The sequence below is a fragment of the Acinetobacter thutiue genome, from assembly GCF_030385805.1.
Lineage (GTDB): Bacteria > Pseudomonadota > Gammaproteobacteria > Pseudomonadales > Moraxellaceae > Acinetobacter > Acinetobacter corruptisaponis.
Genome location: NZ_JAUDZE010000008.1, coordinates 1 through 57671, shown reverse-complemented (window position 1 = coordinate 57671; position 57671 = coordinate 1). Strand labels below are relative to the sequence as shown.

At 41.7% G+C, this 57671-nt stretch carries 56 protein-coding genes and 1 rRNA gene (1 of these 57 running past the window's edge); 29 read left to right on the top strand and 28 right to left on the bottom strand.

What is annotated here, in order from left to right; all coding sequences use genetic code 11:
• The 5 genes from QTA56_RS14315 to QTA56_RS14295 all read right to left on the bottom strand — a co-directional run.
• Window positions 1-784, bottom strand: partial view of an OsmC domain/YcaO domain-containing protein gene (locus tag QTA56_RS14315; RefSeq protein WP_267981682.1) — the 5' portion only. It extends 1415 nt beyond the left edge of the window; 784 of the gene's 2199 nt are visible here — the first part of the coding sequence; the start codon lies at window positions 782-784; its stop codon lies beyond the left edge, outside the window.
• A 476-nt stretch (window positions 785-1260) separates the two neighbouring features.
• Window positions 1261-2178: a LysR family transcriptional regulator gene (locus tag QTA56_RS14310; protein WP_267981681.1), complete on the bottom strand. Its 918-nt coding sequence runs from the start codon at window positions 2176-2178 to the stop codon at window positions 1261-1263.
• Window positions 2179-2414: 236 nt separating this feature from the next.
• Window positions 2415-3371: a hypothetical protein gene (locus QTA56_RS14305; RefSeq protein ID WP_267981680.1), complete on the bottom strand. Its 957-nt coding sequence runs from the start codon at window positions 3369-3371 to the stop codon at window positions 2415-2417.
• A gap of 298 nt (window positions 3372-3669) precedes the next feature.
• Window positions 3670-5400, bottom strand: coding sequence for a YadA-like family protein (locus QTA56_RS14300; RefSeq protein ID WP_267981679.1), 1731 nt, complete (start codon window positions 5398-5400; stop codon window positions 3670-3672).
• Between the two features lie 59 nt (window positions 5401-5459).
• Complete coding sequence (locus QTA56_RS14295) at window positions 5460-7085, bottom strand: YadA-like family protein (protein ID WP_267981678.1); 1626 nt, start codon at window positions 7083-7085, stop codon at window positions 5460-5462.
• Between the two features lie 451 nt (window positions 7086-7536).
• On the opposite strand from QTA56_RS14295, the gene QTA56_RS14290 reads away from it, so the two are divergent.
• On the top strand, window positions 7537-7884 hold the full coding sequence (locus tag QTA56_RS14290; RefSeq protein ID WP_267981677.1) for an IS630 transposase-related protein: 348 nt from the start codon (window positions 7537-7539) through the stop codon (window positions 7882-7884).
• 259 nt (window positions 7885-8143) lie between these two features.
• The gene (locus QTA56_RS14285; RefSeq protein WP_267981676.1) at window positions 8144-8539 is read left to right on the top strand and encodes a hypothetical protein; all 396 of its coding nucleotides are present in this window, start codon (window positions 8144-8146) and stop codon (window positions 8537-8539) included.
• Window positions 8540-8784: 245 nt separating this feature from the next.
• Here the strand turns inward: QTA56_RS14285 and QTA56_RS14280 are convergent, their stop codons facing one another.
• On the bottom strand, window positions 8785-9609 hold the full coding sequence (locus QTA56_RS14280) for a hypothetical protein (protein ID WP_267981675.1): 825 nt from the start codon (window positions 9607-9609) through the stop codon (window positions 8785-8787).
• 829 nt (window positions 9610-10438) lie between these two features.
• Here QTA56_RS14280 and QTA56_RS14275 point away from each other — a divergent pair.
• Window positions 10439-11587 carry an alpha/beta fold hydrolase gene (locus QTA56_RS14275; protein WP_267981674.1) on the top strand — a complete coding sequence of 383 codons (1149 nt, stop codon included), beginning with the start codon at window positions 10439-10441 and terminating at the stop codon, window positions 11585-11587.
• 90 nt (window positions 11588-11677) lie between these two features.
• Here QTA56_RS14275 and QTA56_RS14270 read toward each other — a convergent pair whose 3' ends face one another.
• Window positions 11678-13741 carry a putative bifunctional diguanylate cyclase/phosphodiesterase gene (locus QTA56_RS14270; RefSeq protein WP_267981673.1) on the bottom strand — a complete coding sequence of 688 codons (2064 nt, stop codon included), beginning with the start codon at window positions 13739-13741 and terminating at the stop codon, window positions 11678-11680.
• 667 nt (window positions 13742-14408) lie between these two features.
• Between QTA56_RS14270 and QTA56_RS14265 the strand changes: the two genes are divergently transcribed.
• On the top strand, window positions 14409-15440 hold the full coding sequence (locus tag QTA56_RS14265; RefSeq protein WP_267981672.1) for a hypothetical protein: 1032 nt from the start codon (window positions 14409-14411) through the stop codon (window positions 15438-15440).
• Window positions 15441-15482: 42 nt separating this feature from the next.
• Here the strand turns inward: QTA56_RS14265 and QTA56_RS14260 are convergent, their stop codons facing one another.
• The 4 genes from QTA56_RS14260 to QTA56_RS14245 form a co-directional block, all read right to left on the bottom strand.
• The gene (locus tag QTA56_RS14260) at window positions 15483-16391 is read right to left on the bottom strand and encodes a hypothetical protein (RefSeq protein ID WP_267981671.1); all 909 of its coding nucleotides are present in this window, start codon (window positions 16389-16391) and stop codon (window positions 15483-15485) included.
• A 98-nt stretch (window positions 16392-16489) separates the two neighbouring features.
• A complete protein-coding gene (ilvC, locus tag QTA56_RS14255; RefSeq protein WP_004659026.1) occupies window positions 16490-17506 on the bottom strand; it encodes a ketol-acid reductoisomerase in 1017 nt (338 codons plus the stop codon).
• A 98-nt stretch (window positions 17507-17604) separates the two neighbouring features.
• Window positions 17605-18096, bottom strand: coding sequence for an acetolactate synthase small subunit (ilvN, locus tag QTA56_RS14250; RefSeq protein ID WP_262466117.1), 492 nt, complete (start codon window positions 18094-18096; stop codon window positions 17605-17607).
• Window positions 18096-19820 carry an acetolactate synthase 3 large subunit gene (locus QTA56_RS14245; protein WP_267981670.1) on the bottom strand — a complete coding sequence of 575 codons (1725 nt, stop codon included), beginning with the start codon at window positions 19818-19820 and terminating at the stop codon, window positions 18096-18098. The genes ilvN and QTA56_RS14245 overlap by 1 nt, the downstream gene beginning before the upstream one ends.
• A gap of 506 nt (window positions 19821-20326) precedes the next feature.
• On the opposite strand from QTA56_RS14245, the gene QTA56_RS14240 reads away from it, so the two are divergent.
• The 4 genes from QTA56_RS14240 to holA all read left to right on the top strand — a co-directional run bounded on the left by QTA56_RS14240 (window position 20327) and on the right by holA (window position 24995).
• Window positions 20327-20677, top strand: a complete 351-nt coding sequence (locus QTA56_RS14240; RefSeq protein ID WP_267981669.1) for a DUF4124 domain-containing protein — start codon at window positions 20327-20329, stop codon at window positions 20675-20677.
• A gap of 136 nt (window positions 20678-20813) precedes the next feature.
• Window positions 20814-23441: a leucine--tRNA ligase gene (gene leuS, locus QTA56_RS14235; RefSeq protein WP_267981668.1), complete on the top strand. Its 2628-nt coding sequence runs from the start codon at window positions 20814-20816 to the stop codon at window positions 23439-23441.
• A 48-nt stretch (window positions 23442-23489) separates the two neighbouring features.
• Window positions 23490-23999, top strand: coding sequence for an LPS-assembly lipoprotein LptE (locus QTA56_RS14230; protein ID WP_267981667.1), 510 nt, complete (start codon window positions 23490-23492; stop codon window positions 23997-23999).
• A gap of 9 nt (window positions 24000-24008) precedes the next feature.
• Window positions 24009-24995, top strand: coding sequence for a DNA polymerase III subunit delta (holA, locus tag QTA56_RS14225; protein ID WP_267981666.1), 987 nt, complete (start codon window positions 24009-24011; stop codon window positions 24993-24995).
• 8 nt (window positions 24996-25003) lie between these two features.
• On the opposite strand, the gene QTA56_RS14220 is transcribed toward holA, so the two are convergent.
• A complete protein-coding gene (locus QTA56_RS14220) occupies window positions 25004-25453 on the bottom strand; it encodes a bacteriohemerythrin (RefSeq protein WP_267981665.1) in 450 nt (149 codons plus the stop codon).
• Between the two features lie 374 nt (window positions 25454-25827).
• Here QTA56_RS14220 and QTA56_RS14215 point away from each other — a divergent pair, with 374 nt between their 5' ends.
• The 4 genes from QTA56_RS14215 to QTA56_RS14200 all read left to right on the top strand — a co-directional run bounded on the left by QTA56_RS14215 (window position 25828) and on the right by QTA56_RS14200 (window position 31506).
• On the top strand, window positions 25828-26655 hold the full coding sequence (locus QTA56_RS14215) for an SIR2 family NAD-dependent protein deacylase (RefSeq protein ID WP_267981664.1): 828 nt from the start codon (window positions 25828-25830) through the stop codon (window positions 26653-26655).
• Window positions 26656-26763: 108 nt separating this feature from the next.
• Window positions 26764-28101 carry a MacA family efflux pump subunit gene (locus QTA56_RS14210; protein ID WP_267981663.1) on the top strand — a complete coding sequence of 446 codons (1338 nt, stop codon included), beginning with the start codon at window positions 26764-26766 and terminating at the stop codon, window positions 28099-28101.
• A 1-nt stretch (window position 28102) separates the two neighbouring features.
• Window positions 28103-30094, top strand: a complete 1992-nt coding sequence (locus tag QTA56_RS14205; RefSeq protein WP_267981662.1) for a MacB family efflux pump subunit — start codon at window positions 28103-28105, stop codon at window positions 30092-30094.
• 11 nt (window positions 30095-30105) lie between these two features.
• Window positions 30106-31506, top strand: a complete 1401-nt coding sequence (locus tag QTA56_RS14200) for an efflux transporter outer membrane subunit (protein WP_267981661.1) — start codon at window positions 30106-30108, stop codon at window positions 31504-31506.
• A 4-nt stretch (window positions 31507-31510) separates the two neighbouring features.
• Here QTA56_RS14200 and QTA56_RS14195 read toward each other — a convergent pair whose 3' ends face one another.
• The 4 genes from QTA56_RS14195 to orn all read right to left on the bottom strand — a co-directional run bounded on the left by QTA56_RS14195 (window position 31511) and on the right by orn (window position 34509).
• The gene (locus QTA56_RS14195) at window positions 31511-31945 is read right to left on the bottom strand and encodes a hypothetical protein (protein WP_267981660.1); all 435 of its coding nucleotides are present in this window, start codon (window positions 31943-31945) and stop codon (window positions 31511-31513) included.
• A gap of 222 nt (window positions 31946-32167) precedes the next feature.
• Complete coding sequence (locus QTA56_RS14190; RefSeq protein WP_267981659.1) at window positions 32168-32971, bottom strand: enoyl-ACP reductase FabI; 804 nt, start codon at window positions 32969-32971, stop codon at window positions 32168-32170.
• A gap of 142 nt (window positions 32972-33113) precedes the next feature.
• Window positions 33114-33848: a Bax inhibitor-1/YccA family protein gene (locus QTA56_RS14185; protein ID WP_267981658.1), complete on the bottom strand. Its 735-nt coding sequence runs from the start codon at window positions 33846-33848 to the stop codon at window positions 33114-33116.
• A gap of 106 nt (window positions 33849-33954) precedes the next feature.
• Window positions 33955-34509 carry an oligoribonuclease gene (orn, locus tag QTA56_RS14180; protein WP_267981657.1) on the bottom strand — a complete coding sequence of 185 codons (555 nt, stop codon included), beginning with the start codon at window positions 34507-34509 and terminating at the stop codon, window positions 33955-33957.
• A gap of 124 nt (window positions 34510-34633) precedes the next feature.
• Between orn and rsgA the strand changes: the two genes are divergently transcribed.
• From rsgA to QTA56_RS14155, 5 genes are all read left to right on the top strand, one after another.
• Entirely contained in the window at window positions 34634-35692 is a 1059-nt protein-coding gene (gene rsgA / locus QTA56_RS14175) for a ribosome small subunit-dependent GTPase A (RefSeq protein ID WP_267981656.1), read from the top strand.
• Window positions 35693-35786: 94 nt separating this feature from the next.
• Complete coding sequence (locus tag QTA56_RS14170; RefSeq protein ID WP_267981655.1) at window positions 35787-36203, top strand: rhodanese-like domain-containing protein; 417 nt, start codon at window positions 35787-35789, stop codon at window positions 36201-36203.
• 11 nt (window positions 36204-36214) lie between these two features.
• Window positions 36215-36475 carry a glutaredoxin 3 gene (grxC, locus tag QTA56_RS14165; RefSeq protein WP_004681801.1) on the top strand — a complete coding sequence of 87 codons (261 nt, stop codon included), beginning with the start codon at window positions 36215-36217 and terminating at the stop codon, window positions 36473-36475.
• Between the two features lie 27 nt (window positions 36476-36502).
• A complete protein-coding gene (gene secB, locus QTA56_RS14160; RefSeq protein WP_004678443.1) occupies window positions 36503-36961 on the top strand; it encodes a protein-export chaperone SecB in 459 nt (152 codons plus the stop codon).
• A 90-nt stretch (window positions 36962-37051) separates the two neighbouring features.
• Complete coding sequence (locus QTA56_RS14155; RefSeq protein WP_267981654.1) at window positions 37052-37540, top strand: hypothetical protein; 489 nt, start codon at window positions 37052-37054, stop codon at window positions 37538-37540.
• A gap of 14 nt (window positions 37541-37554) precedes the next feature.
• Here the strand turns inward: QTA56_RS14155 and QTA56_RS14150 are convergent, their stop codons facing one another.
• Both QTA56_RS14150 and QTA56_RS14145 read right to left on the bottom strand, forming a co-directional pair.
• Entirely contained in the window at window positions 37555-38163 is a 609-nt protein-coding gene (locus QTA56_RS14150) for an alpha-ketoglutarate-dependent dioxygenase AlkB family protein (RefSeq protein WP_267981653.1), read from the bottom strand.
• Window positions 38150-38989 (bottom strand): bifunctional transcriptional activator/DNA repair enzyme AdaA, encoded by an 840-nt coding sequence (locus QTA56_RS14145; RefSeq protein WP_267981652.1) that lies wholly within the window; start codon window positions 38987-38989, stop codon window positions 38150-38152. Before QTA56_RS14145 ends, QTA56_RS14150 begins: the two co-directional genes overlap by 14 nt.
• A gap of 145 nt (window positions 38990-39134) precedes the next feature.
• On the opposite strand from QTA56_RS14145, the gene QTA56_RS14140 reads away from it, so the two are divergent.
• Window positions 39135-39626, top strand: coding sequence for a phospholipase C/P1 nuclease family protein (locus QTA56_RS14140; RefSeq protein WP_267981651.1), 492 nt, complete (start codon window positions 39135-39137; stop codon window positions 39624-39626).
• Between the two features lie 21 nt (window positions 39627-39647).
• Here the strand turns inward: QTA56_RS14140 and coaBC are convergent, their stop codons facing one another.
• Window positions 39648-40904 carry a bifunctional phosphopantothenoylcysteine decarboxylase/phosphopantothenate--cysteine ligase CoaBC gene (gene coaBC, locus QTA56_RS14135; RefSeq protein ID WP_267981650.1) on the bottom strand — a complete coding sequence of 419 codons (1257 nt, stop codon included), beginning with the start codon at window positions 40902-40904 and terminating at the stop codon, window positions 39648-39650.
• A gap of 114 nt (window positions 40905-41018) precedes the next feature.
• Between coaBC and radC the strand changes: the two genes are divergently transcribed.
• The 3 genes from radC to QTA56_RS14120 all read left to right on the top strand — a co-directional run bounded on the left by radC (window position 41019) and on the right by QTA56_RS14120 (window position 43564).
• The gene (radC, locus tag QTA56_RS14130) at window positions 41019-41753 is read left to right on the top strand and encodes a RadC family protein (protein WP_267981649.1); all 735 of its coding nucleotides are present in this window, start codon (window positions 41019-41021) and stop codon (window positions 41751-41753) included.
• Window positions 41754-41797: 44 nt separating this feature from the next.
• The gene (locus QTA56_RS14125) at window positions 41798-42709 is read left to right on the top strand and encodes a bestrophin family protein (RefSeq protein ID WP_267981648.1); all 912 of its coding nucleotides are present in this window, start codon (window positions 41798-41800) and stop codon (window positions 42707-42709) included.
• A 315-nt stretch (window positions 42710-43024) separates the two neighbouring features.
• Window positions 43025-43564, top strand: coding sequence for a hypothetical protein (locus QTA56_RS14120; RefSeq protein WP_267981647.1), 540 nt, complete (start codon window positions 43025-43027; stop codon window positions 43562-43564).
• A 94-nt stretch (window positions 43565-43658) separates the two neighbouring features.
• On the opposite strand, the gene QTA56_RS14115 is transcribed toward QTA56_RS14120, so the two are convergent.
• On the bottom strand, window positions 43659-44513 hold the full coding sequence (locus QTA56_RS14115; protein WP_267981646.1) for a PHP domain-containing protein: 855 nt from the start codon (window positions 44511-44513) through the stop codon (window positions 43659-43661).
• 45 nt (window positions 44514-44558) lie between these two features.
• Here QTA56_RS14115 and QTA56_RS14110 point away from each other — a divergent pair, with 45 nt between their 5' ends.
• The 4 genes from QTA56_RS14110 to mnmC are packed head-to-tail and all read left to right on the top strand — an operon-like array spanning window position 44559 to window position 47884.
• Window positions 44559-45170: a septation protein IspZ gene (locus QTA56_RS14110; RefSeq protein WP_267981645.1), complete on the top strand. Its 612-nt coding sequence runs from the start codon at window positions 44559-44561 to the stop codon at window positions 45168-45170.
• Between the two features lie 23 nt (window positions 45171-45193).
• On the top strand, window positions 45194-45496 hold the full coding sequence (locus QTA56_RS14105) for a YciI family protein (protein WP_267981644.1): 303 nt from the start codon (window positions 45194-45196) through the stop codon (window positions 45494-45496).
• A 3-nt stretch (window positions 45497-45499) separates the two neighbouring features.
• Window positions 45500-45946 carry an SH3 domain-containing protein gene (locus QTA56_RS14100; protein ID WP_267981643.1) on the top strand — a complete coding sequence of 149 codons (447 nt, stop codon included), beginning with the start codon at window positions 45500-45502 and terminating at the stop codon, window positions 45944-45946.
• Window positions 45947-45964: 18 nt separating this feature from the next.
• Window positions 45965-47884, top strand: a complete 1920-nt coding sequence (gene mnmC / locus QTA56_RS14095) for a bifunctional tRNA (5-methylaminomethyl-2-thiouridine)(34)-methyltransferase MnmC2/FAD-dependent 5-carboxymethylaminomethyl-2-thiouridine(34) oxidoreductase MnmC1 (protein ID WP_267981642.1) — start codon at window positions 45965-45967, stop codon at window positions 47882-47884.
• Here the strand turns inward: mnmC and QTA56_RS14090 are convergent.
• Window positions 47867-48088, bottom strand: a complete 222-nt coding sequence (locus QTA56_RS14090; protein WP_267981641.1) for a hypothetical protein — start codon at window positions 48086-48088, stop codon at window positions 47867-47869. The two genes, mnmC and QTA56_RS14090, sit on opposite strands and share 18 nt — an antisense overlap.
• Before the next feature lie 139 nt (window positions 48089-48227).
• Window positions 48228-48485, bottom strand: a complete 258-nt coding sequence (locus tag QTA56_RS14085) for a hypothetical protein (protein ID WP_004906502.1) — start codon at window positions 48483-48485, stop codon at window positions 48228-48230.
• Window positions 48486-48621: 136 nt separating this feature from the next.
• Here QTA56_RS14085 and QTA56_RS14080 point away from each other — a divergent pair, with 136 nt between their 5' ends.
• The gene (locus tag QTA56_RS14080) at window positions 48622-49026 is read left to right on the top strand and encodes an XRE family transcriptional regulator (protein WP_267981640.1); all 405 of its coding nucleotides are present in this window, start codon (window positions 48622-48624) and stop codon (window positions 49024-49026) included.
• 149 nt (window positions 49027-49175) lie between these two features.
• On the opposite strand, the gene QTA56_RS14075 is transcribed toward QTA56_RS14080, so the two are convergent.
• Complete coding sequence (locus tag QTA56_RS14075) at window positions 49176-49490, bottom strand: rhodanese-like domain-containing protein (RefSeq protein WP_267981639.1); 315 nt, start codon at window positions 49488-49490, stop codon at window positions 49176-49178.
• A gap of 90 nt (window positions 49491-49580) precedes the next feature.
• Between QTA56_RS14075 and QTA56_RS14070 the strand changes: the two genes are divergently transcribed.
• Together QTA56_RS14070 and QTA56_RS14065 are read left to right on the top strand one after the other, a co-directional pair.
• Window positions 49581-50069 carry a YajQ family cyclic di-GMP-binding protein gene (locus QTA56_RS14070; RefSeq protein ID WP_267981638.1) on the top strand — a complete coding sequence of 163 codons (489 nt, stop codon included), beginning with the start codon at window positions 49581-49583 and terminating at the stop codon, window positions 50067-50069.
• Window positions 50070-50083: 14 nt separating this feature from the next.
• Window positions 50084-50578 (top strand): DUF4442 domain-containing protein, encoded by a 495-nt coding sequence (locus QTA56_RS14065; RefSeq protein ID WP_267981637.1) that lies wholly within the window; start codon window positions 50084-50086, stop codon window positions 50576-50578.
• A gap of 52 nt (window positions 50579-50630) precedes the next feature.
• Here the strand turns inward: QTA56_RS14065 and QTA56_RS14060 are convergent, their stop codons facing one another.
• Genes QTA56_RS14060 through QTA56_RS14050 form a run of 3 tightly spaced genes read right to left on the bottom strand, consistent with a single transcriptional unit; the run spans window position 50631 to window position 52380 of the window.
• Window positions 50631-51044, bottom strand: coding sequence for an acyl-CoA thioesterase (locus tag QTA56_RS14060; protein WP_267981636.1), 414 nt, complete (start codon window positions 51042-51044; stop codon window positions 50631-50633).
• A gap of 1 nt (window position 51045) precedes the next feature.
• Entirely contained in the window at window positions 51046-51483 is a 438-nt protein-coding gene (gene trxC, locus QTA56_RS14055) for a thioredoxin TrxC (protein ID WP_267981635.1), read from the bottom strand.
• A complete protein-coding gene (locus QTA56_RS14050; RefSeq protein ID WP_267981634.1) occupies window positions 51484-52380 on the bottom strand; it encodes an alpha/beta hydrolase in 897 nt (298 codons plus the stop codon).
• 123 nt (window positions 52381-52503) lie between these two features.
• Here QTA56_RS14050 and QTA56_RS14045 point away from each other — a divergent pair, with 123 nt between their 5' ends.
• Window positions 52504-52839, top strand: coding sequence for a protein tyrosine phosphatase family protein (locus tag QTA56_RS14045; protein ID WP_267981633.1), 336 nt, complete (start codon window positions 52504-52506; stop codon window positions 52837-52839).
• Window positions 52840-52938: 99 nt separating this feature from the next.
• On the opposite strand, the gene QTA56_RS14040 is transcribed toward QTA56_RS14045, so the two are convergent.
• Window positions 52939-57276 (bottom strand): hypothetical protein, encoded by a 4338-nt coding sequence (locus tag QTA56_RS14040; protein WP_267981632.1) that lies wholly within the window; start codon window positions 57274-57276, stop codon window positions 52939-52941.
• 312 nt (window positions 57277-57588) lie between these two features.
• Window positions 57589-57671 (bottom strand): 5S ribosomal RNA (rrf, locus tag QTA56_RS18340); the annotation flags it as partial.

Sequence of the window (57671 nt, the reverse complement as noted above, 5' to 3'; positions counted from 1 at the left end):
CACCATTCGGACCAGGCTGGAACCATTTTTCATCAGGATAATGTACAAATTCAGCATTGGCGATATCTTCTCCCCAAAACTGGTCGTTATAGAAGAAGTTACAGTTTAAACGCTCAATAAATTCGCCCAGTGCCGATGCCAAGGCACTTTCCTTGGTTGAGCCCTTGCCATTGGTAAAACACATCGGCGATTGCGCATCACGAATATGCAGTGACCAGACATTCGGGACAATATTACGCCATGACGCAATTTCAATCTTCATGCCCAAGCCAGCCAAAATGCTAGACATATTGGCAATAGTCTGTTCTAAAGGTAAATCTTTGCCCTGAATATAAGTGCTGCTTTCCGAAGTCAGGCTTGGCATCAGCAATGCCTGTGCATCAGCATCAATACTTTCAACTTCTTCAACAATAAATTCAGGGCCTGTCTGAATCACTTTCTTCACGGTACAACGGTCAATCGAGCGTAGAATCCCCTGACGGTCCTTTTCAGAAATGTCAGCAGGCAACTCGACCTGAATCTTAAAAATCTGTTTGTAGCGGTTTTCAGGATCAACAATATTGTTTTGTGACAGGCGAATATTGTCGGTTGGAATATCCCGCGCCGCACAGTACACCTTAACAAAGTAAGCTGCACATAACGCCGATGAAGCCAGAAAATAGTCGAATGGCCCTGGCGCTGAGCCATCGCCTTTATAGCGGATCGGTTGATCCGCGATCACTGTAAAATCATCGAACTTGGCTTCCTGACGAAGATTGTCGAGATAATTAACCTTGATTTCCATGCTGGTACCTAATGCCTCTTATGTACCAGCATCGGCACATAAGCGTGTAAATATGAATAGAATAGAATCTGAAACTGGCTTAAACAAAACAATGAATGAGCATTCAGGATAAGCTGAATTCGACGTAAATATTTGTCTAACTTATTAAAAACTAAATATCTTGATGGAATCTTGCCGAGTTTTTATCCAATTCCAGGATAAGCCGTCGGCTCGACTTACTTTTGTTTCGGCAAAAGTAAGCAAAACCATTGTCATCCGCAAAACTCGTCAACTACTATCAGCGAACTTAATAAATCGCAGAAACAATACTTTATTAACGGAGTCCTGTCTCAAACAATTGCGGATGACATTTCCGAGTATCATATTTCTTACCGAACTCAAGTTAGATAATATATGGTGCATATTATAGAGCCATTTACCCAAATTGATAACGTTTGTCTGTGTTTCCAATCGACATACAACCAACTTAATCAAGTCTAGTCGTAATAGTGATTTCGCTTTTTAGAAAACTTATCCAGTTGATTTAAAAAGCCCTCAAAATAACTCTTGTCTTTATCTTCGGCGCGATAGCCTGCATAGAGTGTACGTCGCAGACCTTTGGGGGAGACGCAATCCAGACGGCGCGAAGTGACCCAGCCTTTCTGCTCATATTCATTTACCACCCAGTCAGGGAGTGCCGAAATCCCGCGCCCACTAGCAACCAGCTGGATCAACATTTGCGTTAGCTCCGTTGTGCGGATTTCTTTCGGATGCAGATTGGCTGGAATAAACAGCTTCGCCATGATGTCTAGACGATGTTTATCTACGGGATAAGTCACCAAGGTTTGTTCTGCCAATTCCTGTACCGTAATCTTTTCCACCCGAACCAATGGATGAGTGTTGGACAAAACCAGTCTGGATTCATATTCAAAAATTGGAAAATACTCAATGCCTTTTAGGGCAATTGGGTCTGCAGTAATCAACAAGTCAAATTCCGCATTTTGTAATAACTCATGAGGATTGGACTCGAAACCAGAGACAAAATCCAGATCAACATCTGGGTATTGCTGGCGGTATTGATTCAACAACGGCATCAGCCAGTCAAAGCAACTATGACATTCCGAAGAGAAGATAATTCTACCTGTTTGCCCATGCACAATACGGGCAATATCGGTATGTGCAATCTGGATCTGCGGTAACACATCATCCGCCAGCTTTAACAAGCGCAAACCAACATGGGAAAATGAGACAGGTCGGCTACGGCGATTCACAACCTCCACGCCAAACCATTGATCCAGCTCTTTTAATTGATGAGAAATCGCAGACGGTGTTAAATACAGGTCAGTTGCCGCTGCAACCAATGAACCGTGTTCGCGTAAGGCGGTTAATGTCTTTAAATGACGAAGTTCTAACATACAAATAAACCAGTAAAACATGTCCCAACGTATTTCAATAAAAGTGAGCAGACAATGTTTATATAGATAGAGTTGAATTAAATTCATTTTATCATAAAATTAGTGAATTATTATGAAAATTAATTTTATTTCATTATTTACACATTAGATGAATATTATTAATTTTAAAATAAAAAATGCCCCTCAATTTGGGGCGCTGTCTACCAATATATTTCTTATACTTTCTTGACTCTTATTTAAAGCTCATCGCCTAATCCGAAATTACCAAAAATTGGCGTGTCAGACTCTTCCCCACCTAAATCAAAACCTCCAAAAATAGGTGTGGGATCAGGTTGAGGTTGAGGTTGAGGTTGAGGTTGAGGTTGAGGTAAGTTTTGATTATCAACCTGAGTATTAGAACCTGTATTTGTATGATCTGGGTTAGCAGTTTGTGTACCACCATTATTATTTTCTGTATCAGATTTTCTTGGAGCACCGTCTCTTGTAGATGGATATTCGTCCAGTAACAAGATTGTACTTAAAGGATCACATTGCGTTCTTTCCTTTATACTTTCATCATCATAGGCTGCACCCTGAGCCTCTGCGTAGAATTTTTTAGAATATTGTGCATGATAGCTTGCCGTCCAGTTTTGTAAAATATTTGGCAAATTAAATGTATAGAAATAGGTTCGTGATTCATTTGGTTGATAAACATTGACCTGCTCATCATTTAAACAATAATCTGTTTGTGTTGTCTTTGCAGTTTTTGTACCTGTAAGCTGGAAAGCCGCTTTACAATTATTGGTATATTCATAAATTGGGGATGAGGTTGTATTTTTAACAACAACCTGAAGCTTAAATCTTATCGGAGTTGAATCATTCATAGCAAAAAGATCCATCCGATCTCCCATTGCCATTGGAATATGGGGCGAATAATGACGAACAAATTGGATCGTACGTTCTATTCCATTACAGTTTTGAGTGATGGGATTTGGATAAGCAACTGCATATAGCAAACCATCTTCTTCCATACGGTCTGGCTTAACATCAGATTGAGGTTTAGGTACAGGACTTTCTGTGCCTACTGACAATCCACCTGTCCCAGTTCCTCCAAGGCTTACCCCTACACTAAAATTCCCATCATCATCCTTACATCCAGCTAAAAGCAATGTCCCCATTAAGAATAGAAAAATTTTAGAGTTTATAGATGCCATAATATATGTTCTCATTTGCTTTGTTATAAAGATTTTGCTGACAACATCCTGTTGTCCTGCTTATCTCCCAGGCATTTTATCATACCTCTAAGCACCTGATATAATTCAATACTAATCACAAAATATTGAAGCTATTAAATACAAAAAAAGGACCACCCTCATGCTGATTAAGGATAGCCCCAAAGGAACTTCTTCCCAAGAATATCTGAGTTTTGGTTTAGCCAATCAGTAAAACCCAGATACACTTGGCTCTTTATTTTTTTTATTCATTCACCATTTATATATACATGGTCACCCCTTAGAACGAGTAGCTTAGACCAATACGTCCTCCCACTTCATTTCCACCTGCGAAGCCAACCGCACCACTCAGTGAAACACGATTTGCAATAAATGAAGTCACAAGACCCACTGATCCAGCCGTTTCACCCTCATAGTGACCTACACCTGCAAACAATGCGACCTGACCTGAACGAATGTTTGGTACTGCCTGTTGAGCTGCAAGAGCAATCGCCACACCACGGTAAGCACTTTTCTCCACCTCATCTAGACGACGGCTAGCCTGATTGATACGACCATCAAGGCGATTCACTTCTGCTGTACGAGTTGCTGCCTCTACATCAATACGCTTACCTAATGCAAGATCAGCATCTGCACGAGCCGCAGCTTCAGCGGCATCACCAGCGATACGGGCATCCTTTTCAGCATTAATTGCTGCAATACGTGCCACTTTTTCTTCTGCATCACCTGCTATACGGGCATCCTTTTCAGCATTGATCGCGGCAATACGTGCTGCTGCTTCCTCTGCATCACCTGCTATACGCGCATCAGTTTCCTCTGCATCAGCTTTGGCACGAAGTTCTGCTTCATTATCAATTGCCACAATACGTGCCGCTTTTGCATCAGCATCTCCTTTGGCACGAAGTTTTGCTTCATTATCAATAGCGACAGTACGAGCTGCTGTTTCGTCAGCAAGTTTATCTGCCTGATCTTTATCACCCGCAATACGTGCTGTGGTTTCATCAGCAAGTTTATCTGCCTGCTCCTTGTCACCAACGATACGATCATCTTTTTCCTTGGCAAGCGCTCCATCAGCATGTGCAATCAGTTCAGCGCCAGAAGTTAAACTTGAGATTGCATCATTCAACTGTGATACGTTAATGGCATCTTTATCATCCACACCATCAGTCACCTGAGTAATACGACGAATCGCACCACCCAACAAGCCACCAACACTGACCGTATTTTCGCTACTTGCCCCTTGACCCTGTGTATCAGAACCATAACCAATCGCAACAGAGTTCTTATCATCAGCAATAGATGTACCTGGAATACCTGCTGCACCAGCACCACCAGAACCTAACTGAATTGAATCTTCAGTCGTCGCTGTCGCATGACTACCAATCACCACAGAATTTAATCCTGAACCAGAAGATTGGGCACCAATACGTACCGTATTTTCACCGCCTGTTTCTGCGTTATAACCTAAAGTCGTTGCATTTTCGGCATTTGCCCATGTTTCACTGCCAATTGCAGTTGCACCATTACCACCAGTCCAAGCTAAATCACCTAAACTACTTGATTGATCACCCCTTACTCTCGTACGGTTACCTACAGTTGTACCAGCTTGGTCATAGACCGCAATATCATTACCTATAGCAGTACTTCCTGCTTTGGCAGTATTAATAGTAGCTCCAACTGCTATACTCTTTTCCTCTTGTGCAGTAACTACACGCCCTACAGTGACAGAGGAATTACCACTAGCATTATTAGATGAACCAGCAGCAAAACTATCTTTTCCCATAGCATTGCTGTTATAACCCAACCCAATACTGGTGTTATCAACATCATTGAGTTGACCCAGAATAATACCATTTGCTGAGGGATCAACATTTGCATAATTCGTTTCCCCTCCCATCGCATTACTTAAACCAGTGCCTGTTCCTATTGGACCTTCCCATACAGGTGCTGCATAAGCATGACTTGCCATCAATGCAACTGTTATTATTGATAATTGAAAAGTTTTTTTCATTACATCATCCTTCTATTATGACCAAATCTAACTTAGTAATTGATATAACCAAGTCCGACTTAGTTCCCTCCGATGACATATGCTACGCCAGCACGACCACCCACTTTTCCGCCATCAGCAACACCAAATGCACCACTGCCAGATAGGCGGTCACTAAATGAGGTAACCGCACCAAATGCACCTGCTGCTTCCCCCTCGTAATAACCGACACCACCAAATACAGCAACCTGACCAGGTTGGAGACTTGGGATTGCCTGTGACGCCGCCAATGAAATTGCGATACCACGGTTAGCTGTTGTTTCCACACGGTCTAAGCGTTGGTTTAATTGGTCAACACGACCATCCAGACGTTTTACTTCTGCTACGCGAGTTGCTGTCTCAACATCAATACGCTTACCTAATGCAAGGTCAGCATCTGTACGGGCTTTAGCTTCTGCCGCATCACCAGCAATACGTGCATCCTTTTCAGCATTGACTGCTGCAATACGAGCCGTTTTTTCCTCGGCATCACCAGCAATACGTGCATCCTTTTCAGCATTGACTGCTGCGGTACGTGCTGCTTTTTCCTCTGCATCACCTGCTATACGTGCAGCCATCTCATCAGCATCAGCCTTGGCCCGAAGTGTTGCTTCATTATTAATTGCTGTTGTACGAGCAGTAGTTTCATCTGCATCTGCTTTAGCACGGATTTTTGCTTCATTATCAATAGCTGTGGTGCGAGCGGCAGTTTCATCAGCAAGTTTATCTGCCTGAGCCTTATCCCCTGCGATACGTGCTGCTATTTCATCAGCAAGTTTATCTGCCTGTTCCTTATCACCTGCTATACGAGCAGTTTTTTCAGTTGCAATCTTATCGTTAATGGCGTCTAAGTCAGCCTGACTCGGTGCAGTATCAATATTTGCCAAAGCATCATTTAATTGTTTAACGTTCACTGCATCATTATCACCGATACCATCAGCGACCCAGGTCATACGACGTTCACCGATTGAAACCGTATTTTCTACGTCATTGACTGTACCAGCCCCAATTGCCACGGCGCCTTTGGCAGTTGCTTTTGCACCATTACCAAGTGAAATTGCGCCTTCTGCACTCGCCTCAGCAGCATTACCAATTGCGATCGAATTTAGACCACTCGCATCAGCATTACTACCTGTTGCAATCGCATTATTTGCTGTTGCTTTTGCACCATAACCAAGACTTGTTGCATATTCACCAGTTGCCTGTGAAGTAGAACCAATTGCTGTTGCACCTGTACCATTTGCAATAACAGAATCACCAAATGCACTTGCCTGTACACCAGTTACTTCATTGTTTGAACCAATTGCGGTACCAAAGTCATCATTAACAGTATTATTGTTACCAACCGCAGCATTGTAATTACCCTTGGTTGTGTTATCACCACCAATTGCAACATTCCAAGTACCCTCTACTGTATTACCATTACCCACAACAGCAGCACCGCCTCCACTGACAGTATTACCTGTACCACCAACAAAGCCTTCGTTACCTGTCGCATTATTGTTATTGCCAATAACTGTTGTATCTCCAGCAGTGTTATTTGTACCCACAACGGTTGTATTTGGCCCTGTTGCAGTATTTCCTGTACCAATGTTTGTTTGAGCTGCATATACATTTGCAGCCAATAATGCTGTTGCCATTACTGATAACTGAAAAGTCTTTTTCATTACGTGTTCCTTTGCATACTAATTATATTGTTGATAAATATTGATTTTTAAAAATCCCATAAGTTCAGCATAACCATTATGCGACATGAATCATTAAATCAATATTCAAATGTGTAATCTGCACACGTTTAAAAAGTTAGCACATAGGTTGTTCATTATCAAGAACTTTAAAAACAATAAAATAAAATACAAAAATAAATTTAAATCAATTACTTATCTCAATAAATCATATAAAAAAATTAAAAAATAATTTTTTTCCTTAAATTTATATTAAAAATATGTTCAATATGTACATAGTTTAATTTTAGTGATACATTTCATCAAGTAAGTCACTTGAGTGAATTTGTTAAGAAAAATGGCTCACCATGAACCTGAAAGCATGGGGGGGGTACTTAAGATTTAAAAATGTGGAACTTACATAAAACAGGAAAGGAAACAATAAGTAGACTTTATGCGAGCATATTCATTAGATCTTCGTAAGAAAGTAATGGCTGCCTACCATCAAACACAACATAAATCTGAAGTCTGCAAAAGGTTTAATATCGCTAGGTCCACCCTGGATGAATGGATTTTACTGGAACAAACCACACAGGATTTGAAACCATTACCTGCCATCAGGAATGGCCGACCTTTTAGCATTAAGGATTTAGAAAGTTTTGAGGAATTTGTAAAATCAACGCCCTTTACACAAATTAGGGACTTACTTGATCCTTTTGAGCAGAAGTTTGGTTATAAGGTTTCCTATTCAGTTCTCTGGAGAGGCTTGCACAAGATAGGCAGGGTAAAAAAACGAAATTAATGACTAGCTGAGGTTACTGACTCATCTACAATGTTGTGATTTAAAAAAGAAAATACAATATTAAGTAGTGAACTAGAGCCAAAATATATGGTTCTACACAGCAACAGTAAGCAATTAAAATTTAAAATGATTTCATAAAAAATAGCTTGAGAAAAAACTATTTTTAAGACTGCTTGATACTGGAGTAATAAAAAGTAGAAATTTCTTTTATTGCTACAGGATCACGGATCAATCTATTAGCCTTTTAGGGGAAAATACAATGTCTGATCAATTTAGAATCATGGACCGTATCATGGCTTGCTATAAACCGTATTTAGGACAGCAAAATCGTTGCTCTTTAAATTTTAAAAACTGGAATTTGTCCAAAGCAGGTAAACTAAAATTTAAAATTATTGTACCTGACGGGTGTTCGTTACCTCATTTTAATTTAAGACAAGAAAGACTCTTTGGTTCTGATGAGATGCTCTATGAAGATCTTTGGAATGGTAAGGAAATTGACGTAAATGATAAAGATATTTGGCAAGGAAAGCGAAAGGTATATGTTGAAACAATTAATCCACTTCACAAAGTCAGTTATATGGCATTACAAGAAAAGAATAAATTGAGAGAATTCAGGGAAATCTTGCAATATGAAATTATTGTATATGTCATCTAATAACTGAAATTACACAGTGATCATTTTGAAAATGAAAATTTCTAGATAATCCACTTTCAAAAAATTATATACAACTCTACCTCTAATGCAAATGATCTGTCTTATAATGGGTTTTAAATTGACCGAATTTCAATACACTACAAATAGATAAGAACAAATGATAGCGTTGTACTCTCAGTCTGCTGAGCTGAATTAGAAAGGTTTCTATTCGCACTTCGCAATATACGATACTGCTTAGGACGATGTCACTCATCGTACTGATAAACGCCCAGACGAAATCGTTTAGTGGCATCTGCTGAATTTTCATCATTCTTACAATAATCAATAGCAGCAGAAATAACCGCCTTTGACATCAGGTTCCATAAATCAACACTCAATTGATTTAACTTTTCAACAGATTCCTGACTCAGCTCATCAGCAAATATTGCCTGTTCCAGAAAATTGCTCTGTCTAGTCAGGTTACTAATTCCAGCAGCAAGATGGTCGGAAATATTTTGAGAAAATAATTGCTTACTCTCATCCATTTGTGGATCTGGAGTAAAACTGGAATTTTGTAGAATCACTTCATCATTTTCTTCCAGAACAATTCCCAACCTTTTTAATTCCAATAGAATTGATTTTGGATGTTTCTCAGAAGAAATTTGTCTCACAAGACTTTCAAAACTATTTTCATTACCCTGAAAAGGAATCCGTTCTGGTAATTTTTGACTCACCCAAAGACCAACCACACGTGCAGGAACACTGATCGGTAGCTGTAGGTTAAATTGATCAACCAAAGCATACTCGCCATAGCTTTGACAAAAAGCCCTTACATCACGGCGATTTAGACCAGACAACAAACTTATTGCGGAATCGGTTTTCTTCTGTTGAATCTTATCCAGTTCTTTTATTGCTTCGTTATAAAATAATGCTTTAAGCGCTGTGGTAAATTCACTATAACCAATGCCAGACTTGATCAGCCAATGAATCAACTGAGGCATGATACTGACGACATGCTCCAGTGTCGTTTCAGTATCATGAGACAACATCGTATCTTCAGAATTTACTAAAGTTGATGTCTCTTTACTCATGTAAACTCCAACCTTTAGCTCAACATTAAAAGAACTTTAACAATAAAAAAATAGGATTTTCCTTATTCTAGCTGAATTCCCCTTAAGTGAGGATGAGGATTGTAGGCTTTTTTTTAAAAAAGTTGATGTGTTTTTACTTACAAGTCAAAAGAAAACAGATTAAATTAATATTAATCAAAACCTTAAGTATTTCAGCAATATTTTTTCAATCCTAAGTTGTTGTAATTAATAAAAATGAACAAGCAAATTACTCCTATTCTGAAAGTTTAAGTACCCATACTTTTGCCACAAACAGGCATTAGATCAGCTTTACAATAAAAAAAACCATCTCTAAAAAATAAAAAAGAGATGGCGAATGAGGAGCCTTTTCAGGGTTTGTAGCTCATAATTTAATATAGCAAATAAATGCTCAAATTACACATTTATTATAATAAAAAATAGCATCTATGTAACATTTTATGTTTTATTAGAACAAAATATTTAATATTTAGTTTAACATAATTAAATACATGAGGATTAATCTCTTTAAAAATAGGATGAAATATAAATAATATAATTTTTTCAATACATTAAGAAAAAATGATGAATATATGTAAAATATTCAAATTAATTACCCATCAAAATAAATGCTTAAAACACACATTTAAACTCATTATCTATCTATAGGCTCAACTTCACATAGGACTGGAAAAAAATAAGCTTGTCCAAATACTCATTATTTCAAATTGATCATTTTGTAAGACAAGTTGAGCAAATGAGTCACTGAGCTCATGTCATTTTTCTTCTAATATGCCGCTACTGAATAGCAACCTGAGAGTTTAGGTTCATCATGACTCAATTGCCGAAAGTTAAACGTGCCCTGCTTCGTTCACGAACTGCAAAAAAAGTGCTTAATAGCCATACCAGCCATCAAGCACGTCATATATACTCCAATGCAACAGACCGTATCTTTCGCGGGGCCCAGCTTGCATTGTCTGGAAAGACTCCCTTTGATGTGGTCTATCAACGTGAAATTATCAGTTTACGTCATTACACACCCCATACGGACTCCACAGTACAGAAACACCGTATTCCCCTAGTGATCGTGCCACCTTTAGCAGCCAATATGCTGATCTATGATTTATTCCCAAATCGTAGCTTGGTACGTTATTTTCTTGATCAGGGCTTTGATGTTTACTTGATTGACTGGGGTACGCCAAGCCTACGTCAGGCAAAATATAACCTCGGTACCTATGTAAAAACATTTATGCCAGATTTCCTAGAGAAAATTCGGGAACATAGCGGTCAGCAACAGCTTTCCCTGTTTGGCTGGAGCTTAGGTGGTGCACTTTCACTATGCTACACATCCTTGTTTAAAGATAAAAATATTCAGAATCTGGTGATTTTAGCCTCCCCTATCAATACCCATAAATCAGGTTACATGGGTAAATTTTACCAGCGCTTAACAGCTCCAGCCCAATGGGTTCGCAACAATACCAACTTCCGTATCCACCAAGTGCCTAGCCGTGTCTTTCATGTGCATGGATGGCAAAATACCTTGGGCTTCAAACTCACTGATCCTATTGGTAACTTTAAGAACTATTGGGAGTTGGTCAAGAACCTGAATGACCGCCAGTTTGTGGTTAACCATGCCACCTCAAGCTCTTTTGTGGACAATATGCTGGCCTACCCAGGCGGCGTAATGCGTGACATTATTTTACGTTTCTGGATTGATAATGAGTTATCTACAGGTTCAGTAAAATTTGGTGAGCAAACTGCCAATCTAAAAGACATCGACTGTTCAGTGCTGGCCGTGGGTGGTAATACCGATATCATTGTGACTGCTGAAGCAGTACGTCCTTTAATGGATTTAATCAGTAGTGAAGACAAGCAATTTAAGGTTGTGCCAGGTGGACATATGGGGCTGGTCTCAGGTAATCAGGCACCACAGACTGTATGGCCTGTTGTAACCGAATGGCTATCCAAACGTTCTGATTAAAGGTTCATACTTCCCATAAAGGCTGTTGCTGTTTAACAAATAAACAGCCTTTAATGGAGATCAATTGTTATAAAACCAGATTATCTAAGATTAGGCAAAATGTGGCTGCCCTTGCAATACCAGACTATCAATATTAACAGGCCTGCCAAGCAAGTATCCCTGTAATTGATTACAGCCTAAATTTTTAAGAATATCCGCTTGTTGCTGTGTTTCCACTCCCTCAGCGGTGACAATCAAACCTAATTTTGCAGCAAGATGAATTATACTTTCTAAAATCGCTTCTTCTTTAGAATCAGGTTGTAAATCCATCAGGAAACCACGGTCAATTTTGAGTTCATCGACAGGTAAATCCTTTAAATACAGGAAGCTTGAGTAACCCGTTCCAAAGTCATCTATTGCGATTCGAATACCGAGCTTACGCAGGCGCTCCAGGGTACGAATACTTGAATCAATGTGATGCATTGCGGTTGATTCAGTAATCTCCAGGATCAGGTTGTGAGGCTGGATTTGATATTTTTCCAACAATTGTTCAAGGACACTGAATAATTTCTTATTTTCAAACTGTAATGCTGACAGATTCACTGCAATTGGATAAAACTGGTTTTTGCTCTGCTCCCATTTCTGAATTTGCTGACAAGCTTGTTCCAGCGCCCAATATCCCATGGGAATAATTAAACCCGTTTTTTCAGCACCTTCAATAAACATTTGTGGCGTAAGCAGTCCCAAACTTGGATGCTTCCAGCGAATCAGGGCCTCAACACCACAGACTTCATAGTTCGCGGTAAATTTTGGCTGGTAAAATAAGACAAACTGCTGCTCATCAACCGCCTTATATAAATCATTGATCAGTTTGGACTGGCTGCGTACATCTTGCTGATCGCTCATGGACTGGAATACGGTATAGGTATTACGTCCCTGATCTTTTGACACCAGCATGGCGACATCCGCATTAATCAATAAATCCTGAATATTGGTGCCATGTTCAGGATACATCGCAATCCCAAGGCTCGCGGATATGTTAATGTCTTTGCTGGCAATTAAATAGGTTTCCTGAATAAAATGCAGGATTTCTTCGGCAAGCTGCATTGCCTCGTTGATATCGGTATTTTCAGAAATCAGGACAAATTCATCGCCACCTATACGGAATAACTTATGGTTTTGATTTAGCTTATTGTGTAAACGGTTGGCCATCTGAACCAACAACTGATCCCCAATATGATGCCCAAAAGCATCATTCACCGACTTAAAACGATCCAGGTCAATATATAAAAAGGCGGCCTTTTGCTCATGCAAGCGATGATGGCTAAACACAACCTCTGCATAGTCGGTTAAATACATACGGTTAGGCAGCTTGGTTAGGGCATCATGCAGGGACTGAATCTCAAGCTCTTTATTTATAAAGGTAAGTTGTTGATTACGCTCTTCTAGTCTAGATTCTAAAACCGCAACGGCAAAACCTGCGACAAACACCAGACTGGTAATAAAGATGATTGTGAACAACAATACACTTTGCTCTGTCTGTGCAGCATTCAAGGCCTTAATAATACTTTCATCAAAATAGGTTGCCGCCATGCCTGTGTAATGCATACCGACAATGCTCAGCGCCATTAACACCGCAACAATTGCTTTTAGTCCAATCCGATACCTGACTGCTGACTTATATTTAAAGATAAAGAAGAAACTTAGACCAGCCCCACTGATTGCAATTAAAACTGAGCAAATAACCAGTAAGGGATCATAATGCATCTGATGATGTTCAACTGTAAGTGCCATCATGCCTGTATAATGCATACCTGCTATACCCAAGCCCATAAACACGGCACCAAGAATCAGGCGAGGCAAAGGCAAAGTTGGGCGTGAAGTCAGCCACACCGCAAAAATAGAGGCAATTGCACCCACCATATAGGAAAGCGTCGTTAAACCCAGATCAAAATGATAGCCTTCTGGCAAATGACTCGCCAGCATTCCCACAAAATGCATTGCCCATATCGCCAACCCCAGGATTAGACCACTCGCAACCAGAATGCTTTTTTCAAACTTTTTATAAGCAGTCTTGAAAACCAGCTCTTCCATTGAAACTGCGGCATAGCATGTTGCCACCGCAACCAGAATGGAAACGATGACCAATGTGTTATCGTAATCAACGTGTACCATAAAGGAATTCCATGATTATCCATTACTTTTTTTTATTTGCCGAGCAAATTGCCCAGGCTCAGAACGATCCTTCACACTCGAAAAAGATATGAATAGTGCATTCATAAACTTTCCTTAACAATAACATCATCTAGCATAAGGTCAAGTCTTTTTCACTTTATAAATCAATAGAATAAAAACACACAATCATTTCAGCCCCATGAAAAACATTGTTTTTTTATCACAATTTTTTTACCCAAAGACTTATTTATTTTTTACTGGACAGTATGAATATTTCAGTTATTTGTTTTTGTAGGTTTTAAATCGAACTGGGACATCAAAATACCCAGCAATTTTATTGTTTTCATTTTGCCTAAACCATTTTCTGGAAAATAATTAAGGCTTAAATATATTATGCCTTTTTGATCTTTGTATTGTTATAACTCTGTTATCAGCCCATCATATAATTTTTAAGTATGGATTAAAAATATCTTTTCTTATCAAAATGATAGAATAAAATATACAACCAAATTATGATATGGTCAATTCATAAACAAAAAGAAAAATGTAGCGTATGCCATCACAGCCCCTCACTACACTAAAAAAGATTAGTTCCGAAGAACAACTGGATTATCTGAAAAAACAGCTTGAAGTTTCTGTACTCCCCCACTTCTTTACCTATCGACAAATGTTTGAGCAAAAAATCCAATCTTTTGCATTACTACTTTATATGTTGGGAATTTTCTCTAGTTTCATTCCCTTTATTCCCTTAGAGAAAGAACAGAGTAGATGGCTATTTTTGGGTGCTGTGATTTGCTATGGCATACTGTTACTGCAAAGTTTTATCTCTTCTTCGCTTAAAAAATATTATTTACGGCCATACCAGCCAGAAATAGAGGCTCATCAGTATTTGGCCACACAGGGGGAAATTTTACAAATTCACGTCTGGAATCAAAAACAAAAATGGCTGGAGCTAACAGCTGAGTTTCAGGATATATCAAATGATTACATTCGAAAAAAATTTCGTATTCCTTACCCACAAATAGAGAAGTTCCAAAGTCCCCTTGATCCTGAACAGTTGATTGGACAAAAAGTCGAACTCTGTTTATTGCCACAATCATATCAGCCCTTACAAATACGACTACTTCCAACAGACAAAACCAAACTGGAATTTTTCCATTCAAAATCAGCCTTGTTTTTTAGCCAAAATCAGCTTTGGTCACTACACCATCAAGGGATTCATATTAAGTCTTCAGTATGCACATTTACAGTGCAGGAGATTCAATTCATTCGATCAACTGAAAATTCTGATTTCCATCTTGACTTCTATTGCCCTGAATACTGTGATTTTCAAATTCCATCAACGATTGGCAATTTTTCAGAGTTTGAACAAGCTTTATTTAAATGTTTTAAGGATATTGAGTTTGATCATTATCAAAAACTTAAATATAGCAACCAACCACAACATATTAAAATTTGGCAATGCCAGCCTGCTTTATTGCCTACTATAGAAAAAAGGAAAGTAATCAAAGATTTTGAGTTAAGTTTAGGTTTAATATTTATAATCACCATTGTTATTGTTTTTATACTTATTTTCTCAGTACATCACTTTATTGGTCTAAGTCTATTATTTTTTGCCATCGGGGCTTTAATCAGTATTTATTTCTACAATTTATCGTCAAAACGGCTTTTTGATTATCATCAGGATGCTCAACTATAAGCTAAAAACAAAAAACCCTTGTGGAAACAAGGGAAATATATTTCAAGGTAAATCGTTCTTTTCAAAAGATAATAAAATTCTTTCTTTTTCTTCTAATTTTAATTTTTCATGTATCTTAAACTCTAACTCCTCATTGGCAGCAAGCTCTGCTTTTAAGATAAAAAGTGCATCATGAGCAGTATCATTAAGCTCTGCTTCTAACTCCTTAGATCCAACCAATCCTTTCATGGAGTCAAAGACACTACTTTTCTTTTGTGCTTTTTCAGATGAATCTCTCAAAAACTCAAGTTGTAGACTATATGGCAAATAACCATAATCAACTTTTTTGCCATCAATACCAACAGTCTTATTAAATTTTTCCTTATGACCTGTTTTGTCTTTTTCTTCAAATGATTTAACTTTTCCATTATTCAAAATAGAATCATAAAAAACATTTAACTCTTCTATAGTTCTTGATAAACAAGTCAGTTGATGTAATAGATATCCAGGAAATCTTATATCTTTGTTCTTTTTCAAATGCTGGCAAACAGCATCTATATCATATTGTAAAGCATAAGAAATTCCGCGATCTAAACCTGTACGGGTTTGATGACTATCTAAAAAATATTGAATAGAATTTGACAAAAATAAAATCTCATTTTGACCTTTAATAATATCTAAATCATTCGAGATTTTGTGTGAGATTCGGCTTACTGATAAATTTTCCTGATAACTCAAAGGTAAACTTAATCCATTATTAACTATATTTAAACTTTTATTGAGTTTAATATTACTCTGATCTAGTGTATCGGTACTTGTTGAACGAATTTTAATTGCTATTCCAGAAGCCGAGGCTTGTAATTTTGGTAGTGCCACTTCTATTAGAAAATTTTTTCCTTGTTGAATTACTTTTTGCCCTGCTTCAGTTTGACTAAATTCATAAAACATCATAAGTAATTTTGCTTGATTCATATCTTTCTCTTATTCCATCATTCTTAAATCAATTAATCATTTATTTTATATAAAAAAACCCTTGCCGAAACAAGGGTTTTTTAAGATCAAACTAAAGATTAGTTCTTCTCTTTATCAACGATTTTGTTTGCTTGAATCCAAGGCATCATCGCACGTAACTTATTACCCGTTACTTCAATGCCATGCGCTGCGTTTTGACGACGACGAGCAGTCATTGATGGGTAGTTCAATGCGCCTTCCTGAATAAACATCTTCGCATATTCACCAGACTGGATACGTTTCAACGCGTTACGCATTGCTTCACGAGACTGTTCATTGATCACTTCAGTACCAGTCACATATTCACCATACTCAGCATTGTTAGAAACTGAGTAGTTCATGTCTGCGATACCGCCTTCGAACATCAAGTCAACAATTAACTTAAGTTCGTGTAAGCATTCGAAGTAAGCCATTTCTGGAGCATAACCCGCTTCAACCAAAGTTTCGAAGCCCATTTTAACCAATTCAACCGCACCACCACAAAGAACTGCTTGCTCACCAAAAAGGTCAGTTTCAGTTTCTTCACGGAAAGAAGTTTCGATGATACCTGTACGGCCACCACCTACACCTGAAGCGTAAGAAAGTGCAACGTTACGCGCATTACCAGAAGCATCCTGATGGATCGCGATAAGGTCAGGAACACCTGAACCACGTTGATATTCAGAACGTACAGTATGACCAGGTGCCTTTGGAGCAACCATGATCACGTCCAAGTCTTTACGTGGAACAACCTGGTTATAAAGGATAGAGAAACCATGAGCAAATGCTAAGGTTGCGCCTTCTTTAATGTTTGGTTCAATCACATCACGATAAAGCTGAGACTGGAACTCATCTGGAGTCAGGATCATCACCAAGTCAGCCTGAGCAACAGCAGCTGGAACTTCAGACACTTTAAGACCAGAATTTTCAGCTTTTTTCCAAGATGCTGAACCAGCACGTAAACCAACAGTTACGTCTACACCAGAGTCTTTCAAGTTAAGTGCGTGAGCATGACCTTGTGAACCATAACCAATGATTGCAACTTTCTTGCCTTGGATGATAGATAAGTCACAGTCTTTATCGTAAAAAATTTGCATCTGTTTTCTCCGCTAAAATTTTTGTCATTTCCCTTGTTCTACAAGGATAGATCTGTTGTAACCACCCAATTCCTGCTTTTAAGGAACTGGGTAAGCCATTAAATTGTTAAAACCTTTTCACCACGAGCGATGCCCGATACACCTGAACGCACAACCTCAAGGATCGTGTTCTCTGCAAGTGCATCAATAAAACCATCAATCTTGTCCGTTGTACCTGCGATCTGGATGGTATAGGTCGTTGGTGTAACGTCCACGATTTGGGCACGGAAGATATCCGCTGTACGCTTGATTTCCGCACGGGCCGCACCAAGTGCCTTAACCTTGATCAACATCAATTCACGCTCAATGTGTGAACCTTCTGACAGGTCAACCACTTTTACCACTTCAACCAGTTTGTTGAGTTGTTTGGTGATTTGCTCGATCTTGTGATCATCACCATACGTGGTCAATGTCAAACGAGATAAGGTTTCATCTTCTGTCGGTGCAACATTGAGTGTCTCAATGTTGTAGCCACGTTGACTGAACAAGCCAACCAGACGAGAAAGCGCACCTGCTTCGTTTTCAACGAGTACAGAAATAATATGTCTCATTATGTACGCTCCCCTTTGCCTAACCACATATCTTTCATCGACTGACCCGCAACCAACATTGGGTATACGTGCTCAGTACGGTCCACCATGACATTAATGAATACACATTTATCATTAATTGCCATCGCTTCGGCTAATTTAGCTTCCAGCTCATCAGCGTGGTTAATCTGAATACCCACATGGCCATAAGCTTCCATTAACTTGGCAAAATCTGGCAATGAATCGACATAAGAACTTGAATGACGTCCTTCGTAGTTCATATCCTGCCATTGTTTTACCATGCCTAGCGCCTGGTTGTTCAAGCAAAGAATTTTTACATTCAGACCATATTGCTTACAGGTTGAAAGTTCCTGAATACACATCTGAATTGAAGCTTCACCCGTAATACACACTACTTGCTGATCTGGAAATGCAAGCTTGGCTGCCATCGCATACGGCAAGCCAACGCCCATGGTGCCCAAACCACCAGAGTTGATCCATTGACGTGGACGCTTGTATTTGTAGTACAACGCACCAAACATCTGGTGTTGACCGACGTCAGAAGTAATGATCGCTTCGCCATTGGTGACACGGTCCAATGCTTCAACAACCTGTTGAGGCTTCATGCTGCCATCAGTCGGTGTTTCATATTTAAGACCATGTACCTTACGCCATTCATTAATCTGAGACCACCATTCAGCAATTGCTTCAGGATTTGGCTTGGACACATTCATTTGTTTCAATTGTGCCAACATTTCCTGAAGTACAGGTTCAACAGCACCTACAATTGGAATATGCGCCATAATAGTTTTCGAAATGGTCGCAGGATCAATGTCAATATGAATGACTTTGGCATTTTGACAGAACTTAGCTGGGTTGTTGGTCACACGGTCATCAAAGCGTGCGCCAATCGCTAAAATCACGTCAGCATTGTGCATTGCCATATTGGCTTCATAAGTACCATGCATTCCCAACATGCCCACAAACTGTGGATCATCGCCTGGGAAACCACCCAAGCCCATCAATGTGTTGGTGACTGGATAACCCAATAGATGTGCCAACTCAGTCAATAATGCTGAAGCATTGCCCTGAACCACACCACCGCCCGTATAAATCATTGGGCGTTTTGCGGTAATCAGTTCATCAATCGCCTTACGGATTTGACCAGAATGACCACGTGAAGGCGGTTGATATGAACGCATCTTCACTTTTTCAGGATATTCGTAGGCAAATTTGTCCGTAGGGTTGGTTGCATCCTTAGGAATATCAACCACCACTGGGCCTGGACGGCCAGAAGACGCGATATAGAATGCTTTCTTGATAATTGCAGGAATTTCGCTGGCATGACGAACCTGGAAACTGTGTTTTACAATTGGACGGGAAATCCCGACCATGTCCGTTTCCTGGAATGCATCTTCACCAATTAAATGTGTCGCAACCTGACCAGACAAAATCACCATTGGGATTGAGTCCATATAGGCTGTTGCGATTGGAGTCACAGTATTTGTCGCACCAGGACCAGAAGTCACAAGGACAACACCTGTTTTCCCTGTTACGCGCGAATAAGCATCTGCCATGTGGCCAGCAGCTTGTTCATGACGTACGAGGTAATGATTGATTCTGTCTTGTTGAAATAGCGCGTCATAGATATGTAAAACTGCGCCGCCTGGATAACCAAAAACATGCTCTACGCCTTCGTCCGCAAGGGCACGAACGAGCATTTCACCACCAGATAAAAGTTCCAACGTGATTCACCCTAGTATTTGCACAGTTTATAGGAGACATAAACCGTGTTTCATTCATTAACTTATGCACTTTTTAAGTGTGCGTATTCTACTCGTTTTTGCTGCAATAGGAAAAATTTTCTGACTCATCAGCCGTATAAGCTGTTTTTACATCTCGAATCAAAATATGCTGGGATAAGCATATTTCAAAAAATCATTCTCTCGGCTAGAAAGAATGTCCATTGCAAGCCATGACATTTATTCGAAGGGTGATCAAATAAGCGCATATAAAACTAAAGCAAGCATTTTTGTTGCTTTCATACACAAAGTCAAGAATAAAGGAAAGGTTTTTCTATAATATTTTTTAGCTGTTGTTTTTTTAGGCTTATTCACAGCAGTGGTTTAGTCTAGTGAAACGTCCATTTATCAAAAATTCATTTTCTTTTTACATAAAACTATGCATTGTAAATTGCATCCTGAATACACTTTGATCGAATATAGACAGAATTCTCTTGGGGAGATCAAACATGAAACAATCTTATTTAAAAACGGGCTTATATACGGTTGCCACAACAGCACTGCTGCTTTGTTCAAGTCAAAACCATGCGCAACAGTACTACAAATGGGTCGATGCAAATGGATCGACCCACTACACCACCACACCTCCGCCTAAAGGTGCAAAACGTTTAAATAAAGTTTCAACCTATGGTGGAAATCAGGCGACACCAGCACCAGCCACAACAGCAAATCAGGCCGCACAGCAAGCCCAGAACGCTGCGCAACATGCATCACAGGCAGCAAATGTGGCGGCTGAAGCGGCTGCAACAACCTCACCTCCTGCTCAGGCACCATCTGCACCATCACATTCAGACCGATAAAGTAGCCTGAATAGATCAAGGTGGTAGTAACCGCCTTGAAGATAAAATCCCAATCTAAAAACTGACATTTCACTCAGTTTTGCGCTATGCTGTGCAGCAATCTTAATCTTACTTTTTTGTTGTATCGCATATCCCTATGACGACTTCTCACATTGACGCCGAATATCAAGCAAGTGCCATTGAGCCCCAAGTTCAACAAGACTGGGACAATCGCAAAGTTTTCAAAGTTGCCGACACTGTAGAGGGCAAGCATCGCTATATCCTGTCGATGTTCCCCTACCCAAGTGGCAAGCTGCATATGGGGCATGTGCGCAACTACACCATCGGTGATGTGATTAGCCGTTTTTACCGTTTAAAGGGCGAAACTGTGTTGCAGCCAATGGGCTGGGATGCGTTTGGTTTACCTGCGGAAAACGCAGCGATTGCGCATAAAGTCGCACCTGCAAAATGGACATTTGAAAATATTGCCTATATGCGTGACCAGTTGAAGAAACTGGGCTTGTCAGTGGACTGGGATCGTGAATTTGCGACCTGTACCCCAGAGTATTATCACTGGGAACAATGGCTGTTCGTTCAGCTTTATAAGAAAGGCCTGATCTACCGCAAGCTGTCAACCGTAAACTGGGACCCAGTAGACCAGACAGTGTTAGCCAATGAGCAAGTTGAAAATGGTCGTGGCTGGCGTTCGGGTGCATTGGTGGAAAAACGCGACATCCCAATGTACTACTTCCGCATCACTGACTACGCACAAGAGTTGCTGGATGATCTGGATACCTTGCAGGATGGCTGGCCACAGCAGGTTTTGACCATGCAACGTAACTGGATTGGTCGTTCTACAGGGATGGAAATTACCTTTCCATCCGCCAATCCTGAAATTTATGCAGATGGCCTAACAGTTTATACCACCCGTGCTGACACCTTAATGGGTGTGACCTATGTTGCGGTAGCAGCAGAACATCCGTTGGCACTTAAAGCTGCTGAAGATAATGCTGAACTTGCTGCATTTATTGAAGAATGCCGTATGGGTTCAGTGGCAGAGGCGGATTTAGCCACTGCTGAAAAGAAAGGCATGGCAACAGGCTTGTCTGTTCAGCATCCTGTCACTGGCGAACAAGTGCCTGTCTGGATTGCCAACTATGTGTTGATGTCTTACGGTTCAGGTGCGGTGATGGCTGTTCCTGCCCACGATGAACGCGACTTTGAGTTTGCCAACAAATTTAACCTGCCAATCAAGCAAGTAATTGATGCCAAAGGCACAGATGACGCTGATTTTTCTGCAACAGTATGGCAGGAATGGTATGGTTCAAAAGAAGGGAAACTGGTCAATTCAAGCGAGTTCGACGGTTTGAATTTCCAGGCTGCTTTTGATGCACTCCTTGCTAAACTAGAACCACAAGCTTTGGCCAATGCCAAGGTTCAGTTCCGTCTACGTGACTGGGGCGTGTCCCGTCAGCGTTACTGGGGTTGCCCAATTCCAATGATCAACTGTGAAAAATGTGGTCAAGTCACAGTTCCAGAAGATCAATTACCAGTGGTATTACCGACTGATGTCGTTCCAGATGGCTCTGGCAACCCATTGAACAAGATGCCTGAGTTCTATGAAACCAAGTGTCCAAGCTGTGGTGGCGATGCACGTCGTGAAACAGATACTTTAGATACTTTCGTAGAATCCTCCTGGTACTATGCACGCTACGCCTCACCTGATTTCACTGGTGGTATGGTCAAGCCTGAAGCGGCGCAAAACTGGCTGCCAGTCAACCAATACATCGGTGGTGTGGAACACGCTATCCTACACTTACTTTATGCACGTTTCTTCCATAAGTTGATGCGTGACGAGGGTGTTGTTCAGGGCAACGAACCATTTAGCAACCTGTTGACACAGGGTATGGTTTTGGCGGATACGTTCTACCGTGAAGCTGAAAATGGCAAAAAAACCTGGTTCAACCCTGCCGACATTATTTTAGAAAAAGATGAAAAAGGCCGTGTGCTTTCAGCAAAATATTCAGGTGATGGTCAGGATGTGGTTATCGGTGGACAAGAAAAAATGTCCAAGTCGAAAAACAACGGCATTGACCCGCAGGCGATTATCGACCAGTACGGCGCAGATACCGCCCGTGTATTTATGATGTTCGCTGCTCCACCTGACCAGTCTTTGGAATGGTCAGATGCAGGGGTTGAAGGTGCCAACCGCTTCCTGAAACGTGTATGGCGTTTGGCTACTGGATTCCTTGAAAAAGGCGTAAATGGTACTGGAGAGATTGGTAGCTGTGAACTGAGTAAAGATGCTCAAGATCTACGCCGTAAAACCCATGAAACGATTCAGAAAGTGGGTGATGACATTGAACGTCGTCACGCCTTTAACACCGCCATTGCCGCATTAATGGAATTGTTGAATGCAACCAACAAGTTTGAAGCCAAAGATGATAACGATGTTGCAGTTGAACGTGAAGCAATCACAACATTGCTGACATTACTTGCACCATTTGCACCACATTTAAGCCAGACCTTGTTGGCTCAGTTTGGTATTGATTTAACCACGGCTGAATTCCCTCAGGTGGACGAGTCAGCCTTGACCCGCAATACGCAAACGATTGTTGTACAGGTGAATGGCAAGCTTCGTGGTAAGCTGGAAGTCACTGTTGATATTTCCAAAGAAGATTTATTGGCACAGGCAAAAGCCTTGGCAGAAGTTCAGCAATTCCTGACAGGTCCAACCAAGAAAGAAATTGTTGTGCCAAACAAATTGGTGAATTTAGTCGTTTAAACTGTAGGGGCGTATTGTATACGCCCTCATTGTCTATGAGGGATATTTATGCACTTAGCGCAACGTCTCGCTGCTATTGTTTTAACTTTGGGTCTAAGTGCTGGCTTAGTCGGTTGTGGTTTTCATCTTAAGGGAAGCAACCCAGCCGCAACACCATTGGTCTACAATAAACTCACCCTGGTTCTACCTGACAATACCGATGAACTCGAAAATCGTTTAAGTATCTACCTCAGTGCAACAGGTGTACAGCTCAGTAATGCCAATGATGCCTATGTATTGCGTATTCTGGATTACACACCCCGCCGCCAGTTGCTGAATGGTAAATTGACAGAGGTGCTACTGCGTTTAACGGTTACCTTTCAGATTGAGGACCGTCAGGGTCGCAAGATGACTGAACCACGTACCTTAACAGCTTCCCGTAGCTATCAATATGATGTGGCAACCGTCAACACTGACAACCAGCAGGAAGCCTATCTCAACCGTATTGTGATTGATGACCTGGCCCAACAATTGACACGTCAAATTGCCGCAAACCGCTTGCCTAAAGCTCAACCCTAAGCTGTCATTATGAAGCTGGATTATGTTCAAGCCCTAAAGCGTGTCCATGAAGCCCGTGGCGTATGGATTATGCACGGTCAGGAACCCCTGCTTGAACAAAACCTGCTGGATGCCTTTCGCAAAAGCTGGCAGCAGCAGGAAGTTGAGCGGCAACGCTACGATATTGGCAACGTGAATGACTGGAAAAATGTCTTTAATGCACTGAATAGCCTGTCATTATTTTCGCAACAGCTTGCGATTGAAGTGCATGGCAATATCAAGCCTGATGCAAACGGTCTAAGACAGCTTAAAAATTATATCCAGCACAATGAACACAACTTACTCCTGATTGTTTTACCTAAACAGGACAGCAGCAGTTTAAAGACAGCCTTTTTTCAGACCGTGGAAGCCAATGGCGTGGTGGTTGCACTCACCGCCACCTACCCGCAGGATCGGCAACGCATCTTAGGCATTGAGGCAGAAAAACTGGGGATTCAACTCAACAATGATGCATGGCAATGGCTGATGCAGCACCATGAACATAATTTACTGGCTGCAAAAAACAGCCTGATGCGTGTTGCAGACACCTTTCCAGATCTTAAGCAAATTCAGACTGAACAGCTGTATGCCTGTTTACAGGATCAATCCCGTTATACTACTTATGATTTAAGTGATGCCTTGTTGGCAGGCAACCTGGCACAGTCGGTCAAGATTTATCAGTACCTGATTGCGGCTGGCGAGCCTGACAGCCTGATTTTATGGACACTCAGCAAGGAAATGCGTCTATTGATGCAGTTGTTTGAGCAACCACACAATGCCCTACAGCTTGGTATCTGGAACACCAAAGTTTCACAATATCAACAGGCATTACGGCGTTTAAATCCACGTCAGTTTCTGACCTGGTCTGATTTACTGCTGCGTATTGATGCCGCCATTAAAGGCATGTCCAAAGAGAATCCAGAACACCTGATGTTACAGGCAGTTGGGGAGCTATGTGGCAACCGCCTGTTTGTATGATTTAAATTTTAGTCAAATAAGCGCGCAAACCAGCTTTTCTCTTTTTTCTGTTCCTGCGAGCGTAAATACCTGATCATATTGTCACGCACAGCATCCACATAATCCTGATCATCATGCTGGATATGGTTGATCAACCATTTGGAAAGCAGCCGATATAAATCATTCTCCACCGCCTCCCCCTTTTCAAAACGCTGGCGGTATTCGTTGAGCCTTTTTACAAACAGGTCATGTATGCCCTTATGCGAGGGTAAATACTGATAGTTGACCTGTGCCAGCAGGTTTTCCTCAAAACTAAAATGGGACTGGGTGTAATCAATCAAGTCTTCCAGCACTTCCTGAATCTTGTCACGCTGACCACTTACCCTGATTTCCTCTAGCGTGTTGATATACTGCAAAATCTGGCGATGCTGATGATCAATCACATCAATTCCAATATTAAAACTTTCTTTCCATTCCATTTTCCTTTCCCCTGTGAAATTTCCTGTGAATCACTTGTATTTATTGACATATTTTTATATGGTTGTTCTGGGATTAAATCCATATAAAAAATATGGAATTAAATTCTACAATTTTTCAAAACTTAAATCCATAAAAAAATTATGGTTTTATTAAAAACTGTACTTCAACGTAAAAAATAAGAACAAGGCATTGAATTTTTTATAGATTATTATTCTTATACTATTCAGATAAGTGTATAGATAAAATCTATTTCCAACAAACTGACTGTGGGTAAACAATTAAAAATATCTTCCAAAGCCCCATGTTTCTTTCTCCCAATTCAGTACATGGCTACAATGAATACAGCTTATTCAACAGGCGGAAGATGATTGTCATGCACCAGCTAAGTCCAATAGAGATTAAACACATTCAAAGGTTATTTTCCAAAGCGGACAGCCTGATCATTTCCGCAGGTGCTGGGATGGGTGTTGATTCAGGCCTACCTGACTTTCGCGGCAATCAGGGAATGTGGCAGGCCTATCCTGAACTGGGTAAGCAACGTATCGACTTTACAGAAATTGCCAATCCAGCAGCGTTTAGACGGCAACCGCGTTTGGCCTGGGGATTTTATGGACATCGCCTGGCACTTTATCGACAGACCACGCCCCATCAAGGTTTTAGCCTATTAAAGCAGTTGACTGAAAAATTGCGGCTGCCCTACTTTGTTTTTACCTCAAATGTGGATGGGCAATTCCAGAAAGCAGGTTTTGATCCAGAGCGAATTTATGAATGTCACGGCTCCATTCACCATCTACAGTGTCTTGAACCCTGTGATCAGGAGATCTGGCCAGCCGATGCGCTGGCACCGCAGATTGACCATCAGGATTGCCAATGGCTGGCCGAACTACCCCGATGTGCCGCCTGTGGAAATCTGGCACGCCCCAATATCCTGATGTTCGATGATTATGGCTGGATTAGCCATCGGCATTATCAACAAGGTCAAGGTCTGGATGCTTTTATAAAAAGACATCATCGATCTGTGGTCATTGAAATCGGCGCTGGCACAGCCATTCCCACCGTACGTTATTTTAGTGAACGTTTTGCACCGAATCTTATTCGAATTAATCCACGTGAACATGCACTTCCCTCAAAGGGAGGTATCGCTCTGGCAACAAATGCTGAAATGGGGGTACAAAGTATTTATCAGATTTTTATGGAATAAATCCTCCATAAAATAGCAAATAATTCTCATTCTAGATTAAAAATATCCACGCTTTCTTCTCATTTCACTTTTATACTAGCTTCAGTTTCTCATTTTTGACCTGCGGCCATGCAAAAAACAAGTTCTAAAAAATTTCAGCCTCGTAAAATCATCGTCATCGTGATCGGGGTGCTCATCATTGCGGCACTCGGATGGATGTTCTTTAAACCCAAGGCCCAAACGCCTCAGTACATTAGTGCCGAAGTCAGCAAAGGTGATATTGAAGATTCAGTGCTGGCAACAGGTGTGCTTGAGGCCACCAAGATGGTGAGTGTCGGTGCGCAGGTTTCAGGTCAGGTGAAAAAGATGTATGTGCAGTTGGGCGACCAGGTTAAACAGGGCCAGTTGATTGCCCAGATTGACTCGATTCGTCAGGAGAATGAGCTTAAAACCGCCGAAGCCAACATTAAAAACCAGCAGGCACAACTGGCAGTACAGCAGGCCAACTTAGCCAAGGTTGAAGCTGAATATAAACGTCAACAGGCCATGTTTAGTCAGGATGCAACCTCACGTGCTGAACTTGAAGCGGCATTGGCAAACTATAAAACGGCACAGGCCCAGATTGCCTCGATTAATGCGCAGATTGAACAATCGCGTTTGAGTCTTGCAACCACAAAGGAAAACCTGGGTTATACCAGTATTGTTGCACCAATGGATGGAACCATTGTGGCGATTGTCACTGAAGAGGGCCAAACGGTAAATGCCAACCAGACGGCACCGACCATCGTGAAACTGGCAAAACTGGATACCATGACCATCAAGGCACAGATTTCAGAAGCGGACGTGATGAAAGTTGAACAGGGCCAAACCGTTTATTTCACCACCCTAGGCAACAGCGATAAAAAGCATTATGCAAAACTGCGTCAGGTTGAACCAGCACCAAACTCCATTAACACTGAAAACAGCAATACCAGTTCATCTACCTCTACTTCCGCAGTGTATTACAACGCTTTATTCGATGTACCCAATGAAGATGGCAAACTACGTATTGATATGACAGCACAGGTCTACATTGTTTTGGCTGAAGCAAAAAATGCACTGACCATTCCAGCGGCAGCAATCCAAAGTCAGCGTCCAAACCGTAAGGACCGCTCAGCCAATGGCACTAAGTCCACTGATCAGGCGAAAAAATCAGGTGCTGAAACAACCCAGCGTCCGAAACGTCTGGATTTAACTGAGGATGACAAGGCACTGATTGCGCAAGGCAAGGCTTCAATGGCAATGGTTCGGGTACTACAGGCTGATGGTACAGCCCAGCCGCAACCTGTGCTGATTGGCCTGAACAACCGTGTTACCGCACAAGTGTTGAAAGGCTTAAAACAGGGTGATCAGGTGGTGATTGCCGATGCAACTGATAGCTCAAATGAGGCGGCAAAACGTAGCAATCAACGTGCAATGAGAATGTAATATGACTCAAGATCAAACACATTCATCACAGCCATTACTTGAAGTCAGCAACCTCACCCGTGAGTTTCCCGCAGGTGAGGGTACTGTTCAGATTCTCAAAGGCATCAATCTAAAGATTTATGCAGGTGAGCTGGTTGCCATCGTCGGTCAGTCAGGTTCTGGTAAATCCACCCTAATGAATATTCTGGGTTGTCTGGATAAACCAACTGCAGGCAGCTATCAGGTCAATGGTCGGGAAACCCGCCAGTTAGAGCCTGATGAGCTGGCACAACTACGCCGTGAATATTTTGGCTTTATTTTCCAGCGTTATCATCTGCTGGGTGATTTAAGTGCCGCAGGCAATGTTGAAGTCCCCGCGATTTATGCGGGTGTAGACAGCCATCTCCGCCAAGAGCGTTCTGCTGAATTGCTGTCTGAACTGGGACTGGAAGAACGACTACACCACCGCCCTAGCCAGCTTTCAGGTGGTCAGCAACAACGTGTCTCCATTGCCCGTGCCTTGATGAATGGCGGTGATGTCATTCTTGCCGATGAACCCACAGGTGCACTGGATAAAAATAGTGGTATTGAGGTCATGCGCATTTTGCGTGAACTGAATGCCAAGGGTCACACCATTATTCTGGTGACGCACGATCTGAATGTCGCCAAGAATGCGACCCGTATTATTGAAATCAGTGACGGTAATATCATTTCAGACCGTGCCAATACACCTGAACACAACGATCATGATCTGGAACACCAAACCCTGCAACGTACGCCACAAAAGAAAACCTCAGCCTGGCGTTCTTTCTTTGACCGTTTAGGTGAAGCGTTCCGCATGGCGCTACTCGCCATGAATGCTCACCGCATGCGTACCTTTTTAACCATGCTCGGGATTATTATCGGGATTGCCTCGGTAGTTTCAGTGGTGGCACTGGGTAATGGTTCGCAAAAGCAGATTCTGGAAAATATCAGTAGTCTCGGTACCAATACCATTACCGTATATCAGGGACGTGGCTTTGGTGACAATTCACGGGCCTCACAGGTGAAAACCCTCGTGCCTGCCGATGCCGATGCGCTGGCGGAACAGCCTTATGTGGATGGAGTCAGTCCCTCTGCCAATACCAGTGTCACCTTGCGTTATAAAGATACTGAAGCTTCAGCAACGGTAAATGGTGTCAGTGCCGACTTCTTCTATGTGCGTGGCATGACCTTTAAATCTGGTCAGCCTTTTGACAAGGACAGCGTGACCCAACGTGCGCAGGATGTGGTGATTGATACCAATACCGAAAAAACGTTCTTTGCCGATGGCACCAATCCCGTCGGTCAAGTGCTACTGTTGGGCAGCGTTCCAAGCCGAATCATTGGTGTGATTGATGCACAGCAGGGTTTTATGGGCAATTCTGACAGCCTGAATGTCTATCTGCCCTACTCCACCGTGATGAGCCGTATGTTGGGTCAGTCCAATGTACGTAGCATTATCGTGCGAATTAAGGATGAATATCCAAGCAGCGCTGCTGAAAATGCCATTCTGACCTTGCTGGAACAACGTCACGGCGCGCAGGATGTGTTTACCCAAAACTCGGACAGTATTCGTGAAACCATTCAGCAAACCACCGCCACCATGACCCTGCTGATTTCAGCGATTGCGGTGATTTCCCTTGTGGTCGGTGGTATTGGCGTGATGAACATTATGCTGGTGTCTGTCACTGAACGTACTCAGGAAATCGGGGTACGTATGGCGGTAGGCGCACGGCAAAGCGATATTCTGCAACAATTCCTGATTGAAGCGATTCTGGTGTGTTTGCTCGGTGGTGTGCTGGGCGTACTGCTTTCTCTTGGCATTGGGCAAATCATTGGTCACTTCGCCAAGGGCGTGATCGAAATGAGTTATTCAACCACCTCTATTGTGGCGGCTTTTGTCTGTTCAAGCTTGATCGGTATTGTATTTGGCTTCTTGCCAGCACGAAATGCGGCACAACTCGACCCAGTTGCTGCTTTAGCGAGAGAATAAGGAATTCGAGTATGTCTTTTCAATTTACAAAATTAGGACTTGCGCTGCTACTCACAGGTTCTCTGGCGGGTTGTTCTGCTGTGGTAAAAACACCATATAACGCCCCTACCTCCCAAGTCCCACAACAGTTCCAGTACGATACACAAAAAAACAAAAATGTGAACCTGACTGATCAATGGTGGACATTATTTAATGATGCTCAGCTTAATCAACTAGTTGATCAGGTACTGGCAAAAAATAGTGATCTCACCGTAGCTGGAATGACCCTGAAACAGGCCCGTTTACAGGCAGGTCTGGCTGAAAACAGACAAGGCATTCGTACCAGTTCCAGTGTGTCAACAGGCCATAACTATGACCTACGCTCTGGAGATGGAAGTGACCGTGGTTTATCAGCAAGTGTTGGTGTCAGTTATGAACTGGACTTATTCGGCAAACTCGCCAACCAGACCGAAGCCAGTCGCTGGGAAGCCTTAGCCAGTGAACAGGATTTACAGGCCACGGCACAAAGTCTGGTCGGTACAACTGCAAAACTGTATTGGCAACTGGGCTATCTGAATGAACGCTATCAAACTGTGCAGCAAAATTTGGCGGCAACACAGAAAGTCTATGCGCTGGTACAGTCACAATATAAGGCTGGTGCCGTTTCAGGTCTGGACTTGACTCAGGCAGAGCAATCGGTACAAAGCCAGAAAGCCAGCCTCAGCCAAATCGAGCAGCAACGCGTGGAAACGCGCACTGCCCTTGCCGTTTTACTGCATGAGCCAGTGCAACAGTTGAATATTCAGGAACCCTCACAATTACCACGCAATGCCTTGCCAAATATTGCGGTGAGTTTGCCTGCGGAAATCTTGTCCCGCCGTCCAGATTTACAGGCTTCTGAACTGCGCTTACGCAAGACCCTTGCCAATAAGGATGCGACTCAGGCCAGCTATTATCCCTCTATTAATTTGACAGGTAATCTGGGTACTTCCAGCACCTCTTTAACCCAACTGTTAAAGAATCCTGCCTTGACCTTGGGAGCAAGCCTAAGCCTGCCTTTCCTGCAATATAACGATATGAAAAAGGATATTGCGATCAGCGAGCTTGAGTATGAAAAAGCCATTACCCAATATCGCCAAACCTTGTATCAGGCTTTTGCCGATGTTGAAAATGCTTTATCGAATCGGATTCAGTTAGACCAGCAAGTACAGTTGCAACAACGCAATGTTGAACTGGCTGATAAGACCGAACGTCTTACCGAAGTGCGTTACCGTAACGGTGCGATTGCCTTAAAAAATCTGCTGGACGCGCAGGAAACCACACGCAATGCACGACTCAGTCTGGTTGAAACCAAGCAGAGTCAATACAATGCTTATGTGACCCTGATGCAGGCGTTGGGTGGCAGTCCTGTAAAAGAATTGCCTGCACCATAAGTGGCTAAGACCCTGTTTTAGGTATTACGGATTCAGTGTCAGCAGTTTCTTTAATAAGTTGAGTATGTTTGACCTTATCCTGATCATCAAACACAACCTCATAGGATAATTGCTGACCACTGAAATACACTTCAGTTGGTGAACCAATCACTTCCCACAGTCCTAAAGTGGCAACATCTGCGGCACTATGCCAAAAAGTACGACTAACCTTTGCCCACTTTGGATAGCCTTGCTGGAACGTATAGATTTCTTTACGCTCACCCTCTTTAGTCTCAGAAATAACGGGAGCACCCAATTCGGCCACGACACCACTGCGAGGTTTGCCAACGTCAAGAACCGCCAGATTCTTTTGACTCGGCTGTTTACTTGCCATCACGGCGGCACAGCCTTGCAGTGAAAATAAAATAGTGATTCCCCAAACAACTAAAACTTTCTTCATGTTTTATTTACAACCCCAGAAAATGAATAAAAACCCATATGTTTTAATAACTACATATATCCAGACATGATGATCTTGGCAGGATATAAAAACCCGACCTAAATATCACAAAACCCATTGAAAGACCAACAAATATTTTTATTATTTAACTGAAGTTCAAACCCTGAAAAAATAAGGCTACTGGAAAACAGTAGCCTTATTTTAAATCCTTGAGATAACTTATCACTCACTCTCAAACAAATCAGGACTCATTGCCACAGTGTTAAAGCCCGCATCCACATAAAGGATTTCACCTGTAATGCCTGCCGCCCACGGCGAGCATAGGAACAATGCAGCATTGCCCACTTCCTCAATGGTGACATTACGTTTTAACGGCGCAATCTTGGCATTGGCATCCAGCATTTTACGGAATGACTTAATACCTGAAGCCGCCAGCGTACGGATTGGGCCAGCAGAAATTGCATTCACGCGGATCCCCTCGGCACCCAAACTCGAAGCCAGATAGCGCACACCCGCTTCCAGTGAGGCTTTCGCCATACCCATTACATTATAATTTGGTAAAACACGCTCTGAACCCTGATAAGTTAGGGTCAATAAACAGCCTTGACGGGCAAGTAACAGCGGCTTGGCAGCACGTGCCATGGCTACGAAACTGTAGGCACTGATGTCATGGGCAATTTTAAAACCGTCACGGCTGGTCACATCGGTAAAGTCACCATCTAGGGTTTCAGCAGGCGCAAAACCAATGGAGTGAACCACACCATCAAGACCATCCCAGTGTTTTGCCAACTCAACAAAGGCATTGTCAATTTCGGCATCAACCGCAACATCACAAGGAAAAACCAGATTTGAACCAAACTGTGCCGCAAACTCATCAACACGTTTTTTCAGTTTTTCATTTGGATAGGTAAACGCCAGTTCAGCCCCCTCACGGTGCAAGGCAGCCGCGATGCCATAAGCAATGGAGAGTTTGCTTGCAATCCCTGCAATTAAAAAACGTTTACCAGCTAAAAGTCCTTGTGACATCTTATTCTCACTCGAAAAATTTTCACCACATGATGCCAATATTCCAGCGATTTCGGAATTGCATAATCCATCTTTTTTACATTGTTGCATAAAAAAATCGCCGTCAACTGACGGCGATTTTTAGGTTTAACCATGTTTGGGCTTAATCATCACCTTGAATCAGGCTTAACAAACGCATAAATGAATAGTACATCCACACAAGCGTCGCCAGTAAGGCGATGCCACAGACCCATTCAAACGCTTTAGGCGCACGCTGTGCCGCGGCACTCTCGATTAGGTCAAAATCAAGAATCAGATTCAGTGAGGCAATCACCGCAACAAAGGCAGCAAAACCAATGCCCAACCAGTTGCTTTCAAAAATATAAGGAATGCTTGAACCAAATGCCAAACGTAGAATGATCTGCACCACAAAAACCAGCGCAATCGCAATTGTCGCTGAAATCACAATTGCCTTGAATTTTTCGGTGGCACGGATGATCTGGAATTTATACAGCCCAAATAACACCAGTGTGGTCACAAAAGTAGCCAGCAATGCCTGTAAAGGGACACCTGGGAATTTCAACTGGAAAATAAAGGAGATGCCACCCAAGAAAGCTCCCTCAAACAAGGCATAAGGAATCGCCAAGGCGGGTGCAGTATTGGATTTAAATGTAGTGATCAAGGCCAGGATAAAACTGCCCACAGCCCCGACAATCGCAGCCGCATAGGCAATGGACAGGTTTGCAGTGATGGCACAATAGAAAAACAATGCGATACCTAAAACGGCGGCAATCACGGTTAAAAGAATTGACTTCTGAATTGCCCCCTGAATGCTCATTGGCTCAGCCAAATCACTGTAGGTTTCCACCCGAGTTAAAATAGGATTATTACTTTGCATGTACACTCTCTTTTTATAGTTAGCAATAAAAAACCGAGTTTAAGCGATTTTTTGATCAGGCCCAAATATTTTATTCACATAAAAAAAGGGGCTTATGCCCCTTAATTTATTTATTCATAATAAAAAAGTATTCACGGTAATATTTCAGCTCAGCAATCGAATCACGAATGTCATCCATTGCCAAGTGCGAGGCATTTTTCTTGAGACCGCTCATGATTTCAGGTCTCCAGCGCTTCGCCAGTTCCTTGACTGAAGATACGTCCAGATTGCGGTAATGAAAAAATTGTTCCAGTTCAGGCATTAAACGATGCAGGAAACGGCGATCCTGACAAATCGAGTTCCCACACATTGGTGAAGATTTTGGATTGACCCATTTTTTCAGGAATTCAAGTGTTTGCTGTTCTACATCCTGAGCGGTGAGTTTACTGCGGCGCACCCGTTCAATCAGTCCCGACTGTCCATGCTGCTTGGTATTCCATTCATCCATTGCGTTCAGGATCAGGTCAGATTGATGTACCGCTAAAACAGGTCCCTCAGCTAAAATGTTTAAATAGTCATCGGTAATAATTGTTGCGATTTCAATGATCTTGTCGTTATCGGTATCAAGGCCTGTCATTTCCAGGTCAATCCAGATTAATCGTGTATCAGGGGTACTGCTCATGGATGCTGATTCTAAAGTGCTTAAAAACATCAATAGTAGCAAATTAATTACATCTTGGCTGTAATTCCATAGCGGCTTCATGCTATTTTTGCGGTCTTCAACATGTGGATTTTCTGGGATATGAATGGCTTTAATTCGTAAGCGTCGTTTAACCGAGCAACAGCAGCGCCGTATTGAAAAACAGCATAAATCGCGTCAGGATGATATTGACACGTCGCAGGATTTAGATGGGCTGGTTGTTCAGCATTATGGCCGTCAACTCGAAGTACAAGCCCTGTCCGTACCTGAACAGCACCCTGAAAAACCGCAGGTGGCAGAGGGCGAACCTGAACCATTCTGGAAACCGATTGAACTGGACAGTATTTGGCGCTGTCATACCCGTACCAACCTAGAGTTGCTGGTGACAGGTGATCGGGTCAAATGGCAGGCCGACCCCAATACAGGTTTGGGGATTATCACCGCGATTTATCCAAGAAAGTCGTTATTGACCCGTCCAGACCGCTACCACAAGGTAAAACCTGTTGCCGCCAATATCAGCCTGATTGTGATTGTGTTCGCGCCACTGCCAGAACCTGCACCAACACTGATTGACCGTTATCTGGTCGCCTGTGCCGATGCCAACATTCCCGCCTTGCTGGTATTGAACAAATCAGACTTGCTCACTGAAAATGACCCAATCCTGACCATGCTCAGTGAATATGAAGCCCTAGGCTATGAAACCCTGATCTGTCATGCAAAAGGTGACTTATCCACACTTTCCGCACGAATAGACAATGAAACCGTTGCGTTCGTTGGGCAGTCTGGGGTGGGTAAAAGCTCACTGATTAATACCATTGTTCCAGATGCGGCACAGAAGACCAATGTCATTTCCGAAAACTCGGCACTGGGACAACACACCACCACCTCAACCCGTTTGATTAAATTTGGAACAAACGGCGCACTGATTGACTCTCCAGGAATCCGTGAATTTGGGCTGTGGCATTTGAGTCTGGAAAAGGTACGAACAGGTTTTCCTGAGATTGAAACCCATTTGGGCCATTGTCAGTTCCGTAACTGCACCCATAGCCATGAGAAAAATTGTGCCTTAAAACAGGCAGTTGATGCAGGCGAGATTTTACCAAGACGTTTGGACAGCTATCTACGCCTAATGGATGAAATTCAGGAAGCCCAGCAAAAAAGTTAGTTTTCTTGGTTTTTTGCCCTTGAACTAACATTTTTGATCACCATAGAGATAAGTTATACTCAGGGTCAATTTTGATTTTAACTTTAGGTGACTTGTGGAACGCTGGTTAGAGTTTATGGGGAACCACCCCTTTTTGTTTGGTACGCTCGGCGTGCTCATCGTGCTGTTCTTCATTTTAGAGGGTCAGCGCAATGGTCGTAAAATTTCACCACAATCACTCGGTATTTTGGTCAAGGCAAAAAATGCCATGCTGATTGATCTACGGGATGGTAAGGATTTCCGTGATGGCCACATCAGTGGCAGCCGCAACATTCCATACAGCCAAATCACAAGTCATGTTGATGAATTAAAAGCAAGTGACCGTCCATTGGTGTTTATTTGCAACCTGGGGCAAGTTGCAGGCTCCGCATTGCAGAAAGTCGGCCATGCCGACAGCTACCGTCTAGATGGTGGTGTCAGCAATTGGAAAGCCCAGGGCTTACCCTTAGTTAAAAGCAAAACCAAAGCTTAAGGAGAAATAAAATGACCGATACAAACGTCACCATTTATTCAACGCTTTCTTGCCCATATTGTGTGAGGGCAAAACAGCTCCTTGAGCGTAAGGGTGTTGCCTATAAGGAAATTAACCTTTCCAATGAGGCGCCTGAAGTTCGTATTGAGTTAATGCAACGTACCAATCACCGTACCGTGCCTCAAATTTTTATCAAAGACCAGTTTATCGGTGGTTTTGACCAACTTTATGCCTTAGAGCGTGAAGGGAAACTCGACCAATTATTAGCTTAACAACACTCCACGATTTAAGGAAAAACAATGAGCGAAGAACAAGTTCAACCACAACTCGCGTTAGAACGTATTTACACTAAAGATATTTCTTTTGAAGTTCCAGGGGCACAGGTATTTACCAAGCAGTGGCAGCCTGAACTCAACATCAATTTATCTTCTGCGGCAGAAAAGATTGATCCAAACCATTATGAAGTTTCTTTAAAAGTTGTGGTTCAGGCCACCAATGAAGGTGAGACCGCATTCATTGTTGATGTGACCCAGTCAGGGATTTTCCTGGTTGATGGCGTGGAGGAAGATCGTCTTCCGTACATTCTGGGTGCTTACTGCCCGAATATCCTGTTCCCGTTCTTGCGTGAAGCAGTGAATGATCTAGTGACCAAGGGTAGCTTCCCACAATTGTTGCTTACCCCAATTAACTTTGATGCTGAATTTGAAGCCAATATGCAGCGTCTACAAGCTGAAGGTGATGCCCAAGGTCAGGCATAACACTTTAAGCGCGCTAAAAACCACAGTACCTGCTGTGGTTTTTTATTTTATAATGAGAACGATATGGATAAGATAAAATGAGAACAAATAATGTCCACAGTACTATATACCCTTTGCCAGCAGGTATTTCCTGAGCTTACCATAAGCCCTGTCCCTCATGAGCTACATGATTTTCATCAATTTATTGACTGGGTTAATAGCCAATACTCAAACATCCAATATGTCGAATTAGAACAATATTATGACAATGGCACAGATGAATGCCACCAACTACAACAGGCCAAGGTGGATATTGAACAGTTGAACAACCGTATTGAGGAGGAAATAGAACAACTTTTTGCTGAAGATGATAATTCAGACTCAGATGCTCAAGATGAGCCTGATGTTACAGAACATATCTATGCCATCCTCTTTGACAACATCTATGCGGTTGCAGAACAACATGGGCTAGCCCTGTTATTAATTTCGAATGAGAACCCTTACTGGATGCTGGTGCCAGATCAGGCTGAACAAATTAATCGCCTGATCGAGGCATTTAACCAGACTTTTACTGACGTTGAGCTTTATCACTATGTTTAAGGATACTGATGAGGCTACTCAACAATCGTTCTAAACGTCAGGTTGATACGGGCAGTCGACACTTTCTTGGTGGGTGGCAAACGGTGCAGCCAGTGGCTTTGTGTGGTGTCTTTCATCACCAGTAGACTGCCATGTTCCAGATACAGCTCCACCTTTTCCTTGCTTTGTTTATGTTTAAAGGCAAATTTCCGTTCCGCACCAAAGCTGAGTGATGCAATCGCGCCATTTTTCTTTAAGTCGGTTTCATCATCACTGTGCCAGGCCATTCCCTCCTCACCTGTATGGTAAAGATTCAGTAGACATGAATTAAAGCGCTCACCTGTCAACTGCTCCACCCGTTGCCTTAACTCAAGCAGTTCAACCGTCCAAGGCAAGGCGTATCTGTTGACATTTGAGTAGGTATATTCATACCCCTGATCGCCATACCATGCCACTTTTCTTTTGGTGGTAATCTGCCGACCAAAGATAATAGCCTGATCATTTTCCCAAGCAATGTTTTGCATCAACTTTTCAAAATAATCATCAGCGTCCAGCTCCTGCATGACTTTGCCATAATACTGCACCGTTCCATCATAGGGTAAATGGTTATACTTTGGGTCAGCCTCAATATCAAACAGTTGCATGTGTCTGTGCTCCCTCCCAGCCAATCATCGCTGTTTTCCTTAAGGTTCCCCATTCATAGCCACCCAAGATGCCAGTGGACTGAATCACCCGATGACATGGGATCAGGAAAGCCACAGGATTACTGCCAATCGCTGTGCCCACCGCACGGGCTGCCTTCGCATGGTCTATATTTTGGGCAATCTGCCCATAGGTGGAAAGCTGTCCCATCGGAATCCGAAGCAGGCTTTGCCAGACTTTCAGTTGAAAATCGGTTCCTTTTAGATGCAACTTAATTTCAGGCAATTGCGCCCAATCTTTCTGGAAGAAAGCCAGTGCATTAGTCTGAAATTCATCTATCTGCTCAACAAACTGAGCCTTAGGAAACTGTGATTTCAATTGTTGCAATGCTTCCACCTGATCTTCCACAAAGCTTAATGCGCAGATGCCTTTGTAAGTTGAGGCAACCAGCACCTCACCAAACAAGGTTTCAGCAAAGGAATAATGAATCGCTAAATGTTGTCCACCCTGTTTATATTCGGCTGGGGTCATCCCCTCAATCTGGATAAACAGGTCATGCAAACGACTGGTACTGGAAAGTCCTGTCTCAAAGGTCGCATCCAACACACTGCCCTGTTGCTTTAAAATACTTTTGGCATATTCAACGCTGGTATATTGTAGGAATTTTTTTGGACTGGTTCCTACCCATTCAGTGAATAAACGCTGAAAATGCGCTGGACTGAGATGAATGTGTGCAGCAACCTCATCCAGTTGTGGCTGCTGCTGAAAATTTTGCTGGATATAGGCAATCGCTTGAGCAATACGATCATAAGTACGCTGCTGTTGCATTTCTCTATCCTCTAATTACTGCTGTCTCTCCACACTAACAAGCTTCCTGCGCCAAGAAAATCCGAAAGATGCTATTCATTTATCAACATCCTCATTTATGATGGCAAATATCTAAAAATCACTTAAAACAACAAGAGCATCAATTATGCCGTTTACCCCCTTACATTTGGGTGTGGGTGCCTGCTGTAAAGCCATCGCACCACAACGTTTTAGCTTTATGATTTTCGCTGGTACACAAATCCTGATGGATTTGGAACCGCTATTTGGCATGATCTATGGTTGGCAATATTTACATATCATCACGCACAATCTATTGGGTGCAAGCTTAATTGGCTGTCTGGCTTTTGTGATCGGCAAACCCATCAGTGAATGGGGGTTACGATTCATCCTAAAATATAGGGATTGGAGAATTTCATGGCAAACAGCCGCAATCAGTGCCTTTATTGGAAGTTATAGTCATATTTTACTGGATGCTTTTATGCATCATGATGTGTATTTCTTTTATCCATGGATTTTGAAAAATCCTTTATCGAATTTAATTTCTTATTCTGCTCTTTTTTATAGCTGCATTTTTATGGCATTTATTGGCACAACCATTTACTTATATCAGCTCAAATTTAAAGATAAGAGGACGTAAACCAACGCCCTCCCAGATTTTTTATAAACGGCGACGTAATGCATCGGCAATAGACTCAACCAATTGCTGCGAGATTTCCTGTTTCGAGGCTTTTTCCAGTTCACGCTTATTCATGTGATAAGACTGGGCAAAGAACACTGTCATGGCATTTTCATCAGATGCAAAGCCAATATCGGGGCGCGACACATCATTACAGGCGATCATATCCAGCTTTTTCGCCACCAGTTTACCTGCAGCATATTCTTCAACATTCTGGGTTTCAGCGGCAAAACCGACCATAAATGGACGCTGCTGTTGCTGGGCAATGGTCGCCACAATATCAGGATTTTTCACCAAGGATACCGCAAGCTCATCCCCTGCTTTCTTGATTTTATGCTCCGCAACCTGTGCCACACGGTAGTCTGCCACCGCAGCTGTCGCAATAAAGATATCACAACCCTGTTGCAACTGGTTCATACTGACATCCAGCATTTGCATGGCTGAACTGACATTGATGCGTTGCACACCATTTGGAGTATCCAGACTTACAGGCCCTGCCACCAGAGTCACTTTTGCCCCTGCGGCATAACAGGCTGCCGCCAAGGCAAAGCCCATTTTTCCAGTGCTGTGGTTGGAAATGTAACGTACAGGGTCAATCGCCTCACGGGTTGGACCAGCGGTAATGGTGACGCGCTTACCCGCCAATAAACCAAACTTTTCTGCAATGGCACGCTGGGCTTTATGGAAATAGGCCGCCACCTGACGCGCCAAGTCTTCAGGTTCAGGCATACGCCCTAACCCAACATCACCACATGCCTGCTCACCCGCATCAGGCATAATCACATGCACACCGTCTTCAACCAGTGTTTGTAAATTGCGTTGTGTCGCTTTAGCTGCCCACATTTGCTGGTTCATGGCAGGCGCAACCCAAACTGGTGCTTTGGTGGCTAAATATAGGGTACTCAGCAAATCATCCGCCAAGCCATTGGCAAACTTGGCAATGCTGTCACAGCTTGCAGGCGCAACCAGAATCAAATCTGCCCAGCGTGCCAGTTCAATATGCCCCATGCCTGCTTCGGCTTCTGGGTCAAGCAGTTCAGTATGGACTGAATTACCTGAAAGGGCCTGAAAAGTGAGCGGGGTAATAAAAGCCTGCGCGCCCTGTGTCATCACCACACGGACATCAAAGCCATAATCTTTTAAACGACGAACCAGAATGGCACTTTTATAAGCAGCAATGCCGCCCGTAACCGCCAATATAATGTTTTTATGAGGAATAACACTAAGATCGAAGCTCACAAACAGGATACCTTGCTGTTGCAGTGGCGCTCACAATAGCATTAAATACGGTCATACCCAAGCCATGCGCTCGGAAAAACATGCACTACAATAAAATGAACGTGAATATTCATCATGAATCAATCCATAAAACAGTCCATCAAGGCATGGCCAGAACAAGAACGACCACGGGAACGCTTATTATCACAGGGAGCACACAGTTTATCCGATGCTGAATTACTCGCTATTTTTCTACGCTCAGGCTCCAAACAGCACTCGGCGGTTGAGCTTGCCCGTCTCCTGATCCAGCATTTTGGTGGACTCAACCCAATTTTTGATGCCTCACTTGAAGAACTTTCCCAGTTTAACGGCATTGCCGATACCAAATACGCACAACTGATGGCGGTAAAGGAACTGGGGCGGCGTTATCTGAATAACTACTTTCATCAGCAACGGCTTTGTCTGGATACATCTACATTGGTGCTTGACTATCTACGCTATGAACTGCAAGGTGAAAAACAGGAAGTGTTTGCCGTGCTGTGTCTGGATGCTGAGCTCAGGAAACTGCATTTTAAGAAACTCTTTTTTGGATCACAGCATAGTTGCAGTGTATCCATTAACCAGACCTTGCGTTATGTGCTTCAGCAACAGGCCTGCCAAATCGTGATTGCACATAATCATCCTTATGGCATTGCCCAGCCCTCGCACGAAGACATTTACCTCACCCAGCAACTGAAACAAGCCTGTCAGTTACTTGAAATCCAGTTGCTTGATCACTTTATTATTTCACCTGAAAATCATTTTTCCTTTTCTGAGCAACAATTACTCAAACCTGTCCGAATCAAACAATCTGATCTTGACAAAGCCTAGAGCAAACAGGAACATCAGCAGATAAAATTAATGATTCAAACAACATGATTGTCCGTGACCAGCCAAGTATTTTTAAGGTTTTATTTTCATGGCGTGGGACGATTTTACCCAAAATTTTACCCTCTCTTGGTTTTGTCATGTTGATCTCCGCCATTATTGGTGGAATTGAATATATTGATCTATATCGCTTCCCTGAAATCCCCCTCGTCGGCTTTACCCTGATTGGTGTTGTGCTTTCTATCTTCCTTGGTTTTAAAAATACCGCATGCTATGACCGCTGGTGGGAAGCACGTAAACTTTGGGGCGTTTTGATTGCCACATCACGACACTTTGACCGTGATTGTCGAATCTTAACCCAGGCACGGCGTGAACGTGTGATCCAGCATGTGATTGTATTTGCCAATGTGTTACGCGACCGTTTACGTCACCAGACCGCGAACCCAACTGAACTGACAGAAACCAGTGGTTTAAGCCAGCAGGCGCTTACCCAACTTTACCAGCAGCACAATGCGCCACAATATACCCTGAGCCTGATCCAGTGGGAGCTGTTGCAAGCCCTGAAAGATGGGGAAATCTCCGATATCATTTATACGCAGATGAATCGCCATGTCGCGGCCTTAAGTGAAATGCATACGGGTTGTGATCGGATTGCCAATACCCCAATTCCTTTTGCCTATTCGGTTTTACTGAACCGAACCGTTTATTTCTTCTGCTTTATGCTGCCTTTTAGCCTGGGCTCTTTACTAGGTTTGGTAACACCCCTCTTGGTTGGAATTTTGGCTTATACCTTTCTAGGCCTCGATGCCTTAAGTACAGAAATTGAAGAGCCTTTCGGTACACAAAGTAATGACCTGCCACTGGATGCAATGGTACGTACCATTGAAATTGAATTATTGAGTACCTTAGGCCGTCCAACACCACCACCAATTCAGGCACATGATCATAATCTGTTGTAAATTATAATTTTTTCATTTATATTGACACAAAAATAGAATGATTTGTCTATTTAAATGAAAATATTATCTAAATTTACATGATTGCCTGTAATACCCAAAACTCCAGTAAAAGAGCGGCTTTCTAAACGTTTGAAGATTATTTCCATCCTATTATATTTACTTGGAATGGGAAGTTGGGCTTGTTATTTATTTTCTCAATATTATGATTTTCTTCCCAAACAATTCCCTTATCTCATATTTTGGATGTTCTACTTATTTGGACTACATATAGAAAATTATTTTTCATATCATGTAAATATGAGAAAAGACCTCAGCTTGCGCCGTTTTATTGGCTTTAATGCCACCTTAAAAGAAGTTATTGCTATTCGTAACCCCACCACAGACTATCACTATCAAATTAAAATTCACACAAGTGACTCGATCCCTCAAGACCAACAACAGGAATGGTTGATTACACCCAATTTATATCCAATGAATTTACGTGCATTGATGGGTCACTCTATTTACGTGGAATCATTAGCCAATTCACATCTCATTTTTAATATTAAGCCTTACTTACTTGATCAAAATCAGCAAGAAATTTTCTTTACCCAACACCATTTAGAATATCCAAAAGCCAATACAAAATATAAAAAATGTCGATATAACAATATTCAAAAAGTTGAACTGGATACCTCTCAAATAGAGATACGATTGTTCATTTGGGTTAAACAACAAAATATACAGATAAAGCTGAATGAGACCCAACTTAAGCTGATGGAAATAATTTTCTTCCCCAAGCTTTTAATGTTTTCACAAAGGCAATATCTAGCGATTAAAAACCAACAGGCTCAAGGTATTATTTGGCAGTCGTAATACTATGGAAAACCATGAAACATCCACTGCACTCCCCATAACAGAATCATGAAAAATACAATTATCAAAAATATTTCTAATTTTTTTCATTAAGTTATAATCTAAAACTTTCCCAGATCCCTCTTTGCCCCTCATGGATACGTGGTGTCTGTCCTAATTTAATCCACGGCATATTGTCTCCATGAAAATCGCTGCCAATCGAAACAGCTAAACCATGCTCCTGAATCACTCGATCCACCATGTGTCGTGTAGAAAGCACTTCACTACTGGCAGGAAGCTCAACCGCATCACCACCAGACCCAGCAAATAACTGAATCAGATAACGGATATTGGTTGCAGACAAATCATAACGGGTCGGATGTGCCAATACCGCAAAGCCCTGACTGGCATGAATCACATCAATGGTCTCTTTTAAACCTACCCCATCAAATTTGACAAAAGCCTTTTTGCCCTCTTTCAGGAAACGGTCAAATGCCTGCTGTGGACGAGTGACAATATTTTTTTCAACCAGAGTCTTGGCAATATGGGTTCGTGTCACCCGATCTCCCTGACCATCCACTTTTGCCAATACATCAGGATAAATATCAAAACCGATACATTTTTCCAATAACTCACAAATCAGTCTTGCCCGTTCAGCCCGCACTTTTTTCTGGTTTTCCAGCATTGCCTTGATCGGAACTTCATCCTGCATATTCAATGCAACGATATGCACCCCATAACTCTTTTTAGTGCTGGGACGTGACCACTGACTGGAAATTTCCACACCAGAAATAATTTGAATATCATGATCTTGGGCATAATCCTGTGCGCGTGCTAACCCATCCATCGTGTCGTGGTCGGTCAGGGCTAAGGTCTGGATTTTTAAATCAACCGCAGCCTGTACCAATTGTTCAGGAGACAAGGTACCGTCTGAAATGAAACTATGCGTATGTAAATCGACACCGAACATGGTTTGTATTATGCTATCTGACCTATTTCACCACTGTACTGTAACATGAAAGCGTTGCTCGACTATCTTCCACTGATTATCTTCTTTTATTTTTATAAAACCACCGATCCCAAAGATAGTCACCATCCTTTACTGGAGCTTGTGGGCAGTGCAGGAAATACTGATCAAAACCACATTCTGGTTGCAACCTGTGCGCTACTGATCTCGACCCTTGTGGTCTATGGTTGCCTGTTCTTTTTCCAGAAGTTCAAACTGGAAAAAATGCAGTGGTTTATCGTTGTCATGTCAGTGGTTTTTGGTGGAATTACACTGGCATTCAGTGATGTGACCTATATCAAAATGAAAGCAGTCATTATCAATGTCGGGATTGGAATAGGTTTCCTGGTTACGCCCCTGTTTAACAAAGAACGCGAACCTATTATTAAAAAACTTTTGGGTTCGTTGCTTGAACTGACGCCAAAAGGCTGGATGCGTCTAAACTGGGCATGGTGTGGGCAGTTCTTCTTGTTGGCGTCACTGCATTTCTTCTTTGGCTTTGTGTTTATGCAGGGAAAATACTGGGGCGAATTCACCGCTTTCGGCGATATTATCGTTTCTATCAGTTACCTTGCTGTTATACTGATTTGCTTAAGAAAGCATTTTAAAGCCACTGACTAACCTGAATCATTTGAGCGACTGCTATGCCATATTTTGTGCTGACCTGTACTGATCACGAAGATACCTTGGAAAAACGTTTAGCAATTCGTCCCCAGCATGTAGAGCGTCTACAAAAGCTGGATGATGAGGGCCGCTTAATTGCTGCGGGTGCGCATCCAAAAGACCTGAATGATCCACAGGCTGGATTTTTAGGCAGCACCATCATTGTTGAGTTTGAGAGTCGTGAAGCACTGGATGCATGGATTCAGGAAGAGCCATTTTTAAAAGAAGGGATTTACGCAAAGATCGAAGTAAAACCTTTCAACAAAGCTTTTCCAAAAGGGTAAATCATGCAAGTTGCCGTTAAAAGCCTATTCGCTTTTTGTTTATTCAGCTCAAGCGTATGGGCCGTTGAACCCACATCTCCCCCACCCACAGCGGTACAACCGAAACCATCTGTTACAGCCACTGCTGCAAATACAACTGGTACGGCAGCAAAGCCTTTAACGGCTGAACAAATTGCCAAGGCAAAACAGCAACAGGAAGCAAAGGTAAAAGCCCTGATTCAGGATCAGGCCAGTCGCTTAAAACAACTTGAACATGCCAATCTTGAAGCGCTTGCCCAAAATCAGGAATTGCAGCTTAAGAACGATAACTTAACAGTTCAGGTGCAGGTTCTACAAAGTGAACGCAGTGCCCAAATGTTCCTTTATGGCGCGATGACCATTGCGGTTGGGGTAATTCTTGGCTTCTTTATTGCCAGCTATGTCTACACCAAACGCCGCCGTCAGTGGTAAAACACGATTTCTTTATTTATGTCTCAATCAGCAAAACTACAAACTGCCGAACTGGACTGGGAACTGGTCGATGGCATTGAAGTTCCCATTTCCAGACAATTTGGCGATGTCTATTTTTCCAAGGATAACGGTTTACTTGAAACTCGCCATGTCTTTTTAAATGGCAATGATTTAACTGAACGTCTGTCACAACTCAACGATTATCAATACTTTTGTGTGGGTGAAACAGGCTTTGGCACAGGCTTAAATATTCTGACCCTGTGGCAATTATGGCAACAGGTTCGTCCAGATAATCACAGCCATCTACATGCAATTAGTGTGGAAAAGTTTCCACTCAGCAAAGCAGACCTCATCCGTGCATTAAATGTCTGGACTGAACTCGAACCGCTTGCTGAAAAACTGATTGAGCAATATCCATTACCGATTGCAGGCTGCCATCGTCTTAACTTTCCAGAAGAACGTTTTAGTATTGATTTATGGCTGGGCGATGCACAGGATATTTTTCCCAGCATCCCTAAAACACAGGCAGTCAATGCGTGGTTTCTGGATGGATTTGCCCCGTCCTGTAATCCAGATATGTGGCAGGAAAATGTACTGAACCATATTGTGCGTTTATCAGAATTTGGGACAACATTTGCCTCATTTAGTGTTGCAGGTGTACTCAAACGTGGACTGAAACAGCATGGTATTCAAATCAGCCGTCCTCGTGGTTTTGGGCATAAACGGGAAATGCTCAAGGCGATTTGGCTAGATACCTCCCAAACTGAAACCCAGTCGCAAGATTCAGAAACAGCTATTGCAGCTCAACCAAAGTCCGAAACATCAAAGCAACGTCAAATCGCCATTATAGGCGCTGGAATCGCGGGTTTAAGCACGGCATGGGCATTTGCACAGCGTGGGCATCAAGTCACGATCTATGAGCAAAATGAGCCGCTCTCAGGTGCATCAGGTAATCCCCTTGCACTGCTTAATCCAAAACTCTGCCCAATTGAACAGGCGCATGAACATTTAATGACACTGAGTTGGCAACATGCCTTGAATTTTTATCCACAGTTCAAGGCATTTAAACCCATTCAGGTTCAACAGATTGCTTTAAAAAATGCGGATGAATTGTTAGGTCTGGTTGAGCAATATCCTGAAAATGTATTATCTGAAAATATAAAGCAGGCAGACAATTCTATTCCTCAGACTGAGTTTCCAAGCCTCACTTTACATCAGGCAGGTGCAATTTCCCCTCATCAGTTACGTGATGAAATTTTGCAGCATCCCAATATCATTTTAAAAATTGCAAAAATCTCTGCACTAAAACAAATAGAAAACCAGACTGAACTGTGGGAAGAGCAGCAACTCATCGTAACAGTAGACCATGTGATCGTGTGCTGTGCCAGACAAAGCGCTGAACTGTTTAAAAATTATCCAATATTAAAACCCATTCGTGGGCAGGTCAGTTGGGTCGAGAATACCAACCACCCTCTTTCATTGAACCAAGCCTATAGCTATGGTGGGTACTGCACACAATTGGATGCATCACATTTACTGTTGGGTGCATCCTTTTATCCAAATCGGGATGATGTTGAAGTGTTGCCAGCAGACCATGTGCATAACTATAAACTTATCCACAGTGTCTTTCCAGAATATGCACAAGGACTCCTTTCTGTAGATACTTGGCAAGGTCGGGCATCTGTTCGGGCACAGAGTTTGGATTACTTTCCATTGGTTGGGAAAATGCAAGATCATGAGGAAATCTACACCCTTGCAGGACTAGGTTCCAAGGGATTCATGTTTGCACCGCTGTGCAGTGAGATTTTGGCAGCCTTAATATTAGGTGAACTTTGTCCAGTTTCACAAAAGCTATTGGATAAGCTGAATCCGCAGAGATTTCAAAAGAAGAACAAAGTAAAAAAACCTTACGATATGCAATCACTTCTTAGAAAATAATGTTATATATCCCACAATGGCAATGATAACGATTCCACCAATAACCTTACCTAATGATGGGAAAATGATAGTTGGCCAAACCAGCCCACGCCCTAAGTTATAAGCAAATCCCTTATAATCATAATCTCCCCAGAAATTACCATAAATCGCAAATAATAGACCAATTACTAAATAGACAATAATTACAATATGAGAAGTTTTCATTTACTTATCCCCTGCCGCATAACTTGCCAACAAACCCAATATCCAAAACAAAAATAAAACTACAAAAAACCCTGGCCCCAAGAAAACAACTAGACAGATAAAGACAATTAAACCTGCGAGAAATCTCATCTTGTTCTCCTTAATCTTCAGCAATACATTGTTCAGAAGCTTTCATAACTTGATGCATAAAATCGTCTGGGGCATAGCCATATTCAGACATTCTTTCTAGTGTTTTTTCAGAATATTTTTCTTCTAGTTTTTTAAAAGTACATTCACAAATACTTTTAGGCGCTCCGCCTTGTCGGCACCCGCTAATAAAATCACGCTCTACCTTGCTTGAGCATGCACTACAGCACATCCCCACCACTGCTAATATTGCTATATGTTTTAGCACCATTCTTTTTATTTCCTTTACATAAAACTACTGTTATTAAACTAGTTACACTAAAAACTTTACTAATAGTTTACTAAACAACTAAACCATTAGTAAAGCTGTTAAACTCATAGTTAAGTTATTTCTTTATTCTTGGGAAATGACAAATGAAAAGATACGATTTGCCCAACGGCTTATTGAGGCAATGCAAGCACAAGGTTATGATCCTGAACCTGCCATTTTGGAAAGGGAATTTAACTTGCGCTATTTTGGCAAGCCAATGACCTTGCAAGGTGTGCGTAAATGGCTTATTGGAACATCTATTCCATCTACTGATAAAATCATGACATTAGCTAAGTGGCTAAAAATACCACCTGATGAACTTACTTTTGGTAAAGAAATTAAAATGGAGATTGAAGAAGCAAATCAGCATTGGCAGCATGAAATCGGTTTTAATGAGAGAGAAATTTTTGAAGCCTTTATCAATCTTCCTACCCCACAAAAGAAAATTGTAAGAGAAGTAATTGTGGCGTTTGCTAAAGCTTATACAACTCATCAAAAATAATATGAACTTGAAGTTTTATTTTGATAATAATCATGACAAAGGTCATAGAATTTAAAAAAGTTATTTTATTGTTGCTTGTATACTATTTCAAATCATCACGATATAACATTTGCTAAGGCCTACACCTTAGCAAATGTTAGCCTATTATTCTAAGCTCCCTGTTCTAAAGGCAAGCCCGCATCACGCGCTGCACGTGTACCTCCCATCAGTACCACATATTCACGAGAATCATCCAGACCATCCAGAAGCTCTGCCGCACGTGGTGCCTTACTACCACCACCACATAGAATATAAATCGGCTGATCCGCTGCAACCTGAGTCAAACTATCCGCAGTTAATTCAGCAATTGGACGATTGACCGCCCCTTTGACATGAGCCTCTGTATACGCATTGGTATCTCGGACATCCCAAATGACCGCGCCTTCTGGGAACTCAAATGTTGTAATTTCTTGTTTACGGATCATTGCGCACTCCTTTGATGTAAACAACACTTGGCAAATGAAGAAAACACCCTTAGCATCTCAAATATTCTTTCCCTTTGTAAAGGTCTAACCATGCCTTCTTTTGATATTGTTTCTGAATTAGAGTTATTTGAAGTCAATCATGCGGTGCAAAACACACAAAAGGAGATTGCCACACGTTTTGACTTTCGTGGGCAGGACGTTTCGATTGAACTCAATGAAAAAAACAAGGAAATCAAAATCTCGACTGAAAGTGATTTCCAGTGTGAGCAGGTCTATACCATGCTTGAAAACCACTTTTATAAACGCAAGATTGATGTACAAGCACTTGACCCACAAAAAGCCACTGCCTCTGGCAAGCATGTGGTGCAAGTGATCAAGCTCAAAGACGGACTTGACTCAGATACTGCAAAAAAAATTAATAAAGCCATTAAAGAAAGTGGCATCAAGGCGCAATCTTCTATCCAAGGGGACAAAATCCGTGTCACTGATAAAAAGCGTGATACCTTGCAACAAGTCATGAACTTTTTACGTGAACAGCAATTTGGTCTACCGCTTCAATTTAATAATTTCAAAGACTAAGCAATAGGTTCACTATGGCAAAAGATAACCGTCTTTATACGCTGGTTAAAACCACTTCTAAATTTCCAAAAGGTATTCGCAGTACCTTATGGAGCAAAGCCTTTGGACGAGTTGTTCCAATGGTGGGGACTGCAAACATTCGCTATTTGGAAGTCGATAAAGACCACGTTACCGTTCGCATTGAAAACCAACGTAATATGCAAAACCATATTAAGGGTGTCCATGCCGCAGCGATGGCCTTACTCGCTGAAACGGCAACGGGTTTCCTAACAGGTCTACATATTCCTGATGATCGTATCTTGTTGATCAAATCACTGCACGTAGACTATTTAAAGGTTGCACAGGGTGGTTTAACCGCGACCGCAACCTTATCTGCTGATCAACAGAAGTTCATTGCAGATAACGATAAAGGCGAGCTATTGATTCCTGTGACCGTGATTGACGATTCAGGCAACGAACCAATCCATTGCCAAATGCTTTGGGCTTGGTTGCCAAAACGCAAAAAGTAATTCTGAATCAACCATAATAAAGCCCAAATAAATTTGGGCTTTATTTTTTGGCTTAACCAGCAATAAATTCCTGCTTAATCTGTTCAGCAATCTGTCGCTTGTTTCCATTGACATCAACTGCAACAAAAGTAAAAACCCCTTCCGTTATCCTTACAGGTTCACGCGAATCATCATGACTGTTCCAGACCTCAATCTGCACCTGAACTGAGGTATTGCCCACCTTAAGAATTTTGGTGTAGCAACTAATCACATTCCCTACTTTTACTGGAACAAGAAAAGTCATCTGGTTAATCGCAATGGTTGCACAACGTCCTTTACTCAAACGTTCGACATGAATTGCACCAGCCAAATCCATCTGAGATACAATCCAGCCTCCAAAAACATCACCACTCCAATTAGTATCGGCTGGCATGGCAATATTTTGCAGGGATAAAGTCCCTTCTGGACGATTCAAGCGTTCCGTCATGTTAATTTCCTTGATGTTGCTGTAATTGCTGGTCTAGCCATTGTTGAAGCTCTGGTGCTCTTAATGCCCCACTGATTCTCGCCAACTCAGTGGTTTTATTCATTAACACCAACGTCGGAATGCTACGCACATTAAATGCGGCACTTAAACGGGGATTTGCTTCGGTATCAATCTTGGCAAAAAACACATAGGGATTTTGCTTTGCCACCTGGGCAAAATGGGGAGCCATCATCTTACAAGGTCCACACCACTCTGCCCATAAATCGATCAGCACAGGTAAATCAGTATTGGCAATAAAGTGACTAAAGTTTTGTTCATTGAGTTCAATTGGCTCCTGAGGCAACAATGGCTGATGACATTGCCCACAGTTTGGATGAACGGCTAATTTTTCTTCGGGTACACGATTTTTTGCACCACATGATGCACAGACAATCATCATTTACATCACTCCGATATGTTGATGTAAAAATTCTAATTGGGTTGTGACTGCTTTTTCAAACCATGAACCGTGATAAACCTCAAAATGTTTCATATCCCACTCATGATAAGTGACAAATGGTGCAATATTGGTCGCTGCCTCACGACTGGATGCAATTGGAATCAAACTATCTTTCTTGGCAGCAATAAATAACACGGGAATATTAATCTTACGCACAAACTGAATTGGACGGTAACGCATCAAGTTAAAGAATACACGGGCAGGAACTTCCCCACTCCAGTAATAATCAGGATTTACGATGGAATGATAACCATAGTAGCTATCAGAGGTGGGTAAAAAACACAGTTTATATTGATCAACCACGGGCAAAGTTTTAGGCACTAGCCCCATCTTTGATCCCATATAGTCCTGACTGGAACGTTTCAGAGCTTCTGGATAACGTTGCAATGGATAAAGTTTAGCTGTCTCAGCACCATCCACATAGGGCACCTGTACCATCACTGCCTGAATATTCTTAAGATCAGTCGCCAAACTTAAGGCATAGCCACCACTTAATGAAGTTCCCCACAAGATAATACGACGACTATCAATCAGTTTACAGTTTGATGCATATTGGATCATTGTTTTCCAATCATCCAGTTGCGAACTCAATGAAACCAGTTCACGCGGCTTACCTGTACTCCCTCCCCAATAACGATAGTCAAATAAGATAACCGCATAGCCCGCCTGGGCAAAACGTTGTGCATACTGAACCAGCTTGAATTGACGCAAACCAGCAAATCCATGCGCCATAAGAATGACGGCAGGTTTAATAGCAGCTTTGGGAAGATAGAAATCCGCAGCGATCGTTTCATCACCACTAGGAACATACAAAGGCTCAACTGTATAGGTGTGCATGCGCGCTCCATTGCGTTATCTTATAACTTATCATCGTTTATTTACTATAGACATTTAAACTCAAGATCAAGCTTAATGCTATGATAGAGCATAAAATGTTTTGTTTGTTTTTGGAGTGACAAGATGTCAGAGAATGTTGGTTTTGCAGGTCAAATTGGCCCTGAGCATATAGAACAAGTGGTTGAAAAAGGATTCAAATCGATAATTAATAATCGCCCTGATATGGAGGGTGGCCCTGAGCAACCAACCAGCGCACAGATTGAGGAATCAGCACGTAACGCAGGTTTGGATTATGTGTATCAACCAGTTGTTGCAGGTCAAATTACCGAACTGGATGTTCGCACATTTGCAAACCATTATAATGAATTACCAAAGCCAATCCTGATGTTCTGCCGAACAGGTAATCGCTCTAATAATTTATATCAGTTAGCAAAGCAAATGGATTTGTTGGAGGATTAAATACTAGAAAATCTACTATATAAAGCTAGGCTATTCAATAAATTCCAATAAAAAATAAAAAAAAACAGCACCGAAGTGCTGTTTTTTTATCCATATTATTTAATTACATGTTGTATCTATACCATAAGGGCTAGTATCAAAAGGTTGACCTGCTTCTGAATCAAAATCATCTTTCCGTGGTGATAATTGATAATACAGTGTAGATTCTAGATTTTGCACAGGTGTACTATTAATAGTAACATTTGCTGCTAGATTAAGTGCTTGCCAACCAGCATACTGTCTTAAATAACGAATACGGAAATCAAATTTACCTGAACTGTCTGTCGTATAAGTAACAATATTGGATGTACTACCCGTTGGTGAAATAAATGCTGTTGCAATTTGCGCTCTGGCAGGTAAATCTGCACCAAAACAGCTTGCTGTCGTTGTTTTAAAACGTGTAGGTTTATCATCTGCATCTTTGCCAGGTATATACATGCCTTTTAAGATACCCAATAAATTAATATTCATAGTTACTGAACGATTAGCGATTGCATTACCATCTTTATCGACAAACTGTGCAGACATATTTTCAATGTAATAGTTTTCATCATCCGACTTCTCCAATACTGCTGAACGACCAAAAGTTAAATGTCCAATCGGCTGTTCATCAACAGAAGCAGGAATTACATCTATTCTAAAGACGTTGCTGGTTACATTTGGCGTACTAATCACTTCTGCCGTAGAGAAACTCGCTGTCAAGTTCAAATCATCAGCAATAAATTGTGCTGCACTATATGTTTGATGACGTACTGTTTCATCAACTCTCACAGAGAAAGTTGCCTGACCTTTATCATCAGTTGTCTTACCAGATGCACCAACAATAACAGCACCATTATTAATAAAGTTATTGATATATAAAGTTACATATTTATCAGCAACCCCACCACCATTTTGGTCAAGTAAGGTAACAGTAACATCAGTAATATCATTACGCACACTCAATGCCGATTTTGATGAAGTCATGCGTAAACTATAACGTGGAGTCGTTGCTGTGTTTGGACTTTGAGCATTCAAACGAATAATTTGAGAAGTAATCGCACCAGTAACATCATCAGTCAATGTTGCTTCTAACTCAATACCACTTGCAATGAGTGCATCTTTTCCATCTTGCATCACACCTTTTGGAATAAGTAGTGTAAAGAATCCATTACCATTACTATCAGAAGTCACGGTATAGGTATCTACAATACCATTATCGCCCTCTTCCTCATTCACGATGCCAACACTTGCCCCAGTGGTACTATTGGTCTTTTTCACCTTTAAGGTGATTTCCCGATTAGCAGCAGCCGAACCACCAACCCTATTTGTCGCAGCAACAGTAATAATTGCCTTGTCTCCATCTACACTTAACCAGTCTTTAGATGAGTTAAGTGTTAAGACATAAGGATTTGTAGCAGTATCTGCAACAGTAAAGTTTAATGTCGTAGGAATTTCATTACCACGAGGGTCTTTAATCGTACCCGTCACCACGATAGAACCTAATGTAGCAGCACTCACGCCAACAGGGACAACTAAACTAACTGGAACATCACTACCACCTTGTACAACTACACTTGTTGTGGTTACATTTCCACTAAATCTCACGCCAGCATCAATCGCTGCCTGATTAAGATTTAAACGCATTGGTGTACCCGAAGCGGTATTAATCCCCATTTCATCTTTGACAGACGCATAGAGTGTTACCGTTTTCCCTTCTGATACTGTACTTACATCAGCTCTTAAACGAGGATTGAGTGCATTTGCTGGTGCAGTAATCCCGATAGAACTCGTCTGTTGTACCAAATCGCCTGAACGTGGGCTTGTACCGACCACTGCAAAAGTAATACCGTTTTTAATTAATTGGTTATCATAAGCACCTTCCGACACAATCACGGTAAATTCTGCTTCACCTTTACTATTGGTCATGGCTGGCACACCACTTAACGATGCCCGCCCAGAAACTAAAGAAGAAAGAGCAACCGAAATTGGGGTATTCGGAATAGCATTACCATCTATATCTCGTGCAACTACTTTCACACGAGTTTCACCACCCAATACCGATAATGTCGGATCAACTGGCGTAATGCTAAAGTTTACAAGTTCAGGAAGTACGACTGCTGGTTTAGATAGTTCGATTTTTCTCAGAACCGTAATATCAGTTTCAGCTCCTTTAACAGCCAATGTCAAACCATTTGCAACTAAATTTTCTAATTCAGTTGGATTTTTAGCTGTAATTTGAATTTGGAATGAAGCATTACCATTTGCATCTGTGGTCTTGGATGCCCCACCTACAATGCTTGCCCCATTTTGTAATGCAGCTTCATTTAAACCTAAGCCAACTTTTTGGTTCTTATAAACTTGACCATCACTACCTGTCGCCTTAACTGTAACATTTAATGTTACAGGTGTATTCACCGCCAAGGTCGCTAAACCTACCGTATCAATGACCAAAGACTCTAAAGTAACATCAGTAGTTGCTGATGGCTCTTTAAATTTTAAATCTAAAATTTGTGTTTTATCATTCGTAGATTTTGCTAATAATCGAATACCCGCTGGATTAAGTACCAAATCTTTCTGTTCTTGAGTATTGGCAAAAGTATATTGGAATTCAAACTCCGCAAACCCATTTTCGTCTGTCTGCTTAGTTGAACTACCTTTAGGGGTTAGCCCTAAATCTTGTAATTGCTGAGTTGTTAAACCTATACGAGTTAAAGAAATTGATTCGCCTTTAAGCGCACTATCACCTTCCCCAATCGCTTGCACGCTCACTTTAATCACTTGCGATTTTGTATAATCAAAACGCTGAGTCACTGGTTCAAAAGCTAAATATCTAACTGCTTCTTCAGAAACAGCTTCATCTTCTACAGCAATCTCAATACTATTACTTACACTATTATCTGTAGTAAATGTCGCTTTAATACCTGCTGCAACCAAAGCTTCAACTGCTTTTGTCGTTTGTGCATTGGTTCTTAATGTAAAAGTAACAAAACCATTCACATCGACATCTTGCGTTTTTGCACCATCAAGAGTCACACCATTTGATTGAGCTTCTGCATTTAATGCAATCGACACTTTACCCGTTGTTGCACCCAAGCCTCTAAAGTTAATCGCTTTAACACGAATGGTAACATCATCATTTTTCGCATTGACTTTATAAGAAGAGGCAATCTCCAGACGTTGAATTGCTTCCTGATTATCAACGGTTTCATCAGCAGTAACCACTTGAACGGTTGCATTACCTTTAATATTTGGGCTGCTTTCGGTAGTTGCAGTGAGGTTAATACCAAGCTGTACCAAAGCAAGCGGATATTGTGTCGCATTACTGCTTAGGGTAAATTCTGCATAACCACTTGAGTTAGTAGTTTTTTCTGCTGCATCTAGTGTAACGCCATAAGATGCCGCAACAGCTTCTACCGCCAGTTTTACTTTGGTATTCGCTAAAATATCACCATTACTATTTTTAGCAAAAACTCGAATCTTTGCCGTACCAGCTTTCGCAGCAATCGAAGTATCTGGCGTAATCACTTCTAAGACATTAACCGTCTTAGAAATATCATTAAAGGTTAAAGCAGCCGTTGCCTGTCTTTCAGCTCTATGCTCATCAATCAACTTAAACGTTAATGTCTGCGAAGTTGCAACAATCTGCGCAATTTCTGCGGTTGTTAAATCTGCATTTGCAGTAATTTTAAAAGTTGCCTTACCCTCGGCATCTGTACTGATTGATGAACCTGATGCAATCACAAATTTACCTTGCATCTCTGCTGGTAAAGTAAGTTGAACGGTTTGTCCAGGTTTTACCCCTCCATTCGTGTCAGTGACTTGCACAGCAATATCAGCAGAACCTTTTGGCAAATTTAATACCGTACCTTGAGCAACACTCAAATTATAGTCACTTGTAATGGTGCTTGCTTTCTGAATATTGAGTGTATATGGAATCGAAATGGTCGTCCCATCAACAACTGCCGTTAATTGTACCTTTCCAGTTGCAGCTTGTAGTGCAGGAATATCTAATGTAAATGTTGCAATCCCATTTTCATCGGATGTTACTTTTGAGCTTGTACTTTCTACACCAATTTTGTCAGCATCGGTAATACTTAAACGAATATCTTTACCTGCAATGCCACCTTTATCAGCATTAAGTACTTTGATAGCTACTTTAACCTGACTATTGTCCTGAGCGGTTTGTAAGGTTTTACCCTCAGCATCTTGTAAAGTTACAGTCAGACTTTGAGCAACTTTTGTAGTATCCGTCTCAGATTGATTCCCTCCTGTATTATTTCCATTATTATTGTTGGATGAGTTGTTGTTATTTCCATAATAGCCACCACCACCACCTCCACATGCAACAAGAGCAAGAGAAGTTGCCAATACCGTAGTATTCACCCCAATTTTCTTTAAATTTTTCAAATACGCCATATCAGTAATATCCATCTTATTTAATATAATAGCCTTACAATAGACTTAAGACTTTTGTACAAAAATTTACTCGAAATAATATATTTTATCAATTCGTAATACCACTTTTATCGTCAAAGAAAGTGAACTATTTGGCAAAAAAATATTTAAATTTTTTGTTATTTATATTGCAAAAATATTGTTCAATAAATACTAGGACAAGGAAACTTTGATTTTATAATTCTCATTCCTGCTTGATTTTAAGATAAATACTTGAGTTAAAATAGAAATAAAAAAACCTCCCAACATTGGTTGGGAGGTTTTCAATTTAAAAGCTGGCGATGACTTACTCTCACATGGCAAACGCCACACTACCATCAGCGCGGGGAGGTTTCACTTCTGAGTTCGGGAAGGGA

Coding starts and splice junctions, on each gene's coding strand:
- QTA56_RS14310 (WP_267981681.1), bottom strand. CDS start 2,178: ATGTTAGAACTTCGTCATTTAAAGACATTAACCGCCTTACGCGAACAC.
- QTA56_RS14305 (WP_267981680.1), bottom strand. CDS start 3,371: ATGGCATCTATAAACTCTAAAATTTTTCTATTCTTAATGGGGACATTG.
- QTA56_RS14300 (WP_267981679.1), bottom strand. CDS start 5,400: ATGAAAAAAACTTTTCAATTATCAATAATAACAGTTGCATTGATGGCA.
- QTA56_RS14295 (WP_267981678.1), bottom strand. CDS start 7,085: ATGAAAAAGACTTTTCAGTTATCAGTAATGGCAACAGCATTATTGGCT.
- QTA56_RS14290 (WP_267981677.1), top strand. CDS start 7,537: ATGCGAGCATATTCATTAGATCTTCGTAAGAAAGTAATGGCTGCCTAC.
- QTA56_RS14285 (WP_267981676.1), top strand. CDS start 8,144: ATGTCTGATCAATTTAGAATCATGGACCGTATCATGGCTTGCTATAAA.
- QTA56_RS14280 (WP_267981675.1), bottom strand. CDS start 9,609: ATGAGTAAAGAGACATCAACTTTAGTAAATTCTGAAGATACGATGTTG.
- QTA56_RS14275 (WP_267981674.1), top strand. CDS start 10,439: ATGACTCAATTGCCGAAAGTTAAACGTGCCCTGCTTCGTTCACGAACT.
- QTA56_RS14270 (WP_267981673.1), bottom strand. CDS start 13,741: ATGGTACACGTTGATTACGATAACACATTGGTCATCGTTTCCATTCTG.
- QTA56_RS14265 (WP_267981672.1), top strand. CDS start 14,409: ATGTTTGAGCAAAAAATCCAATCTTTTGCATTACTACTTTATATGTTG.
- QTA56_RS14260 (WP_267981671.1), bottom strand. CDS start 16,391: ATGAATCAAGCAAAATTACTTATGATGTTTTATGAATTTAGTCAAACT.
- ilvC (WP_004659026.1), bottom strand. CDS start 17,506: ATGCAAATTTTTTACGATAAAGACTGTGACTTATCTATCATCCAAGGC.
- ilvN (WP_262466117.1), bottom strand. CDS start 18,096: ATGAGACATATTATTTCTGTACTCGTTGAAAACGAAGCAGGTGCGCTT.
- QTA56_RS14240 (WP_267981669.1), top strand. CDS start 20,327: ATGAAACAATCTTATTTAAAAACGGGCTTATATACGGTTGCCACAACA.
- leuS (WP_267981668.1), top strand. CDS start 20,814: ATGACGACTTCTCACATTGACGCCGAATATCAAGCAAGTGCCATTGAG.
- QTA56_RS14230 (WP_267981667.1), top strand. CDS start 23,490: ATGCACTTAGCGCAACGTCTCGCTGCTATTGTTTTAACTTTGGGTCTA.
- holA (WP_267981666.1), top strand. CDS start 24,009: ATGAAGCTGGATTATGTTCAAGCCCTAAAGCGTGTCCATGAAGCCCGT.
- QTA56_RS14220 (WP_267981665.1), bottom strand. CDS start 25,453: ATGGAATGGAAAGAAAGTTTTAATATTGGAATTGATGTGATTGATCAT.
- QTA56_RS14215 (WP_267981664.1), top strand. CDS start 25,828: ATGCACCAGCTAAGTCCAATAGAGATTAAACACATTCAAAGGTTATTT.
- QTA56_RS14210 (WP_267981663.1), top strand. CDS start 26,764: ATGCAAAAAACAAGTTCTAAAAAATTTCAGCCTCGTAAAATCATCGTC.
- QTA56_RS14205 (WP_267981662.1), top strand. CDS start 28,103: ATGACTCAAGATCAAACACATTCATCACAGCCATTACTTGAAGTCAGC.
- QTA56_RS14200 (WP_267981661.1), top strand. CDS start 30,106: ATGTCTTTTCAATTTACAAAATTAGGACTTGCGCTGCTACTCACAGGT.
- QTA56_RS14195 (WP_267981660.1), bottom strand. CDS start 31,945: ATGAAGAAAGTTTTAGTTGTTTGGGGAATCACTATTTTATTTTCACTG.
- QTA56_RS14190 (WP_267981659.1), bottom strand. CDS start 32,971: ATGTCACAAGGACTTTTAGCTGGTAAACGTTTTTTAATTGCAGGGATT.
- QTA56_RS14185 (WP_267981658.1), bottom strand. CDS start 33,848: ATGCAAAGTAATAATCCTATTTTAACTCGGGTGGAAACCTACAGTGAT.
- orn (WP_267981657.1), bottom strand. CDS start 34,509: ATGAGCAGTACCCCTGATACACGATTAATCTGGATTGACCTGGAAATG.
- rsgA (WP_267981656.1), top strand. CDS start 34,634: ATGGCTTTAATTCGTAAGCGTCGTTTAACCGAGCAACAGCAGCGCCGT.
- grxC (WP_004681801.1), top strand. CDS start 36,215: ATGACCGATACAAACGTCACCATTTATTCAACGCTTTCTTGCCCATAT.
- secB (WP_004678443.1), top strand. CDS start 36,503: ATGAGCGAAGAACAAGTTCAACCACAACTCGCGTTAGAACGTATTTAC.
- QTA56_RS14155 (WP_267981654.1), top strand. CDS start 37,052: ATGTCCACAGTACTATATACCCTTTGCCAGCAGGTATTTCCTGAGCTT.
- QTA56_RS14150 (WP_267981653.1), bottom strand. CDS start 38,163: ATGCAACTGTTTGATATTGAGGCTGACCCAAAGTATAACCATTTACCC.
- QTA56_RS14145 (WP_267981652.1), bottom strand. CDS start 38,989: ATGCAACAGCAGCGTACTTATGATCGTATTGCTCAAGCGATTGCCTAT.
- QTA56_RS14140 (WP_267981651.1), top strand. CDS start 39,135: ATGCCGTTTACCCCCTTACATTTGGGTGTGGGTGCCTGCTGTAAAGCC.
- radC (WP_267981649.1), top strand. CDS start 41,019: ATGAATCAATCCATAAAACAGTCCATCAAGGCATGGCCAGAACAAGAA.
- QTA56_RS14125 (WP_267981648.1), top strand. CDS start 41,798: ATGATTGTCCGTGACCAGCCAAGTATTTTTAAGGTTTTATTTTCATGG.
- QTA56_RS14115 (WP_267981646.1), bottom strand. CDS start 44,513: ATGTTCGGTGTCGATTTACATACGCATAGTTTCATTTCAGACGGTACC.
- QTA56_RS14110 (WP_267981645.1), top strand. CDS start 44,559: ATGAAAGCGTTGCTCGACTATCTTCCACTGATTATCTTCTTTTATTTT.
- QTA56_RS14105 (WP_267981644.1), top strand. CDS start 45,194: ATGCCATATTTTGTGCTGACCTGTACTGATCACGAAGATACCTTGGAA.
- QTA56_RS14100 (WP_267981643.1), top strand. CDS start 45,500: ATGCAAGTTGCCGTTAAAAGCCTATTCGCTTTTTGTTTATTCAGCTCA.
- mnmC (WP_267981642.1), top strand. CDS start 45,965: ATGTCTCAATCAGCAAAACTACAAACTGCCGAACTGGACTGGGAACTG.
- QTA56_RS14090 (WP_267981641.1), bottom strand. CDS start 48,088: ATGAAAACTTCTCATATTGTAATTATTGTCTATTTAGTAATTGGTCTA.
- QTA56_RS14085 (WP_004906502.1), bottom strand. CDS start 48,485: ATGGTGCTAAAACATATAGCAATATTAGCAGTGGTGGGGATGTGCTGT.
- QTA56_RS14080 (WP_267981640.1), top strand. CDS start 48,622: ATGACAAATGAAAAGATACGATTTGCCCAACGGCTTATTGAGGCAATG.
- QTA56_RS14075 (WP_267981639.1), bottom strand. CDS start 49,490: ATGATCCGTAAACAAGAAATTACAACATTTGAGTTCCCAGAAGGCGCG.
- QTA56_RS14070 (WP_267981638.1), top strand. CDS start 49,581: ATGCCTTCTTTTGATATTGTTTCTGAATTAGAGTTATTTGAAGTCAAT.
- QTA56_RS14065 (WP_267981637.1), top strand. CDS start 50,084: ATGGCAAAAGATAACCGTCTTTATACGCTGGTTAAAACCACTTCTAAA.
- QTA56_RS14060 (WP_267981636.1), bottom strand. CDS start 51,044: ATGACGGAACGCTTGAATCGTCCAGAAGGGACTTTATCCCTGCAAAAT.
- trxC (WP_267981635.1), bottom strand. CDS start 51,483: ATGATGATTGTCTGTGCATCATGTGGTGCAAAAAATCGTGTACCCGAA.
- QTA56_RS14050 (WP_267981634.1), bottom strand. CDS start 52,380: ATGCACACCTATACAGTTGAGCCTTTGTATGTTCCTAGTGGTGATGAA.
- QTA56_RS14045 (WP_267981633.1), top strand. CDS start 52,504: ATGTCAGAGAATGTTGGTTTTGCAGGTCAAATTGGCCCTGAGCATATA.
- QTA56_RS14040 (WP_267981632.1), bottom strand. CDS start 57,276: ATGGCGTATTTGAAAAATTTAAAGAAAATTGGGGTGAATACTACGGTA.